The sequence below is a fragment of the Frankia umida genome (assembly GCF_023242945.1).
Lineage (GTDB): Bacteria > Actinomycetota > Actinomycetes > Frankiales > Frankiaceae > Frankia > Frankia umida.
Genome location: NZ_JALKFT010000004.1, coordinates 1 through 57,671, shown reverse-complemented (window position 1 = coordinate 57,671; position 57,671 = coordinate 1). Strand labels below are relative to the sequence as shown.

The window sequence follows — 57,671 nt, the reverse complement described above, 5'->3', positions numbered from 1 at the left end:
CGGGCCTCGCTGACGCCGTCGGTGTAGAAGAGCATCCGGTCGCCGGGGCGCAGCATGATCGTCACCTCGTTGTTCGCGCCGGCCAGCAGCGCCAGCGGTGGCAGGCGGATCGCGACCTGCATCGGACGGACTTGGCCCGCGCGCACCAGCAGCGGGTCGGGATGGCCGGCGTTGACCAGGGTGAGCCGATCGTCGTCGACCTGGCCGACGACGGCGGTGACGAAGTCGTCCAGCCCGCAGACCGTGGCGGCTTCGGCGTCCAGGGCGGTGAGCAGGTCGAACAGGTCGTCCACCTGGCGGGCGGCCAACCGGAAGCAGCCGAGCACGCGGCTGGCGACCCGAACCGCGCCCAGCCCCTTGCCCCGCACGTCCCCGATGATCAGACGGGTGCCCCACGGGGTGTCCAGCACCTCGTAGAGATCACCGCCGACGCGTGCCTCGGCGGCGGCGCTGGCATATCGGACGGCGAGGCGTAACGGCCCCGCCGACGGGGCCAGCGGGGTGAGGATCGACTGCTGGGCCACCTCGGCGACCCGGCTGACGTTCGCCAGCTTCGTCTCCCGGCGGGTGTTGTAACGGCTCGCCAGCACCGCGAGCACCCCGCCCAGAGCCACCCCGCCGAGCCGGACGGCCTGCGCCGCCGGTCCGCCGCCGTTCTGCTCGAACAGGCCGTCATGCAGGCCGAGCAGGAGCCCGTCGAGCACCGCCAGCACGCCGTAGAGCGCGGTCAGCGCCGGTCCGGCGAAGGTGGCGGCGAGCATCGGGGCGAGAACCGCCAGCTCCAGCACGGTCCACTCCCGGTTGGCCAGCTGCAGCCCCGAGACCAGCCCGAGCATCAGCAGCGGCAGCGCCCGGATGAACCACCGAACCCGGCCGCCGCCGATTCCGGCCTGGTCAGGGGCGCTGCTCGGGCGCCTCATGGCAGGGCGCATACCCGCCCCCGAGGACGGCGAAGCCCCGGGGCCGCCGCCGGCTGGGAGCCCGGTCGGCCCCGGCGCCCGCCACCCGGCCAGGACCGGCCGAGCGGATCGTCAGCGGGCACTCAGCGGGCACTCAGCGGGCACTCAGCGGCCGGTCGGCGGATGCTCGGCGGCTGGTCAGCCGTGCGCGTGGGGGTTCGGCGTGAGCTGGCCGCGGGCGAGCTGACCGAGGAAGTCGGTGTTGTCGTAGTAGTGGTGTGTTTCGGTGATCCGCAGGTCGTCGGTCACCTTCGCGACGGTGATGCCGAACATCTCGATGCGCTCACCGGTCGGCTCCACCCCCTTGTACGGCCCGCTGAACGTCCCCCAGTGCCGCCACTTGAACGTGATCGTGGGCGGCGGCGAGTAGACCTCCAGCACCTCCCAGAAGAAACCGCCCGGAAACGCCTCGTGGAACACGTCATGGGACGACTCGAACGTCTCCTGCTCGGCCGAGTAGTACGGGTTCTCCCCGATCAGGACGTTGTAGCTGCCCCGCTCGGCCAGTTCCGCGCTACCGACGGGCTGCCCGCCGTTGACGCTGATCACGACCTTGTCCGCCACCATGCTGACCCAGTCGGCGGGATTCTTCTTGTGCGACAGCTCCATCTCGAACACCTGGACGACTCGCTCGACGATGTCCGCGAGGGAACCGGGCGCGTGCTGCGAGGTGCGTTCCGCCGGCATGTCCTGATGGGACAGGTGGTAGTCCGGCGGTGCGCCGTCCCGCCAGACCGCGTCGGCCGAGGCGGCGATGACCGCCTCCCGACCCTGCACGTGCAGGGGCTGGTCGGGTGTCGCAGTGTCGCTCACGCGTACATCCTTTCGTGGTTGTTCGAGCATGATGCCACCACGAAGGCCATGACCTGGTCATGGCCAGGTGATGGTGGGCCGCCCCGGCAGTGTGTCTCACCTGGGGATGGTTCATCCCGGTGAAAATCCTGGAATGTGGGCGAGAACACCTGGTGGCGGCGGCCGGTCAACGACCCACGAAATTGTCCCTGACCGGAGGGGTTTCGGGAAGGGCCGGAAGTCCGTCGACTACGGCCACCTGGTCCCCGAACTTTCCGCGCCGCACGTGGCACAATGCAGCCCCCGCGCTGGTCGAGTGGGCCGGATGGTGTGGCCACCGGGCCCGTCGGTGGTGGTGTTCCGGTGCTTTTGTTTGCTGTGAGGATGACATCCGCGCTGGCCTGGCGGACGCTTTCTGGATGGGGGCGATGTGGATGGCGAGTTGGCCTGGCGAGTTCCTGGCCTGGGCGGGCGGCGGATGCGAGCCTGGAGCGGGTGACACCGCCGGGTGGCCCGGGTGCCGTGGCGCCGATGCGCAGGCAGTCGCGGTCGCGGGGGTCGGCACAGCGGCGAGGCGATCGTCCGGCGCGCGTCGCCGTGGCATCGACGGTTGCCGGCGGCGGCCGGGGTGAGCCGTTGGGTAACCGAACGGGGGTAGAGGCATCACCGTAAAGGGCTAGCTGCAATCCTCTTACCAGCCAATTCTGACTATAAAAGGCGTGGCTGGAGCAAGCTGGCCCGCAGATGTTGACCGGCCGTTCACGCCGCGCTGCCACCCTCGGCTCGGCGCACCGGATGGCCGTGTCCGGCAGAACGTCAGTGAAGGGATCGAGATGGGCGGACCAGGACCAGCCGCGAGCGCGAGTGCGGGCGCGGGGACTGCCACGGGTGCGACGCCCGGCCCGGCCCGGGGCCCGCTGATCGTCGGCGTGGACGCCGGCTGTGTCACCCTGCATGACGCCGACCTGCTCGTGCACCGGCTGGTCGAGGCTCTGGACCTGCCCGCCGACACCGTCGCCTGCACCCACACGGTCGGGGCGGGCACCGGTCACGTCGCACTGTCGTTCGCCCTGCCCCGGGACTGGCAGGACCGGGCGTCCTGGCGCCGGGTGGCCTACCTCGCCGGTGACCTGGCCGCCGCCGAGCTGACGGCGGCCAGAAGGGCCGCGGCGGGGCTGGGCCGTGGCATCGGTGCCGCGGCGGCCGATCTGGCCCTGACCGGCTTCGTCGAGGTGGAGGCCCTCATCGCCGGCCCGGTGGGGGTGGCCACGGCGGCCGAGCGCATCGGCCCACCGATCCTCGCGGACGGCGCCGCCCAGGCCGTCGCCGACCACACCGAGCGTCAGGGCGGCCGGGCGGTGGTGTACCCGGGAGTCAGCCGGCTGCGCGGCACGGTGTCCGTCGAGACGGTGCTCGGTCAGACCGCCGTCGGCCGGGTGGTCGCCCCGGTCGGCCAGGCCGCGCCCCGACGTTCGGACCTGTTGCGCACCCGCAACCACGTCCGCCCGGTGTGGCGCGACGGCGTCCTCACCCTGCACACCGCCGCCGAACGCGGCCGGGTCTTCGCCCCCTCCGAGGTTCCCCCCGCGGCCGCCGGCCTGGGCTGAGACGTCGAGCGCCGACCGGGTGACCAGCCGGTCGGACGGCCGGCCCCGGGCGCCGCGATCAGGGCGCGATCAGTAGGTGCAGGACGGAGCGTCCGGCGGGTCGGCGGGAGCGCCGGCGCCATCCGGTGCCGCGCTGGCGCCGGTGGTCGCACCAGCACCAGCACCAGCGCCGGCGGAACCGCCAGCGGTCCCGGGCGCGGGGGCGGGGGCGGGTGTGAGGGTCGGGGTCACGACGGCGGTGAAGTCGGAGCCCAGGACGAGCTGGACACCGGTGATGGACGAGTCGGCGATCAGCCCCGCGCCCGGCACGGCGGCGGCCACGGTGCGTGCCTCTGCCTCCTGGCCGGGGCCGTAGCTGACCCGGGACGTCTCGTGGGTCAGCACCGAGGCGTTGCCGGCGTTGCGGGCGCGGAAGCCCTTGGCGGTCAGCTGGGTCGTGACCTTCGCGGCGAGCCCGGCGCGCGAGGAGCCGTTGTAGACCGAGACGCGGACCTGGGACGGTGACGCGGTGGCGCCGGGGCTGAGCGCCGGGCCGGCGGCACCGGAATCGTCGCTGACCGTGGCGCCTTCGACATGACCACCCAGCGGGCTGACGAGGCGGGCGAGGTCGTCCGGGCGGTAGAACTGCACCGAGGCGCGGTTGCCGTGCAGCAGGATGTCGCCGAGATCGTCGACGGCGCCCTCGGCCCGGGTCGGCGCGTGGGTGGGCACGGTCTGCATCTTGATGCCGCCGTTGGTCAGCCCGCGGATGCGGGTCGCCAGGGCCGGCAGATCGGTCAGGTCGGTGTGTTCGTCGAGGGTGAGCGCACCCGCGGCGGCGGACACCAGACGCTGGCTCTTGATCGGGTTCGTCAGCGTGTCACCGCTCATGATCTTGTGGAACATGGCGCCGATGAACTGCTGCTGACGGGCGATGCGGTCGGTGTCGCCGGCCGGCAGGCCGTGGCGCTGGCGGACGAAGGCCAGTGCCTGGTCGCCGTTGACCTGGACGGTTCCCGGGCCGCCCCGGAAGCCGCTCATGGGGTCGTTGGTGTTCGTGCTCGTGCGCCAGCGGCCGTTGTCGTCCTGGAAGCGCTGCGCCGGACCGGTGAACGGCTTGATGCACACCTCGACGCCACCGATCGCATCGGTGATCTTCTTGAATCCCTGGAGGTCCATCGAGATGTAGTGGTCGACATCCATGCCGGTCAGGCTCTGCACGGTCTTGACCAGCAGCGCCGGGCCACCCGAGGAGATCGCCGAGTTGAACTTGTCCTTACGGGTGGAATAGTGCTTGCCGTTCGAGTCGGTGTATTCGGGAATCGTGACGTACATGTCCCGCGGGAACGAGATCATGGTCGTGGTGCCGTTCTCGTCGAGGTGCGCGAGGATCGTCGTGTCGGAGCGCTGCCCCTCGACGTCGCCGTACGCGCCGCCGGTGCCCTCCCGGCTGTCGGTGCCCACGATCAGGTAGTTCGCCTTGTTGACGCCACCCGATCCGTTCGAGGATCCCAGGCCGAGGTCGATCCGGCTTACCTTCCCGTTGATCCACGAGTAGGTCGCCCATCCGCCGACGGTGACCAGCAGTACGCAGCAGGACAGGAACGCGAGAGCCGCCACCAGGCCGCGTCGACGCCCGGGTGGACGCCCTCCGCCCGGGGCGGGTCGACCGGCCCGGCCGGGCCCGGAACCCCGTGGATCCAACCGGGGTGGAAGTACTCGCGTGTCGCGCTGCAGCTGCGGTGTGGTCACATCCCGCCTTTCCTCGAGGGACCCTGCGGGCAGGGTCCGACGTAGTGCGGAAAGTAACACGTATGGGCGGAAGACTCCCATTGGGGGTGCGCCATTCTTTCCGCGTAACGGACACGATGCACCGGCCCCGACGGGGTCTTGACAACCACCCCGGCCGGACGCCTCAGGGCCGGCCATTCGGACCGTCTCCGGGGGACCCACCCGGGGGTGACGGTACGGTCAGGTGGTGCGGTCAGCCGGTGGGCACGGACCAGTGCACCCGGGTGCCGCCACCGGGCGGGCAGTCCAGGCGAAACGTGCCACCGAGGCCCTCGGCCCGGCTGCGCAGGTTCGCCAGGCCACTGCGCCGGGTGGTCTCCCCGAGGCCGACGCCGTCGTCCACGACATCGACGGTGACCTGCCCGTCCGCCGCCCGCACGGTCACCTCGACGGTATGGGCGGTGGCGTGCCGGGCGGCGTTGGACAGGGTCTCGCGCACCACGGCGGTCAGATGGTCACCGACGGTCGCGTCGATCGCGCTGTCGACCGGGCCGTCCAGATGCAGCCGGGGGGTGAAGCCGAACGCGTCCGCCATGTCGTCGATGATGCCGAGGATCTTCGCGCGCAGGCCGCTGCCGGTGGCCGGGGTGGAACGTCCCCGCAGTTCGAAGATGGTCTGGCGGATCTCCCGGACGGTCTCGTCGAGATCCTCGACGTAGGTGTTCATCCGCTCGGCGCGTTCGGAGCGTTCCTCGCTCGCGGCCAGACCCTGCAGGCCCATCGCCACCGCGAACAGCCGTTGCATCACATGGTCGTGCAGGTCCCGGGCGATCCGGTCGCGGTCCTCCAGCAACGACAGTCGTCCGCGGGCGGCGCGGGAGCGGGCCAGCTCCAGCGCGAGCGCGACATGGGCGGCGAAGGCGGCGGCGAGCTCCAGATCCTCGTCGGTGAACAGGCCGCTGCCACGTCGGCGACCCAGCACCAGTGCCCCGGACGTGACCTGGCTGGCGATCAGCGGCACGATCATGATCGGGCCGATGTCGAGGGCGTCGAGTTCCGACCCGCCGAGCGTGCGTACGTCCGCGGCGACCAGCGGCGCCCGGTTGCGCACCGCCTGGCCGGCCAGTGACGCGTCCATCAGGACCTGCCGGGTGCGCAGCAGGTCCGCGTCATGCCCGCCGGCGACGTCGTAGGTGAGCGCTCCGGCCGCCGGATCGCACAGCGCGAGCGCGGTGGTGTCCGCGCGGGCGACGGCGCCCGCCCGCGCGACGATCAGCTCCAGCGGGTCCTCGCCGTCGGCGAGCAGATGCCGGGTGATGTCCGCGGACGCCTGCGACCACAGCTGGCGGTGCTGTGTCTCGCCGAACAGCCGGGCGTTGTCGATGGCCACCCCGGCATTGGCGGCCAGGGCCTGCACGAGCTCCTCGTCCTCGGTGGTGAACACCCGCCCGCCGCGCTTCTCGGTCAGGTACAGATTGCCGAAGATCTCGTTGCGCACGCGGATCGGGACGCCGAGGAACCCCTCCATCGGCGGATGACCCGCCGGGAAGCCCACCGCACCAGGATGATCGGCGATGTCGTCGAGACGGACCGTCGCCGGCTCGGCGATGAGCATCCCCAGCACACCGTCGCCCCGGGGGGTGCGCCCGATCGCCTCGACGACACCCGGGTCCATGCCCACGTGGATGAACTGCTCCAGATGGCCGTCGCGGGCGATCACCCCGAGGGCCCCGTAACGGGCGTCGACGAGCTCGCAGGCGGACTCCACGATGCGCCGCAGCACCACGTCGAGGCTGAGGTCCGCGGTGATCATGCGGTTCGCCCGCAGCAGCCCGCGCAGCCGACCCTGGGTGGCCAGCACGTCCTGCGCCCGGTCGACCAGCTGGGCCAGCAGTTCGTCAAGTTCGAGCCGGGCGACCGCCGGAAAGATCAGCTCACCCGGAGCCGCCTTCGCCCCGCCCCCGCCCGCCCTGCCGGGCCCGCCGGGATGCTCCGCGGGTGGGGAGACCGCCTCCGTGGTGTGCGGGCCGACCTCGTGGTCGGTGCGGTGGTCGGGATGCGCGGGGCGCGACGGCCAGTCGTCGGTCGTCGGCATCGCCTGGCCTCCTGTCCGCCATCCACCATGGTCACCGCAGCCCTGTAATCCTCCTCTGCGATCCTCGGCCTGGTCGGCCGCCCTGCCCAGGGACCTACGGCCCGCCCGCCCAGGTCCTTGCGACTGCCCCCCGCCCGGGCTGGCCCGCGCGGGGGGTGGCGATCCGGTACCCGCGCCCGTGGCCCGAGGCGTCCGGCGTGCGACGTCCGGGGAGCCCGGTGTCGGCGTCAGGCGTCAGGGAGGCTGGCGTGCGGGGAGTCGGTGTCGGTACGCAGGATGATGTCGGCGCGGGAGCGGGTGTCGTCCTGGACGAGCAGTGCGGCTTCCTGGGCGGCCCAGGTGTCCCAGTGCCCGACGTAGACGTCCCCGTCGCGGGCGAGGGCGCGGGTGCGACGCAGCGCGGTCGACGCCTCCAACCAGACCAGCAGGCTCAGGTACGGTGCCGCCGCCCGCGCACCGGCCCCGACTCCCTCGACGACGAGCAGCCCCCCGTCCACCGACAGTGGACGCGGTTCCCGCCAGGCCCGCGCCGTCCAGTCGTAGTGGGGGACGCGGGGCGTGCCGCCGGCGGCGAGCGGGACGAGGACGTCAGCGACCAGCCGTTCGATGCCGGCGGCGAGGCCGTCCCAGCCGCCGTAGAGATCCTCGAGGCTCACGCACGGTGCGGCCAGCAGCCGGCCCAACCGGGCAGCGAGGGTGGTCTTGCCGGCGCCGGAGCGTCCGTCGAGAGCGAGAACCCGCACGTGACCGGCTCGTGGCGGCGCCGCGCGCAGGGCCGCCACGAGCGCCGTCAGGTCGGCTTCGGGGACGTCCACCCGTGGCTCAGCCGCCAAGCTGCGGCGCGGCGGCCGGCGGCTGCGCGCCTGGCTGTGCCTGGATCGCTGGCTGTGCCTGGACGGCCGGCTGGGCCGGTCCGTCGGGTCGGGGCCCCGCGGTGGGAGCCGGGCCGGTGGGCTGGCCGGACGGCGGTGCCTGGTTGATGAAGTCCTTGCGACGGATGAGGGCCAGGGCGAGAACCCCGCCGACGAGCGCGATGCCGCCGGCGACGATCAGCAGGTCGTTGATCGCATCGGCGAAACCGGAATGGATCGCGTTGCCCAGCGCCGCACGGCTGTTCGGGGCCGTGGTCGCGAACAGGCTGTCGGCCTCGCCCTGGCGCAGGCTGTCGGCGATGCGCTCACCCTGACCGCGCAGCGCCGGGACGGTGTCCAACGTGTCGTTGATGCCGCTGGTGAGCCGCGCGGAGAAAATCGACCCGAGAGCGGCGATACTGACCGCCATGCCGATCTGGCGGAAGGTCGTGTTCGCACCGGACGCCATTCCCGTGCGAGCCGGCGGAACGACTCCCACGGCGGTGGACGCCAGCGGCGGATTCACCATCCCACTGCCGAATCCGGCGACCAGGAAACCGGGAACGAGATGCGTCCAGTCGCTGCCGGCGTCCAGCCCGGTCATCAGCAGCAGACCGGCGCCGGTGAGCAGCAGACCCGGGCCGACGAGGAACCTGGTGGGCACCACGCCGCTCAACCGGCCCGCGGCGGTCGAGGCGACCAGCGCCACCACACTGACCACGAGCATCCGAAGACCGGTGCCCAGCGCCGAATAGCCCAGGTCGTTCTGCAGGAAAAGCACCAGGTAGACGAACATCGCGTACAGCGAGCCGTTGATCGCCATCGCCGCGACCGATCCGCCGAGGAACGTGGGCGTGCGCAGCAGTGAAAGATCGAACATCGGGTGGGCAACCCGCTTCTCCACCAGCGCGAACACCACGATCATCACCGCGCCGCCGATGATGCAGGCCAGTACCGCCGTCTCCGTCCACCCGGCCTCGCCGGCGCGGATGAGCCCGTAGACCAGCCCCACCAGGCCCGCGGTGAGTGTGGCGAATCCGGCCCAGTCCGGCCGATGGGCCACCGGCGGACGGGACTCCTCCACCTTCCGCAGCGTCAACGCGATCGCGGCGACGCCGATCGGCACGTTCACCAGGAAGATGCCCCGCCAGCTGATACCCGTGATGATCAGCCCACCGAGGATCGGCCCCAGCGAGGTCGCGATACCGGTGACCGCTCCCCAGATGCCGAACGCCACCCCCCGGTCGCGGCCTCGGAAACTATGTGCCAGCAGGGCCAGCGACGTGGCGAACAGAATCGCGCCACCGACACCCTGCACTCCCCGGGAGACAATCAGCATCAGCGCCGACTGGGACACCCCGCACAGCAGCGACCCAAGAGTGAAGATCCCGAATCCGATGATGAACAGCAGCCGCCGTCCATACAGGTCGGCGAGTGAACCGGCGGTCAACAACAGCGACGCCAGCGTCAGCGCGTACGCATCGATCACCCACTGCACATCCGCGAAGCCGGCATGCAGCCCGGTCTGTATCTCCGGTAGGGCGACGATCACAATTGTCACGTCCAGCAGCAACATGAACGTGGCGCCGCAGACGACGAGCAGCGTCCACCATTTCCGTTCCATGAATCTCCCCGGTTTCGCTGTTGTCCGTCGCCGTGCCTGGCCGTCGCCCGCTCTCGCGGATGCGGTGGTCCGGCTTATGCTGTGGTCTCGCCGGTGCCGTGGTATCGGCTGTGTCGGTGGTTCTGCCGGTGCCGTGGTGGGCGGTGTCGGAACCAGAGTAGGGATCGACTGACCGTCGGTCAATGCACTGACTGACGGTCAGTCGGTGACGTTAGGATGTGGACGACTCGAGGGCGGCCGGCGCGGTCGTGAGGCCTGGGGTGGCGTCCACGAGTCGTGTCCCATCCGGGTTCGTCGCAGTTTTCCGGGTAGTGGGTTCAATGTTCTGGGAGGTGGCGTGTCCAGGTACCGGTCGGCAGACGAACGCAGGTCGCAGCTGATGGCCGCGGGCTCGGAGCTGTTCGCGACCAAGGGTTACAGCTCCACCACGCTCGATGACATCACCCGCCGTGCCGGCGTGTCGAAGGGGCTGTTCTACCAGTACTTCCCTTCCAAGGAAGGGCTCGTGTTCGCCCTACAGGAGAAGGCCTCCCGCGAGTTTGCCGCCCGCGTCAGCGCCGCGGCCGCCGCCCGCGCCGACTGGCCCGGCAAGCTCGACGCGGTGGTCCTGGTCTGTTTCGAGCACTTCACCGGCGGGGCGACCCACGGCGGATCGTTGTTCCAGCACCTCCCCGGCGAGATCGCCGACCCACGCGGCCCTGATTCGTCCGGCCACAAGGCTGCCCACCAGCACCTGGTCGAGGTGATCGGCGGCCTGCTGCACGCCGGCGTCGCCGCCGGTGCCTACCGCATCGACGACGTCGAGGCCACCGCGCTGCTCTTCTTCACCGCCCTGCACGCCTTCGTCCGCCCCCTGCGCCACGACGACGACTCCGTCAGCGACGCCCGCCTTGTCCGCGCCGCCCAGCATCTCGTCCGCGGCGCCGCCGGCGTCTCGTCCGCCGGCGTCTCGTCCGCTGGCGTGCCGGAGGTCGGCGTCCCCACCGTGGGCGTCGACAGGTGATCTCGCCCCGCCGAGGGTGAGTGCGGGATCAGCGAGGTGGTGCGCCGGTGCCGGTGCCGGTGCCGGTGCCATGTAGACGTTCCCATGCGCGGCGGTCCCGTTTGGTGGGACGGCCGGCGCCCCGGTCGCGCAGGGCGACCGGGGCCGCCGAGTCCCGCACGACGGGCGGGCTGTGGTCGGTGTAGCACTCGGCGGCGACGGGCGGGCCGACCCGCTGGCGCAGCACCCGGGTGATGACGACGACGCGTTCCCGGCCGGCCAGCCGCACGCGGATCTCGTCCCCGGGGTGCACCAGGTGGGCGGGCTTCGCCCGCTCACCGTTGAGTTTCACGTGCCCGGCCCGGCAGGCGATGGTGGCCTGCGAGCGGGTCTTCGTCAGCCGCACGCACCAGATCCACGTGTCGAGACGGGCGGAGTCCTGCGGTGACGCCATGGGGTAACTCTACGAACCGGGCTCGGCCGCCGCGATCGGTTTTCCCTCCTGCCCGGCAACGGCGGCGGTGCCGCCGGCGACCTCCCGCGCCGCGAGGGGCGTCCCCGAGAGCCGGGCCCGCAGACGACGCATCGGAGGACGGGTCACGGCGTAGACCGCGGTCGGCACCTTCAGCCGCAGCCGTTCGAACGGCCGGTAGTCGTCCGCCGGGACCAGCCGGGCGGCGAGGTCGGGACGCTGCCGGTGCAGGTAGCGACGTCCACGGGCGGCGTGCAGCGGGTCCGAGACGATCGCGATGGTGCGCGCCGACTCCAGCCACGGCACCGAGAAGCCGACGTTCTCCCAGGTGCTGGTCGCCGCCGTCTCCACCAGGATCTGAGCCGCGGGCACCCCGAGGACGTCACGCGCGTACGCCGCCATCGTCTCGGCCTCGGTGGGTATGCCCGGCGGTCCACCGCCGCTGAAGATCAGTCGACTGTCCGCGCCCGCGCGCAGCGATCGGACCCCCATCTCGGTACGCCATCGCTGCAACGGATGCAGCTCACCGTGCCGCGTCGCCGGAAAGCCCAGCACCAGCACGACCTGCGCCCCACGCTCCCCGCGCCGGACGTGGGCGTGCTCCCCGTACAGCCGCCGGGACGCCCGCCAGTGCAGCATCTCGGCCAGTCCGATCGGGATCGCCGCGACGGCGACCGCCGCGGCCACCGCCCGCGGGCCCGATGCTTTTCGGCGACCCCACGTCCCGCGCGGACCACGCGCTTCTCGGCACTCGCCCGCCGCCCGGGCGAGCTGGGCTACCTCCAGCGTTCGTGCAGGTCGGACGGCCCGCGCAGACGGCCCCGCCCATGTCGGCGGGAGGGTATGGCTGTGTGCGGGCACACTGCCATCCAACACCGTGGCTGGACGCCGCGGCTGTCCGGAAGTGTCACAGCCGATCGGTAGGATCAAGATCAGATAACCCGAGGAGGACAACCCGAGGAGGGTGGATGAGCGAGCGGCCGTTCCGGTTCGGGTTGAACGTCATGGAGCTCACGGGGCCGCTCGAGGTGGCGGCACTGGCCCGTCGGGTCGCCGAGCTCGACTACGACGTCCTGCTCGTACCCGACCATCTGGGCTTTCCGGCGCCGTTTCCCACGCTGGTCGCCGCGGGTGCCACCGCGGATCTGCGGCTGGGCACCTTCGTTCTGAACGCGGCGTTTCACAACCCCGCGCTGCTGGCCCGAGAGGTCGCGTCCACGGATGTGCTGACCGGTGGGCGGTTCGAGCTCGGCATCGGCGCGGGCTATGTGGCCGAGGAGTTCGAAACCGCGGGGCTCGCGTACGGCACCGCCCGCGACCGGCTGGACCGTCTCGTGGCCGTTGTCGACACTGTCTACGCCCGGCTGGCCGACCCCGGGGTCGCGCCGCGCCCGACGCAGCCGCGGGTGCCGCTGCTGATCGGTGGCAATGGCAACCGGTTGCTCACACTCGCCGGCGAGCGCGCCGACATCGTGGCCTTCACCGGCGCGGCGCCGGCCCCGGACGATCCGAGCGCCTTCCGGATTCTGACCGCGGACGGGTTCGCCGAACGGGTCGCCTTCTTCGAGCGGGCCGCCGGGGCGCGGGCCGGTGTGATCGAACGCAACCTGCTGGTGCAGGACGTGCAGATCACCGACGACCGGGAGGCGGCCCTGGCCGCGCGGGCCGGGCGCATGCCGCACCTGAGCGCCGCCGAGCGCGCCACCGTCCCGACCCTGCTGGTCGGCAGCGTCGAGCAGATCGCCGCGCAGGTACGGCAGCTGCGTGACCGGTTCGGCATCACCTACATCACCATCCTGCAGCCAGCCCTGGAGTCCTTCGCCCCGGTGATCGCCGCCCTACGCGGCACCTGAGCGACCGCGTCCGTCCCACCCGGTGGGAAACCGCCGCGGTGCGCACGTCCCGCGGCGTGGGTGCGCCGCGGTGTGGATGTGCCGCGGCGTGGGGATGCGGGCAAGCGGAAACTCGGTGGCCGGGGGAGGGCGGCGCTGGGACGATGAAGCGGTGGCGATCGATGGGCGCGCGGGAGCCGCACCGCGGGAGGCCGGGTTCGACGACCTGGTGACGCAGGCGGCGGCCGCCCCGGTGCAGGGCTGGGACTTCTCCTGGCTGGAGGGTCGGGCGAGCGAGCAACGACCGTCCTGGGGCTACGCCCGGTTGCTGGGGCAGCGGATGGCTCAGGCCGACACGGCGCTCGACGTGCAGACCGGCGGGGGAGAAGTCCTCGCGTCCGTGCCGCGACTCGCCCGGCGCACGGCGGCGGTGGAGTCCTGGCCGCCGAACATCGCCCGCGCCGCCGCGCTGCTCCGTCCGCGTGGGGTCGCCGTGGTGGCGGCGGATGGGGACCGCGGCCTGCCGTTCGCCGATGCCACCTTCGACCTCGTGGTGAGTCGGCATCCCGTGGCCACCTGCTGGCCGGACATCGCCCGGGTGCTGCGACCAGGCGGAAGCTACCTGTCCCAGCAGGTCGGGCCGGCCAGCGTGGCCGAGCTGACCGAGTTCTTCCTCGGCCCGCAGCCGGCGCGGGTGCGTCACCGGCGCGATCCCGCCGCGGCGCGCGCCGCCGCGCGGGCCAGCGGGCTCGACGTCGTCGACCTGCGCGCCGAGACCCTGCACACCGAGTTCCGCGACGTCGGCGCCGTCATCTACTTCCTGCGCATGGTGATCTGGATCGTGCCCGGCTTCACCGTCGACCGTTACCGCGAGCGCCTCGTCGACCTGCACCGCCAGATCCGTGACATCGGCCCGTTCACCGCCCGCGCCACCCGCTTTCTCATCGAGGCCCGCCGCACCCGCTGACGCCACCGTCCCGGCGGATCACCGCCGGTTGGCGGCCGGTACCGCGTTGTTCACCAGCGATATGGTCCTGTCATGTGCGCTGCGACAACCGCGGCCATGCACAAGGGGGAAAATGTTGTCCTCAGTGCGTTGGCCGACGATCTTGGTTCCATCTCGGTCATCCTCGAGTGGGCGGCCGGCCCGGAACAACCACTTGACGCCGATGTCAGTGTGCTGCTTCTCGGCGATGACGGTAGGGTGCGTTCCAACGATGATCTGATCTTCTACAACCAGCCGTCGGGTGCCGGCGGCGCGGTTCGCCTACGGGGTAAGACGCGTACGCCCGACGATGAGTCCGTCGTGTACACGGACATCATTGATCTCGATATGGACGATGTTCCGGACAGTGTCGAACGAGTCCTGCTGGCGGCGAGCCTGGATGGCGATCTGGGTTCGTTGGCGGACCTGAAGTACCTGGGTCTTCGCCTGCTCCGGGGATCGGACGCGGTCGAACTGCTGCGGTTTGACGTCGCCGCGACACAACAGGAGACGGCCTTCGTACTCGGGGAGGTCTATCGCCGCGCCGGTCAGTGGAAGTTCCGGGCTGTGGGCCAGGGCTACGACAGCGGGCTCGGGACCCTCGTCACCGAATACGGCGTCGAGGTCGACGCGGACGACACGGATCCCGCCGCGGGTCTCGACGATGACGCCACCATCGGCGAGACCACGGACACCGGGGCGAGTCGCCCGGGTCCGGTCGATGCGAACGCGAACAGTGCCGGTGGGACAACACCCGCCGGGTCCGCCGTGGCGGGCGACCTGACGGGTGGCACCGATCCGCGGGATCCGCGGGGTACGACCGCGGAGACGTCCGGGCCGACGGTGGCATCGCCCGCCGCCAGGAGCGGAACCGGCGCGGCGGACGGTGTGGGCGCGGCACCCGGGACGGCCGGGTCGGGCCGTCAGGCCACTGGCGTCCGACGCGCACACACGGTCACCACCAGAAAGCGGGTGGCGGCGCGGCGCCTGTCCGCGTCGAGGGGGCGGCGTGCCCTGGCGGTGGAGACGGAATCGCAGTGGCAGGCCGCCCGGCTCTTCCCGGTCGCGGGTATCGGCGGGGCCGCCGAACAGGAACGTCGGGCGACCTCCGCGCTGCTGGCCACCCTTGGCGCGGTACGCGAGTTCGGTCGTTCCCTGACGACCCGGTTCGGCGCGCCGGCCGGCCAGATCGAAACGTTCCTCGAGGTCCCGTTCAATCTCGAGGAACGTCCCTACATTCCGGACGGCCTGATCCGGGTCACGCGGGGGCAGCGGATCTGGACCGCGCTGGTCGAGGTGAAGACGGGTTCGGGTGAGCTTACGGCCGAGCAGGTCGGCGCCTACCTCGACATCGCACGCGACCAGCAGTTCGATGCCGTGATCACGATATCCAACCTGATCACCACCGCGGACGAGCGGCACCCGGTCGGTATCGACGGCCGCCGGACCAAAAAGGTGGCGGTGCACCATCTCTCCTGGGCTGACATCCGGTTTCGCTGCCAGCTCCTGCTGGAGAACGACATGGTGGCCGATCGAACCCAGGGGTACATCCTCGCCGAGTTCCTGCGCTATCTCGAGCACGGACGTTCCGGCGCCCAGACCTTCGAGGACATGGGCCCCACCTGGGTGACGGTGCGGGACAGCGTCGCGGCGGGCACTCTTCGTCCCTCCGACCGCGGGCTGTCCGCGGTGGCCGGCCGGTTCGATCAGCTGGCGCACTTCCTGTGTCTGCACCTCGGTGGTCTGCTCGGGGTGGAGGCGATGCCCCAGTCCGGCCGCCGCTCGGACGCGCTGAGCCGCCGTCAGGCCCTGGCCGACGAGCTGTGTCGAACCGGGACCCTGTCGGCGACCCTGCGGATTCCCGGTGCGGTGGCGCCCTTGGTGGTCAGCGCTGATCTACGGGCTGGACGGGTGGTGTGTTCGGTCACCGTCGAGGCTCCCCGGCAGGGCCGTCCGATGACAAGGGTCCGTTGGATCCTGAGGCAACTGGGCGAGGCCAACGGCAACCTTCGGCTCGAGTCCTTCGAAACTGGCTCGCGGGATGCGGTACGCGCGGAACTGCTGGCGCTCGTGCGACAGAAACCCGAAATCATGATCTCCGACTCGGCGCGTGACATCCGGGCTTTCCGGGTCTCGCTGAGCGCGCCGCTGGGAACCAAACGAGGCGTGGGCAAGGGAACATTCGTGACCTCTGTCATCGAAACGCTCGAGCGGTTCTACGAAGAGGTCGTGCAGAACCTGCGTGAATGGCAGGGCTCGGCCGACGGGGCAGCCGTGGACGACGGAACCGGTGCGGCATAGGGCCGCGCACCGCGAACGCGGCCGCGTCGTTGGAGCACGATCTTCTTTGACCTCGTGTGCGCTCGAAGTCATAGCGTGCGGCGAGCGGACAGGGCGGACGAGTGGGCCCGTCGCCGTCCGATCTCTCGTTACAGCGAAAGGGCGCACCATGACAGAGGCACATCCGGCTCGCGCCAACACGGTGGGGGCCAGCGCGGTGGGGGCCAGCGCGACGGGAACCGGCTCGGCGGGGACGCTGAGCGGGACCGTGGCGTTGGTGACCGGCGCGAGCAGCGGTATCGGAGCCGCGACCGGGCGGGAACTGGCACGGCAGGGGGCGGCCGTCGCGCTGGTCGCCCGGCGTAAGGACCGGCTTGAGCGGCTTGTCGGCGAGATCGAGGCGGACGGCGGGCGGGCGATCGCGCTCGCCGCCGACCTCACCGAGCAGGAGCAGGCGATCGGCGCGGTCGAACGGGCCGTGGCCGAACTCGGCCGGCTTGACACCGTCGTCAACAACGCGGGGGTGATGCTGCTCGGGCCGATCCTCGACGCGCCCACCAGCGAGTGGGACCGGATGATCTCCCTGAACCTGCAGGGGTTGCTGTACGTCTCGCACGCGGCGCTGCCGCATCTGGTCGCCGCGGCCGAGACGGGCCCCCGGCAGGTCGCGGACCTGGTCAACATCAGCTCGGTCGCGGGCCGGCGGGCGTTGTCGATGAGCGGCATCTACAACCTGACCAAGTTCGGCGTGAACGCGTTCACCGAGGCGTTGCGCCAGGAGATCACCACCCGGCATGTGCGGGTCAGTGTCGTCGAACCGGGCGCGGTCACCACCGAACTCACCGACCACCTGCGTCCCGAGATCCGTGAGAACGCCCGCTCGGCGTTCGCCGGGGTGGAGATCCTGGTGGCCGAGGACATCGCGGACGGCGTCGCCTACATCGTGACCCGGCCACGCCGGGTGGCCATCAACGAACTGCTGATCCGGCCCACCGAACAGATCCGCTGACGCGCGCGGCTCCGTCCGGGTGACTGAGCCCCCTGTCCAGCCCTGTCCAGGTCCCGGGCAGGAGGCTCACCCGATCGGGTCGGGTGCGGTGGCGGGTCCGCCTGGTGCCGTGGGCCGGTCGGTGAGCGCGTCGGTGGACGGGCCGGTGGATGAGGTGTGGGGTGACCGCCCGGTCAGGGAACCGGCCAGGACGGCGCCGAGGATGCAGGCGGCGCCGGCGCCGGCCAGCGCGCCCCACAGTGACCAGCCACCTGGCGGCGTCCACTGGGCGGAGTCGAAGTACCACCGTGGGCCGTTGACACCGACGGCATAGCGACGTCCATTGGCCCACAGCGCCACCAGGTGCACCGCGGTGACCAGCGAGGGCACCGCGATCCGCAGGGTCTGGCGGGCCCAGGGCGCCAGCCGGTCGGCGCGGCGGGTGACGATCTCCCCGGCGACCAGCGGCACCAGCAGCGCCAGCGGCAGCAGATAGCGCCCGTACACCGGGAAGCGGGTCTGGCGCAGGACGAGCACGTCCAGGCCGACGGCCACCGCCGCCGCGCCCACCAGGACCAGCGCCAGCCCCACCCGGGTCCGCCGCGACCCGAGCGCGACGGCCAGCCCGACGAGGACGAGCGCGCCGACCCACCACAACCAGTAGGCGAAGTCGGGCATCGGCAGGCTCGCCCAGCCGAACACCCCCACCCACTGGCGCACCCAGGCCTGGGCGTCGAAACCGAGCCGATGCAGTCCTTCGACGACCACCGGACGGTGGATGCCCGGATGCGGCTGCACGGCGCGCTCCCACAGCAGCGTCGCCACGATGCCCATGGCCGCCGGCGCGAGCGCGAGCGAGCGCCAGAGCACCGGCCAGGCCGCTGCCCAGCCCACCGCGGGTCGGGTGTGCCGGCCCGCCCGGTGCTGGGGGCGGCCGGCGGCGAGCACACCGCCGACCACGGCGGCGAGCAGCACCCAGGCGGGGCCGGTGGGCCGCGACAGCGCCACCAGCGCCCCGACGAGACCCGCCGCCGGCCACGTCCACAGGGGCGCGGCGCCCGCCCGACCCATCCGCAGCGCAAGGGAACACAGAGCGAGCGTGCCGGCGATCTCGAGGCCGTTCGTGCCGAGCACCGAGCCGAGGAACAGCACCATCGGGGACGCGGCCAGCAGCACGCCGGACAGCGACACCGGCCCGGCCCGGCGGTCCCAGGCGGCGACGAGCGCGACCGCGAGCAGCAGGGCGACGAGGGCGGCCGTCACCGCCCGTCCGGTGTAGAGCGCGGCACGCGCGGTGTGGGTGCGCGCCATCGCCGCCCCGGGGACGGCATACACGTACGGCTCGTAGGTGCCGACGTAGCTCAACGCCCGGGTGGCCGGCGCCCGGGTGGCCGGCCGGTCCAGGCAGCGGACGGAACGGTCGTTGTGGAACAGGTCGCAGGAGAAGTGGGCGACGCCCGGGTCGACGCCGGCCGGTAGCTCGAACACCCGACTGTTGCGGTTGATCCAGGCGATGCGCTCCGGCGCACCGGGCTGGTCGCCGAACGCCGGATGCGCCAGTCGGCCCGCGACGCCCGTCCACTGGCCGGTGCCGGCGCCGACCTCCTTGATGAAGTTGGCCGGTTCATCCGGTCCGAACCCCGGCGCGTTGCTGCCCACCCAGGCGGACAACAGCAGGGAGAAACCGGCCATCAGCAGTGCCAGGACCACGCGGCCCCCGGGCGCGCGGCGCGACGCCGGTCGGGCGCGCCGATGCATGCGGAACAGTGCGTCTCCCCCGAGGCAGAGGGACTCCGCGCCGGCTGACCACGCGAACGTGGCCGGGTGATCGTGGCCGCGGAGTCGTGGCTGCGGGATCGTGGCTGGGCGATCGTGATGCTACGCAAAGTAGGACGGGCATCAGGATATGCGGAACATCGGGCCATCCCGCACCTTCGTGGACGGTACGACCCGGCTCCGACGGAACCGTCAGGGCGGCCGCGCGCACACGGGTCCATCGGCCCACGCCAGGGAGACGATGGTTTCTGCGTTTATAGTCGTTTTTGTCCGGTACTTTCGGCCGGATGGGTCCTGGGACGAAGCTGGCCGATGCGGTCGAATGATTACGCGGCGACCATTAGTCCTCACGCATCGAAACTTGTTGGCCGATCGGTTCGTTCAACAGGGTGCGACATCCGTCACCGCAGGTGGCGGAAAGGTGGAGACGAGGCGGGCGACCAGAGGTCGATCAGCGGTGCCACCGTGTGATCAGACCATGACCGCCTGATCGGCGCCGTTCCAGGCCATCCCACCGATTCGCTTCCTTGAGCCCCGATCGCGAGGAGATGACGTGAGTTCACCCATCCCACCGGCGACGCCGCCCGGGAAACCCCTGCCCGCGTCGAACCCGTCGCGGCAGAACCACTCGCCGCCGGGCGTACGCGCGTCCTGGCGCCCTGACCTTCAGGCTTCGCTGGTCGTGTTCGTCGTCGCGCTGCCACTTTCCCTCGGCATCGCGGTGGCCTCGGGCGCACCCGTGGCCGCCGGCCTGCTGGCCGCGGTGGTCGGCGGCATCGTCGCCGGTGCGCTCGGCGGTGCCCCGTTGCAGGTCAGCGGCCCGGCCGCGGGCCTGACCGTCATCGTCGCCAACCTGATCAACAGCTACGGCTGGCGGACCACCTGCCTGATCACGGCCGCCGCGGGCCTGCTGCAGATTCTGCTCGGCCTCGGCCGGGTCGCGCGAGCATCCCTGGCCGTGTCGCCCGCGATCGTGCACGGGATGCTCGGCGGTATCGGTCTGACGATCGTGCTCGGCCAGATCCACGTGGTGCTCGGCGGGACGGCCGAGAGCCATGCCTGGGAGAACATCAAGGACATCCCGCGGGCGATCCTCGATCCGCACAGTGGCGCGACCGTGGTCGGCCTGGTGACCATCGCCGTGATCCTGCTCTGGCCACGGCTGCCGGAGGCGGTGCCCGGCGCCCTGCGGCGGATGCCCGCCTACCTGGTCGCGGTCGTCGTGGGTACCGCCTTCGCCGGGATCGCCGGCTTCGACGTGCCCCGCGTCGATCTTCCCGCCTCGCTGTTCGACGCGGTCGCCCTGCCCGAGCTGCCCGATCACGACTGGTCCGGGGTGATCCTGGGGATCGTCACCGTCGCGATCGTGGCCAGCGTCGAGTCGTTGCTGTCCGCGGTGGCCGTGGATCAGCTGGCCACCTCCCGCGGCTGGCGCGGCCCCCGGGTCAACCTTGATCGCGAACTCATCGGCCAGGGTTCGGCCAACCTGCTCTCCGGTGTCATCGGTGGTCTGCCGGTCACCGGCGTCATCGTGCGCAGCTCGACGAACGTCGCCGCCGGTGCCCGCACCCGCTCCTCGGCGATCCTGCACGGCGTCTGGATGCTCGGCTTCGCGCTGTTCCTTGGTTTCGCCGTCGAGTGGATTCCGCTGGCGGCTCTCGCCGGGCTGCTGGTGGTCGTCGGCATGCGGCTGGTCAACATCTCCCACCTGCGCCACGTCCGCCGCCACGGGGAACTGCCGGTCTACGCGGTGACCCTGGCCGGTGTCGTCGGCCTGGACCTGCTCAAGGGGGTGGGTCTCGGTCTGCTCACCGCGCTCGTGCTGGTGCTGCGCCGGGTGCTGTGGTCCAGCGTGCACCTGCGCCGTGACGGTGAGCTGTGGCAGGTGGAGGTCGAGGGGACGCTCAGCTTCCTCGCGCTGCCACGCCTTGCCCGGGTCCTCGCCCGGATTCCCGCCGGTGCCCCGGTGTCGATCGAGCTCATCGTCGACTACCTTGACCACGCCGTCTACGACCACCTTCGCGGCTGGTGCGCCAACCACGAGGCATCCGGTGGCTCCGTCCAGATCGACGAGATCGGTCGGGTCTGGCTGGGTCGCGCCGACCTGAGTCAGCGCCGTCGTTCGGTCGTCCCCCACCTGCCCCGCTGGTTCGCCCCCTGGTCACAGTGGCAGGACAGCCCCTCCACCCAGGACGCCCCGTCCGCCCAGAACAGCCCGTCCGCCCCGAACAGCTCCTCCACCGCGGACGCCCCGGCGGTGAGCGGTACGTCGGCCGGGTCGGTGACCACCGCCTCGTCCACCAGCCCGACCGGTACCCGGACCACGTCGGAGGCCGACGCGGCGGGAGCCGCCGCGGGCACGACCGGCGCGCCGCCCGCCGAGAACCAGGTGCCCTCCGGTGCCCAGGCACAGGCCGAACTCGACCACGTCGGGACGATCATGGTCGGGGTTCGGGAGTTCCACCGCCGGGCGGCCCCCCTGCTGCGGGACACCTTCGACGGTCTCGCCGCCGCGCAACAGCCCGGTGCGCTGTTCCTGACCTGCGCCGACTCGCGGATCGTGCCGAACATTCTCACCAGCAGCGGCCCAGGTGACCTGTTCACGGTGCGCAACGTCGGCAACATCGTGCCGCGCAGCGCGGCCGCGTCGTCCGGCGCAGCCTCGCAACTCGTCATCGGACGGCCTGCCGGGCACGGGACGGGCATGGCCCGTGGGCGCGGCATGGCCGCCGGGGTGGGCATCGGCGCCGGGACCGGGCCACTGCCCAGCGTGCCGTTCTCCACCGAACTGTCCGTCACCGCGGCGGTGGACTATGCCGTGGAGGTACTGCAGGTACCGGCGATCGTCGTGTGCGGGCACTCGTCCTGCGGCGCGATGAAGGCGCTGCTGGCCGGGTCCGGTCCGCTCGACTCCGCGCTCGCCGGATGGCTGGCGCACGCCGCGGCGTCGCTGACACGCACCCCGCCGCCCGGCACCGAACACCTGGCGCCCGTCGAACGGCTCGGCCGGGCCAACGTCGCCCAGCAGCTGGAGAACCTGCGCGAGCAGCCGACCGTGCGCCGCGCCCTGGAAGCCGGCTCGCTACGCCTGGTCGGCATGTACTTCGACATCGCCGATGCCCGCATCTCCGTGCTCGACCAGGTCAGCGGCCGGTTCGTCGACCCGGCGGACGCGCACACCCCGCTGGCCCCGCCCCGGCTGCAGGCCCTGGGCTAGGCCACCCGGTATCCCGCGGCCCGGCGCGGTTCCAGGCCTACCGCGGGCAACGGGTCCATCCCGCCCTCGCCCGTCCCGTCACCCCGCTCTGGGGACGAGTCGGGCGAGCATCGGCGGGATGTCGCCGGTGTGCAGCACACCGAGGTGGTGGGTCGCCCGGGTGAGCGCGACATACAGGTCATGGGCACCGCGTGGCGACTCGGCGAGCACCGCGTCCGGGTCGACCACCAGGACCGTGTCGAACTCCAGCCCCTTGGCCTCCCGCACCCCGAGCACCACGACCGCGGCGGTCAGCCTCGCCCGCGGCCCGGCATCCACCTCGGGCACGACCGTGCGGACCGCGGCGGTCACCTCCGCCAGCCTCGACGTCGGCACCAGCACCGCCATCCGCCCCGCCCCGCCAGCCCCACCCGCCCCACCCGTCCCGCCGGATGCCGACGCGCCAGCCCCACCGGCCTTCGACGCGGACGCGGACGCGGCGTCGGGGGCTGTCGGGGCGACGTCCCGGGTGCGGATGGTCAGGCGTTCCAGCTCGCGGACGACGGACCGGGCCACCTGTGGGCCGAGATCCTCGTCGGCGACGCGCAGCCGCCACGGGTGATGCCCGACCGTACGCACCGAGCGCGGTGGTTCCTGCGGGGGAGACAGGGTCGCCAGCACGTCCACGGCCACCGCCATGATCTCCGCCGGCGTCCGGTAGTTCACCGTCAGGGTCTCCCACCGGGCGGGCGTGCCCGCCGCCGGGTAGGGCGCCAGAACCCGGTCCCAGGACGTGGTGCCAGCCGGATCGCTGGTCTGCGCGACGTCACCGACGATCGTCATCGAGCGGGTCGGACAGCGGCGCATCACCATCCGCCACGCCATCTCGGACAGCTCCTGCGCCTCGTCGACGACCACATGCCCGAACACCCAGGTCCGATCGGCGAGTGCCCGCTGCGCGATCGTGCGTGGATCGGCGTCCTCGTGCCGCTCGGCGAGTCGGCCGGCGTCGATCAGGTCGACGGCCATCATGATCTCCGGGTCGTCCTCGATGTCCCGGGAGAGGATGTCGAGCACACCCTGGGCGTAGGCGACCCGGGCCACGCGTTCGCGCAACGCGGCCGCCTTCGCCGCCTGGTCGTCGTCGCCGATCAGCTCGGCGGCCTCGTCCAGCAGCGGGATGTCCGCCGCGCTCCACCCACCGACCGGCCTCGGCCGCGCGGGCACGCCCGAGTCCTCGCCGCCGGCCTGGCCGTCCGCGTCCCGGTCGTTGTCGGGCTCGAGGTCGGCCCCGCCGCCGCTGCCAGCGTCGCCGTCGGTCACGGCGCGCAGCTCGCGTAGCCAGTCGTTGCCGTCGGTGTCGTCCTCGGCCAGGGGCCGGTGCAACAGCTGACGCTGCTGGGCGGACAGCTGCGGTGCGACCGCGGCGAGCGTGCCCGGGTCTGCGAACAGTTCGGCGACGAGCTGCTCGGGGGTCAGCGCCGGCCACAGTTCGTCGAGGACGGTCCGCACGGCCGGATCGCCGCGCAGCTCACGGCGCAACTGGGCGAGGTCCTCGTCGTCGAGCAGGCTCGAACCACCCGACCCGGCGGGGGCGAGCAGGTCGAGCGCCTCCGGGTCGGCCTCCAGCACCGCCGCGGTGATCGTCTCGGCGGCGTAGCCGTCCGCGACCTGACGGGCCAGCGCCTCGATCACCGCTCGCACGAACAGTGGTCGGGCGTCGTTGTGCAGCTCACCGGACTCCCGGGCGAGCGCCCGGGCGCGTTCGCAGGTGGACCGTTCGAGCAGGAGCAGCCGCTCCTCGGTGTGGATCTCCAGGGTGTGACCCTGCGGCAGCCGCTGGCGGTGGCGCACGGTCGCGGCGAGGATCTCGGCGAGCGCGGCCCGTCCCTTGAGCTCGGCGGTGGCCGCATCCTCCAGGCGGCGCGCCGTCACCCCCGGATAGAGCGCGTCGACCGTCGCGCTGACCACGCTGGTCTCCCCGAGGGAGGGCAGCACGTTCTCGATGTAACGCAGGAACGCCGGATGCGGCCCGAGTACGAGCACCCCACTGCGGGCCAGCTTCTCCCGGTGGGTGTAGAGCAGATAGGCGGCCCGGTGCAGGGCCACGGCGGTCTTCCCCGTCCCCGGCCCGCCCTGCACGACCAGGACACCCCGCTGATCCGACCGGATGATGCGATCCTGCTCGGCCTGGATGGTCGCGACGATGTCACTCATGCGGCCGGTGCGGGCGGCGTTGAGGGTGGCGAACAGCCCCGGCTCGCCGGTCAGCGGGGTGGCCCGATCGGGGGAGTCGCCGTCGGCGCCGACGTGGGAACCGGGTGCGTCCGGACCAGGGGAGTCGGCCATCTCGAAGATGTCGTCCTCCACACCGGTCACCGCGCGCTGCCGGGTGGCGATGTGCCGGCGTCGGCGCACGCCAAGGCGCTCGGCCCCGGTCGCCGCGTAGAACGGCCGGGCCGCCGGAGTCCGCCAGTCGATCAGGAGCGGCTCGTAGTCGGCATCGTCGTCGAAGATGCCCATCCGGCCGACATAGCGGCGTTCGCCGCCGTCGAAATCCAGCCGGCCAAAGCACAGGCCGATCTCGGCGGCCCGCAGCCGCGCCAGGGTGGCGGCGCAGTCGGCACTGGCGACCTCACGCTCGAACCGGGCCCGCGGCAGGCTCTCGGACCGCAGCAGAACCCCACGCAGCCGCGTCGAGGCACGCCGACGCAGAGCGTCAAGCCGATCGTAGAGAGCCGAGACGTAGGCCTGCTCGGAATCCAGATCCTCTATTGACAACTCGGCCACACCTCTGCTATTTTCTCGCCGCTTTCAAAGTCTTTTATAGTGGCTTTCGGGAAGTCTAGCCCGCGGTCGTCGGGGCAGCTGGCGGTGCCTGCTGCCGTTGTCCGCAGATGTTGCCCTGATGGATATCATGGCATTATCGCGCCGGCTTCGTTCCGGTCCCGTGTCCGCCTCCGACGCGGGTATACCCCGGCCAGCCGAGTGTGACGACAGTTCCCGGAATCACGCGCTTTCTGGTCGAGCGGCCGGCGTCTTCCCCGGCTGCCGCCAGCGGGGGAGGGGGTGGGCTGCCGTGCCGTCCTCGCACCGTGCCGTCCTCGCACCGTGCCGCCGTGTCGCCGTGCTTCGCCGGGTCGCGCTGGCCCGCTGCTCACGGATGCTCAGGGACGGCGTACCGGGTCGAGCCGCGGGGGTGGACGGCAGGAGTGATCGAGGCGCCGCCGTCGATGCTACGCTGACTAAACGTTGACAGAGTATCTACCCTCCGTAACTATTTGGATGATCATGACGGATGTGTGGACGACCCCCGAGTACATGCGGCGGACGCTGTTCGGGCCCGGTCAGGAGCTCCTCGAAGCTCAGCGGGAGGGGCGGCTGCTTCCGGTGACCACCCCCTTCGGGCTGAACGCGCGGATCGTGACCCGCTACGACGAGGTCCGCGCCATCCTCGGAGACGCCGACCGGTTCGGCAGCTTCGCCGGTGGTTTCCTCGCGTCCCCGGTCAGTGCCACCGATGCCACCGCCGCCGCCCGTGCCGCGAGGGCCACTGGCGTCGCGAGTGCCGCTGGTACCGCCGAGGGCGTGGAGGGAACGGCTGCCGCCGGTGGCCCGCACGCGGCCACCCTGGCTGACCTTCGGGCCGGCAACCTGCTCGTCCTCGATCCACCCGATCACACCCGGTTGCGCCGCATGCTCACCCCGGAGTTCACCGGTGCCCGGATGCGGCGGCTCCAGGCGCGGGTCACCGAGATCATCAAGGATGCCCTCGACGACGTCGAGCGGGCCGGGCGTCCCGTGGATCTGGTGCCCACCTTCGCGCTCGCGGTGCCGTCCCTGGTGATCTGCGAGCTGCTCGGCGTGCCCTACGCCGACCGGGACGCCTTCCACCAGCGCACCGCCCGTCAGATCGACGTGACCCTGCCCGTCGACGAGCGGTTCGCGGTGGCGGCCGAGAGTCGGGCCTACATGGCCACCCTGGTCGACCGGGCTCGCCGTGAGCCGGGGGAGGACACCCTGGGCATGCTGGTCCGTGAACATGGCGACGAGCTGAGCACCGCCGAACTGGTCGGCCTCGCGAACCTGCTGCTGATCGCCGGGCACGAGACGACCGCGAACATGTTCGCCCTCGGCACGCTGGCGCTGCTGCGCCACCCCGAGCAGCTCGCCGCCGTGCGTGACGATCCCGCGATGACCCTGCCCGCGGTGGAGGAACTGCTGCGCTGGCTGTCGATCGTGCACGCCGCCGTCCCGCGTACCGCTCGCGACGCGGGTGCGACGTTCGGCGGACGGGAGGTGGCGCCCGAAGACCACCTCGTGGTTTCGCTGCCCGCGGCCAACCGGGACCCGGCCTTCATCGACGATCCCGACCGCCTCGACATCACCCGGGGAGCCATCGGTCATGTCGCCTTTGGTTTCGGTCGCCACCACTGCCTCGGTGCGCCGCTGGCCCGGATGGAGCTGCGCATCGGCCTGCCGGCGTTGTTGCGCCGTTTCCCCGACCTCGCGCTCGCCATACCCTTCGAGGAGGTGGTTTTCCGGACCGACACCGTCGTATACGGTCTGCAAAGCCTTCCGGTGACATTCTGACGGAACCCGGCTGTTCCTCGGGCGCCCGACTGTTCTTCGGACGTATCGCAGACGCACCCGATTTCGCGTACGGCGGAAGGTGGACGGCGGGGTGCGACAGTGGGTGCCGTGCGTCACATGGGCATCTGGTGGTGGGTGGTGCGCCGGGGCGTGCGGGGTGGTGGGAGCGGTGCGGCATCGGCCGCGGCCATGGGAATGTGACGGCCGCTACGTGGAACGGCAATAGCGGGGGAACATCGTGTGACCGTGGTTACCGTCCAGGCCGGATTGTGAGCGCCATTACTGTGGGCCAGCTCATATAGGTCGACGAATGCGCCGGACTGCAGTCCACATCACGTTGTCCGGTCACCCCGTAGTGGTCCTTCCGGGTGCAGAATGATGGCGGGAGATGACAGTGGCCCGTCCTCCCCGGTTGTGACTGAAGGAGTTTCTTATGAGCGCCCACCAGAATTCCGCTTTCTCGCTGCGGGATGCGTTCGCCGCGTTCCGTGCCCAGCGTGCCCTGCGTGCCCAGCGCCGTGAGATCGCACTGCTGTTCGCCGACCCCGACCTTTCGCCGTCCGCCCGCCAGGAGATGGCCACGATCGTCCTGCGCGCCAACAGCGAGCAGGCCGCCCAGATCGCGGTTCCGGCGCAGCGGAGCGGGGCGCAGCGGAGCAGCAAGCCCGGCCTGCGCGTCCTCGAGGGAGCTACTGGCTCCCGCTGACACCAGTGCGGTGGCCTGAGATCGGGGCCACTTCCGGGGTCCCGCCGTGAAGGCGGCCAGCCCCGACTGGCAACGGGTGGAATCAGCCGGCGCGGCCGCGATGGGCCGTGCCGGCCGGATGTCCCGGCGCGTTGGCGCCCGGGCACCCCGCGATGCGAGGATGCCCGGCATGACGACGGTTGAACGGTTCGAGGTACAGCGCACGGTCGCGGCGACGCCCGACGTGATTTTCGCGGTGCTGACCGATCCGGCGGGACATGTCGCGATCGACAGTTCAGGAATGTTGCAGTCCACCGAGGGGCAGCGCGTGGCCCAGGTGGGTGACACGTTTGTCGTCCACATGGACCGGGAGTCGCTCAACGACTATCCCCTCGGCAAGTACGACGTCACGGTGAAGATCACCAAGTTCGAGTCGGACGCCCTCCTCGAGTGGACGATCGGCGGCGGGATCGTCAACCCACCGCTGCGGCACCTGTACGGCTACCAACTGCAGCCCGTTGAGTCCGGCACTCTGGTCACGTCGTACTACGACTGGAGCGAGATCGACGAGGCGTATCGGGGGAAGGGGATCTTCCCGGTGATCCCCGAGGCGGGCCTGCGGGCGACGCTGGGCATCCTGGCCCGCACCGTCGAGCAGCCCGCGCACATCAGGGCGCCCCGGTAGCGCCCGCCGCGATAGCACTGTGGCTGTGCAGCCCCTTCCGGTCGTCCTCGTGTACCGAAACCAGCCCGAGCGGCTGGTGGACACGATCGACGCCTTTCGCGCCCAGGACGTCCCCGTCGTCATCACCGTCGTCGACAACGGCTCGGCGACGGTGCCACCGGTCGAGGCCGACGATGTCATGGTGGTGCCCGCCGGCGGCAACGTGGGATTCGGCCCGGCCGCGAACATCGGCTACCGCCGGTTCCTCGAGGACCCGACCGCCGGTGAGTGGGTGGTCCTGGCGCCCCACGACGCGCTGCCCGCGCCGAACTGCCTCAGTGGCATCCTGGCGGCCCTCGCCCAACGGCCGCGGGCGGGCCTGGCCTGCGCCGATGTGGGCGACGGCGCCACACCGGTCACCGACCCGTACTTCGGTGGCATCCTCATCCCGGCGCGCGTCCACGAGGGCTGGGAGCCCGCCGGCCACCCGCACGGCACGCTGATGTTCGCCCGCCGCGCCTGCCTCGACGAGATCGGTGTCTTCGACGAGCGCTACTTCGCCTACTGCGAGGAGGCCGACCTGGCGCTGCGTGCCCGCGACGCCGGCTGGGAATGCGGCCTTGTCCGGGGCGCGATGGTGAAGAACCCACACATCAGCTCGACCTCCGCGGCCATCGACTACCTGCAGCTGCGCAACACCCTGCTGCTGGTCCGGGATCACTCGGGTCGCTACCACACGTTCATCCGCTTCTGTATCGCTCTGTGGCAGCTCGCCGCCGGTGCGGTGGCCCCATCCCGCCGCGGCCCCTACTGGCATCCCAGAGGACGCCTGCGGGGGCTCGTCGACTTCGTCCGCGGACGCTTCGGCCCGCCCCCCGCCGACCTGCTCCCCGACCACTGAGTCGCCGAGCCGCGCGACCGCCGTTTCGAACCTCGTCGGATGTTGGCGTGTTAAGGCCGACATGACGGGCACGCTGTGAACCATGCCGGCGCAACGGCCGCCGGTTGGACGACAGACAGCTCGAGGAGGTCACGATGAAGATGCTGCGCAGGCTCCGCGGTGAGGCCCGGCATGACGTGAACGCGGCCGACCGGTCGGCCGCCCGAGGTCTCCGACGTCTGCGTCGGCGCTCGCGTAACCGCTCGGCGGCCGGCGCCCGCTACTGATTTTCGCTGACGATATGCCACGGCCGCTGCCCGCTGAGCCTTTCGGCCCGGCGGGCAGCGGCCTGTCGGCATGACGGGCTTTCAGACCTCGCGGTCCAGCCGGTAAACGTAATGCAGCGGATCGTCAATTGGGTTGTCCGGGGTGAGGTGCCCCTGGGCGGCCCGGCGGAAGCGGGCCTTTTCCAGCGCTCGCCAGGACGCCCGGTTCGCCGCGACCACCGGAACAATCACACAGTCGGATTCGGGATGGTCGGACCACGTCCTGGCGACCATTGACGTGAGCATGGCAGGTCCGAGGCCGCGCCCGGTCTGGCCGCGGTCGCCGATGAGATAGTCGAGGCTCATCGCGCCCACAGGCACCTCGATGACTGGTCTCAACTCGTCGAGGTACTCCGAGTAGTCGATCAGACGACATCGTTGCACCAGGCCGAACGGCTGATCGTCCAGCAGCGCGAGGAAGTCCTGTGCGGGCTCCTCGCCACGGGCCGTCGGGCCGAAGTCACGCCGGACGGCCTCGGGCGTGGTCTCGTGGTTCCACCAACGGGCGACGTGCGGTTGCTCCAGCCATGCCCCCAACAACGGAAAGTCGTCTTCCGTAACCCGGCGCCACCCGATCATCTGACTCCCGTCCATCCCCGCCCGGGCCCCTGTCGCTCACTTCCCGAAGCCAGAACCATTCGTGCTTCCACGGAAAAATGTTCGTCATGCACATCCGAGGCTATCGAATCGGCCCTGCCGTCGGGCGCCTCGCTGGCAGAGCGGACGCTCCGCCGCGCGAGGGCATGAGGTGGGAGGGCTGCTCGGACGATCTCGATGACGGCGACTCCACATGGCAATGTGAAGACTATTTGTCCACCCCGGGTGAGGCTCGTTTTGCGTCTTCATGATTCGGTAGCCGTAGTGAAATGGTTGTATCCGCCGGACGGAAATTCAGATGGGCCGCGTAGTGGTGGCTCCAAGGGGAGGTTCGCTGGGGGTGTCGCGGTCGGCGCTGATGGTGGAGATGCCTGATGGTCGGCGGGGGAGGGCTGTCAGAACTGGTACCCAGATCCATAGCCCTCGCGTTGCTAGTTCCCGTTTTCGCGCATGGCGGAGGCCAGGTTCCCGGCACCGTTCGACCGGCCGGGCCCCGTCCGCCGGACCCACTCCCTACCCTCCGCTGCGATCCCTTCGAGGACGTGGATAGTGTGCTGAATACCGGCGGCATCCTGCGTGATTCTGGCCACGGACTCGCGTGTCTCATCGGCTGGGAGTTCGTCCAGTACGGAGTCGGCCATCTGCATCTTAATCGACTGGCCGTTCATCAGTAGGAGCTCGAACTTCTGCACGTTGCCGGTGCCGCGGTCAACTCTGAGAGAGGCAACCGCGTCGAAACGGTAATTCAGGCGCCCCTGATCATCGAAGCGGCCCGTCACGAAGTCCAGGTCCGACGCGAAGTTCCGAACCCCGTCAGCGGTGAGCAGGAAGACCGAGATTTGGTACTTTTCGTACCTCCACGGACCGAGGCGAACTCGGGCCCGCTTGCTCGAAGCCGCCGGCGTCTCGATGAAAGCGTGGGCGATGACGTCGCTCGCTGCCAGCCGGTAGTGGCGCAGCGCTCGTTCGAGAAGGAGCTTGCGGTCGCAGTCCAGCCACCGTGCCATCTCTGGGTCGCGCGGCCGGTCGGCCAGCTTCGTCCGCCACCGGTCGAAAGCCTTGCTCCGAGCCGCCAGAACCTCGTCGTGCTGATCCTGCTCGGCCTCGAATCGGCGGCGTTCACGTTCCATGGCAAGCCGGGCACGAACATGGACGACGCCGCCGCGGTATACGAAGAATGCGGTAACCAGGGCAAGGAGAATGTCGATTTTGGCCACGGCAAAAAGCATCCACGCGCCGCCGCCCAGAAGCGCCGCCAGCCCCCCCTGCCCGCGGGCACCGAGACGCGGCACCGCACGCAACTCCCTGGTGTAAGGGACTCGGGTTTCGCCGGTCCAGATGCGCTTGATGTGATCTGCCTCGTGTCGTAGCAGCCAGGCGACCCGCCGGATGCTGATCCGCGAAGGTCGGTAGAGTTCAACGATTTCGTTGCGGATACTCTGTCGCGTATCGACTGTTCGCTGTAGCCAGTCCCCAGCGGAGAGTCCCCCCGGTAGGTATGTGGCAACATAATGGTCGAAATCATGGTCGACCTTGCGTGCGAATTCGCCGGGTGGAAGTTCCGCGTCGGCTCCGACGTACTCCAGATTCCATTCCGTCTCGTCTCGAAGACCGAGCAGTCCGATAGCGCTGATCGCCATGCACCCGAGAATCACCAGAATATGTCCAGCGAAAGCCAGTCGAACGGCGAGACCCAACGCGCAGGCGACGAGGAGAACCGCCGAAGCGACAGCACGTACGTGGGATCCGGGCGGGTCGACGAGCGGGCGCGGAGGGCGAGCCCGAGGTTCGATGGGTACCGGTTCGAAGAACTTCCAGACCCGGTCAGGGCGCGCCGCGGCCAGCTGTCCGCCCCGGGCCTGGGCGAGCGCGAGCTCCCACATCTTGTCCTCGAGCGGGCCTTCCAGGAACTGCTCCATGTGACGGAGGATCAAACCTTGCTGCAGGTCGGGCAGACAGTCGAGTTCCTTGAGCGCCACCGTGATGTCGGCGTCCGTCCGCCGGGCCGAATCCAGCAGCAGGAGGACGACACGCACCCCATCCACCCAGACGTCCCGGCCATTGGCCGGTTCCGGCGGATTCGCCTGCAGGTCCCGCAGATGCCTGGCCTCGTCGGCCGACAGCTCGTCCCGCGAGCGTCCGCTCACCAACGCGAGCAGCCAGTAGAAGAGCATCTGATCGGTTCGCGCCGGACCAATGGCCGCGTCCCCCATGAGCACCCGTGCCTCGCCAGCCATCCCGCCGTCGAGGTAACGGACACCGACGTCGAACTTCTCCTTCGGCCCCGCACCGGGCGGGAGCGTGTAGTGGTTGACGTCACCGTGGACTGTGCCTGCCTGGACATCGACGTGGGAAAATCCGCTGGCGACATTGGACGAGGAGCTACCAGTGGGCGGGGACCCCCACTCGTCGGTCACGACAGTCCTCGTGCGAGGGCTAGGACAATGGCGACCTTCGCGGCGAGGTCGGCCACGTCGCCGACCAGTCCTCGTACCTTCTTCAGCGCCACGAGCAGAGTGCGTCTGCTGTCCGGAGAGCCCTCCTGAAGTGCCTCGTCGGCCGTAGTGAGCTCGGCCTCCGCGGCGGTGAAGGTGTCATCGTCCACGGTTCCAGCCGTGTGCGCGCTCCGCAGCTGAGCACGGAATCCGACGAGTGCCCTCGACAGGTCCACAGGAGCCTGCTCACCGGTGGCGCCGACGTTGACGTCACCTTGGACGACGCCGTACTGCGCACCGACATGTGCGTGTTCCGAGGCGATGATCCTGATGTTCTGGTTCGGCGCCTTCATGGTGGGTCCCTTCCCGATCATCGTCTCCGCGGCATCGGCCAGTCCGATGTCCACGGACAGCTCCTCCGCCAGAGCCGTGGGGGGGGGGGGGGGGGGGGGGGGGGGGGGGGGGGGGGGGGGGGGGGGCCGGGCCCCCCCGGGGCGCCCCCCGCCCCCCCCAGGCCTCGCTCCTGCCATAGCTGGCGGTCGGTCAGCTCCTTGGTTCCGTCCGCGTGGTCGCTGATGCCACGAACCACGACCACCGGCAGAGAGCTGTTCATCTGCCCGGCCTGGGCGGCGCCCGCGCCTTCCATCTCGATTGCGAGTGTGTCGTTGTAGTGATCGTGAAGCCATCGGGCCAACGCCGACTCGGAGGAGTTCAGGACCACCTCTCCGGCCGCGATCGGCCCGAAGTACACCGGCGGCAACGCGCCAGCCTTGACCGGCTGCCGCGCCCAGGACTCCGTCCTGTAGAGGTGACGGGCGATCTGATCGGCGCGGTGCGAAGTCGGCCAGGTACGGGGTCGTCCCCAGAGCCCCTCGTCTTCGCTGGTGGCGCCGTGAAATGCATAGACGTGAGTGGCCACCACGATGGAACCGAGCGCGATGTGTCGATGGAGTGCGCCAGCCACGCCGACGAAGATGAGTGCCGCCGGCGAGAACTCGGCGATGGCGCGTTCAGCGAGCACCGCGGCCGACTGGTTTCCCACGCCGACGTGCACCAGCGCCACCCGGCACCGGCCGTCAGCGAGCCGGCCAACCTCGAACCGCGTCCCCTTGGAGTGACGGTGCAGCTGCGGATTCACAAGGTGTTGGCGGACTGCCTGGTACTCCAGATCAAGAGCGGTCAGAATAACGATTGGCCGGGTTTTCGCCATGCTCTCCCCCGTTTCCGTGCGGACATCGACGGCGCCCGTCTAAGGGTCGACGGGTCGGACAATTGGCGGCGACAAGTGGGCGTTCGGACCGGCTCTGAACAAGCGAGCGGGCCGCCCGACAGTCGTCCTCTGTTCTGTGCCGGCGGGAACAATGAATCCGTCGGCTTTCTGAACCTTACGGTAGAAGTTCCTGGGGTCGAGTGATATTCCCCACACCGCCTCGTACACTTCCTGAAGGTCGCCAATAGTGAAAGTCTGGCTGCAGAAAGCTGTGGCGAGTGCTGAATGCTCGAGTTTGGCTCTTGCGCGCGTGACGGCGTCCGCGACAATCTGGCGATGATCGAAAGCGAGGTTCAACTCGCCGGCGAGCACGTGGTCCGCGGGCTGCCAGCTTGCGTCCGCGGCGTCCGTTCCCGCGACCGGCTCCGGTAGTCGTGGTGCGATCGCGAGGTAGGCCACGGATATGACGCGGCCACGCGGGTCACGTCCAGGAGTTCCGTACACGCCGAGCTGTTCCAGGTGCAGCGTGTTGGCGTCCAGACTCGTCTCCTCGCGGAGTTCCCTCCGCGCCGCCGTGTCGATGCCCTCCCCTGCATGCGAGAGGAACCCACCGGGGAGCGCGAGGGCACCCTCATAGGGGTCGATACCACGCTTCACCAGAAGCACCCGCAGGTGCGCATCGCGCAGCGTCAAGATCACTAGATCGACGGCGAGCAGGACGGGCGGCGGCTCCCAGGCGTCATCGATCATGCTGTAAGACTAGCTTTTTGTTCGTCTGACAGTAAATACTGTCGCCTGGCTGACAGCACCGATATCGACGGCGCTGGCCGCACGCTTGACCATCCAGGCAGTTTCTTGTGGATCTTGACTGCCGAGTGGACTTCATGATCCACGGTTGGTCGGCATGAGATCACCGACGTGGCGTGGGCACGGATCGCGCCGTTGTTGCCCAGGATCCGCCGAGGGGCGGCCGCTGGTCGGATCATCGGATGGTCCTGAACGGGATCCTGTTCCGGGAACGGACCGGGGTGCCCTGGATGGATCTGCCGGAACGGTGCGGGCCGTGGCAGACGGTCTACAACCGGTTCCGCCGCTGCTCGTTGGATGGCACCTGGGATCGCGTCCTCGACCACGTCGTGGTCAAGGACGACGCGGTTGGCGCCGTCGGCTGGGAGGCGTCGATCGATTCGTCGATCGTGCGTGCCCACCAGCATGCCGCCGGCGCTCCGGTGCTGCGCTTCGAGCGGCATACGACCGCCGACATCGACCACGCGACCGAGCGGATCCGTACGGTCGACGGGCTCCTGCTCCCGCACGGCTTTCTGCCCAACCTCCCGCACACCGTGCTGTACACCGACGACTGGGTCTGCCTGGTCGCCACCTCGAACCCGCACGTGGGCGAGACGCTCACGATGGAGCTGCTGTCCGAGCTGCCCTGGGTGTTCACCTACCACGCGCCGGCGGCGTTCACCCCGGCCGGCCGGCAGCTGCAGGTCCTCGGCGTCGAGCCACGGGTACAGATCGTCGTCGACTCGTTCCTCGCCCTGCCGTTCGCGATAGCGGGCACCGACCGGATCGGGCTGGTCCAGCGCCGGCTCGCCCCCAAGCTCACCGCCGCGGGGGACGTCCGCGCGCTCGAGTGTCCCTTCGACGCCGTCGCCATCACCGAGGTCCTCTGGTGGCACCCGATGTACGAACGTGACCCGGCCCATATCTGGTTGCGTGCCCTTCTCGCCGACGCTTCCTCCCGGCTGGCGGTCGCCACTCCCGCTACCCCAGCGCGCCCACCATCCCTGGATGGATAAACGGGGCTGACGGAGCCCACTCCCACCGGGCGATCAGCGTCCAGGCGTCCGGGATCATCATCATCGGTCAGGGCCGCGAAAGCGTCCAGGGCGCTCCGAAGGAGGCCAGAACCGCCGGAATCCCCACGATCGCAGCCGGCGGCAACGACTGTGGCGGCAGCGGAGGACCCGGCTCAGTGGGTGACCCCGCCGAGGAGGTAGCGCACCGCGGTCTCTCCCATATCTCGCCCGAAGTCCTCGTCGTCGACGGCGTCGGGCATCGCAAAGCCGGGGCCGTACGCGACGCTGATCATCGCGGCCGCAAAAACAGTACCGAAGGAAGGCCAGACCGCGGCCCGCGGGTCGTCGTGGGTCATGGCCGCGGCGACCGGGCGCAGGACGTCCGCGAAGGACTCTCCCAACTCCTGACCGTACTGGGACCCACATCGCCGCACCTCGGGGTGCGTCGAGGAGATGAGAACCACCGCGTGAAGAAACCGCTGGTGCCGGAGAAAAATGTGCGGTATCTCGGCGACGGCGGCCCGGACAAGGTCCGGCGGTGAGAGACCAGCCCAGCGCGCCGCATCGGCGAACACCTCGCGTTCGTGCCGCAGGCGGCCGATGCCGTGCTCGTACACGGCCAGGAAAAGCGCGTCCTTGCTGGCCGTGCGGGTGTAGAGAAAGGGGGGTGCGACCCCCGCGCGCTCGTACACGGCGGCGATGGTGAAGGCAGCGTGGCCGCCGTCCTCCAGGATTCCCACGCCTGTGTCAAGGACGCGGCTCCACCCCTCCCGGCTGCGCGCCTGTTTCGGAGGGCGCACCTTCAGGTCGGCGGCTGGACTTGTCCTGCCTGGATCCATCGACCGATTTTCCTCCAAAAACTTGACGCTGCGGCGGAAGCGCGGCACTCTTCTAAAACAAGAGTGCACGCTACTGTTTCATGTCACGACGAGGTGCAACCATGAGTAGCGATACCCTCCCCTCTTTCATCCCTCCAGCGGGCCGCGTCGCGGTCCTGGGGGCCGGCCCAGCCGGAATGGCAGCCGCGCTGAGCGCGCTCAGGGCCGGGCACGACGTGGTGGTCTACGAGAGGTACCGGGAAGCCCGGCCCGCCGGCAACATCCTCAACCTGTGGCCCCCGCCCCTGAAGGCTCTTGGGTTACTCGGTGTGGACACTGACGACCTGGGTGCGCCCACGGACACGCAGTTCCGCAACAGGCGGGGGCGAGTTCGCGTGAACGTGAAGCAGGACGCCGAGGTCCGGGCTGCCTACGGCGGCGGATTCATCGGCCTGCTGCGGCCCGAGCTGTACGAGCGAATGCTGGACGCACTGCCCTCGGGAGTGATCCAGTTCAACCAGCTGGTGGACCGCATCGAGCAGGACGAGTCTGCCGTCACGCTTCACTTCTCCGACGGCCGCACCGTCGAGCACGATGTTCTGGTCGGAGCCGACGGCATTGACTCACTGGTCCGTCGCACGCTCTGGGGCGACGCTCCGAAGCGCGAGCATCGGCTGCACATCTTCGGTGGTTTCACCTTTGCCGATGTCGCGGGCGTGGGACCGAACATGTGCATCGTCAGTCACAGCAGTACCGTCCAGGGCAGCTGGACGTCAATCCGGCACAAGGGGCGCGACGGCAACCAGTGGTGGGTCCTCACCGCGACCGACCCCGCAGCCCCGCCGCCGCCGGACCTCAAGGCGGCGGCGGCGGAACTGGCCGCGGAGTTCCCGCCACCGCTGCCCGGGCTAGTCGAGGTGACCAACCCGAAGAATGTGCAGCGCTGGGTGCTCCGCGACCGCGAACCGCTTGGGCAATGGTCGAAGGGACGTGTCACGTTAGCCGGTGACGCCGCGCACCCGACCTCGCCGTACGCCGCCTACGGCGCCGGCATGTCCATCGAAGACGGCTATTTCATCGGGCGCGCGTTGCGCGGGATCGATCTCACCGACTTCGCCGCCGTGCGCGCGGCGTTGCAGTCGTACGAGGACCCGCGTAAGCCACACACCAGCCGTCAGGTCCAGCTGGCATGGCGGCTCGGCAAGGTGTTCCATCACGTCCCCGCGCCGGTGCGCCCACTGCGCGATCTCGTCTTCGACTACACGCCCTTCCTCCAGAGAATTGCGGGTGACACCAACCCAAAGCAGATCAACCAGCAGCTCGCACTCATCGAGGACTGGTGACGAACACCTGAACCGGGGAAGGTTGCTCCACTGCGAATCGGCGGTGTCGCCGGCGCAGCTGAATTCACCAACCCGTCTTCCTCGATGTCGTCCTTCGGATCTGTGCGGCCGGGCGCATCTTCTCACGGCCCAGGTCCTGGCAGCTTACGGCCCAGGTCATGGCCAGCCTCCGCAACCTCGCGATCACCATCCTGCGCCTCGCCGGCACGACCAGCATCGCCCAGGCGTCACGCCACCACGCCCGCCGACCAGAACGACCACTCCAAACAATCCAGAGAGTCGGTTGCTAACCAGCAACTTTGCCGCCGCCCTGGGATCTCAGGGTTCAACGGAGAGTCGCAGAGCACTCTCGCGAAGAGGTGGCGTCGCAAGTCGGACCATTCAGTGAAATTGAACTGTAGTCGTACGAATACTCTACGTGTACCCCGGGTGGGATTCGAACCCACACTGTCGGTGGTTTGAGCACCGTCTCTCTGCCGTTGGAGTACCGGGGCCTGCGGATGGATCGTGGTGCGGGTGGTGCGGGTGGTGCGGGTGGTGCGGGTGGTGCGGGTGGTGCGGGCGAGGCGGCTGGCTGGGCTGTCGTCCAGGGCTGGCGCGGTGGGGCCATCCTGGTCGATCCGGACCGGAACGTCTCGCTGAAGACTCTATCCGGGTAGGGTGCGTTTCGACCTCCCGCCCTCCCATGTCCGGGCGGATGTCGACCACCGCCCTGCCACACTGGTTGTCTTACCTGAACGAGACCGGGAGTACGCCTCGATGAGCCAGCCCTCCTCGAACCCGCGCCGGGTCCTGATCGCCGAGGACGAAGCGTTGATCCGGCTCGACCTGCGGGAAATGCTGCAGGAGGAGGGGTACGAGGTCGTCGGGGAGGCCGGTGACGGCGAGGTGGCGGTCAGCCTCGCCGGCAAGCTGCGGCCCGACCTGTGCATCCTCGACGTCAAGATGCCCCGGATGGACGGCATCGAGGCCGGTGCGCTGATCGCCAAGGACCGCATCGCCCCGGTGGTCATCCTCACCGCGTTCAGCCAGCGTGAGCTGGTCGAACGGGCCCGCGAGGCCGGCGCGATGGCGTATGTCGTCAAGCCGTTCCAGAAGAAGGACCTGCTGCCCACGATCGAGATGGCGATGAGCCGTTTCACCGAGATCGTGAGCCTCGAGGCCGAGGTCGAGGACCTCCAGGGCCGCCTGGAGGCCCGGAAGATCATCGAACGGGCGAAGGGTGTGCTGCAGACCGAGCACGGCATGACCGAGCCGGACGCGTTCCGCTGGATCCAGCGGACGTCGATGAACCAGCGGCGCACCATGCGGGCTGTCGCCGAGGCCGTGCTGTCGGGTGAGGCGTTGCCGACCTCGTGACGTCGCCCGTCCAGCCGCGGGCGGTGGTCCGGGCGGTGTCCCGGGCGGCGGTCGCGGTGCGGGCGGCGTTCGGGGCGCTGGCAGGCGGGCTTGGGCGGTGGGTACGGGCGCGGGCAGGCAGCGGTCGGGGCCGGGTGTTCCTCGCGCTGCTCGCGGTCGTCGTGTTGGCGGTGCCGTCGTTGCTCGGGCTCACCCTGGCGTCGGCGCTGGACGGCTCCGACGGTCATGGTGGGGCCGGCACGCGGGTGGCCACGATCGGTGTGATGGCGCCGCTGTCGGGTGACCTGTCGGCCGACGGTGCGGCCGTGCGCAACGCGGTGGCCCTGGCCGTCGAGGAGGCCAACGAGTCCGGTGCGATCGCGGGCTGGCGCCTGGAGCTGTCCAGCCGTGACGACCTGGCCCGGGTGGACGGTGGGGCGCAGGCCGCTGACGTGTTCACCGCGAACGAGCGGCTCATCGGCGTGGTCGGACCGGTCAGTTCCCTGGTCGCTCGGGTCGCGGTGCCGACGCTCGCCGCGGCCGGGGTGCCGGTCGTCTCGCCGTCCAACGCCGACCCGGTCCTCACCGGCGTCGGCGGCGGGCCGCGGACCCGGCCCTACCCGAGTTACTTCCGCCTGACCGGCACGGACGACCTGCAGGCGCAGGTGGCGGCCGAGTACGCCGTGCGCACACTCGGTCGTCGCCACATCGCGGTCGTCGACGGCGAACCCCGCTACGGCACGACACTCGCCGATCGGTTCACGGCTCGGGCCACCGCGCTGGGCGCCTCGGTGACGTCGACGTACCCGGTGCGTTCCGGTGACGGCGACGACCCGCCGGTCGACGAGGTGGCGGCGTCCCTCGAGCGGGAGGCGCCCGATCTGATCTACCTGGACGCCGACGCGTCGTTCGCCGGCAAGCTGCGCGCCCGCCTCGCCGAGGGAGGGCTGTCCGTCCAGGTGCTGGGTTCGGACGCGTTGCTGCGCCCGCGCTACCTGGACGAGGCGAAGAGCGCGGCCGACGGGGACCTGATCACCAGCCTGCTGACCGCGCCGACCCGGCTGCCGGCGGCCGGGGCGTTCGTCGCCGCCTACGCGCAGCGCTTCGGTGGGGTGCCCGGTCCGGGGCAGGCCGACGAGACCCGCGCGTCGCGTACGAGCGGCACCGCCTCGGCGGCCGCGTCCGCGACACCGGCGGCGGACCCGGCCGAGGCCGACACCGCGACACCGGCCGCGGCGCCCAGTCGCAGCGCCGATGAGCAGGCCGACCACGATGCGGCGGTGAAACTCGCCCAGCGTCGGGCCGAGGCGCTCCCGGCCGTCGCCGCCTACGCCTACGACGCCGCCCGGGCGATCATCCGGGCCGCCGCGACCGTGCTGCCTGGGCGTCCCGGCGTGGACGCCGCCGTCCGGCACGATCTCGTCGCCGCGATCGGACGTGCCTCCTTCGTCGGTGTCAGCGGGACGGTCGGCTTCGACCGTTACGGCGACACCCGCTCCCCGTCGGTCGCGCTCTACACCGTTCTCGCCGGACGGTTCGTCGCCCTGAGCACCCAGACCCGCTGACACCACCCGGCCGCTGGGCGGCACCGAGCCTCCGCCATCCCGGTAAAGCTACGAATGGTGACGACACGCTTACCTAAAGTGTCCATGGGATGTGCTCGCTCGGCTAGGTTTCGTCACAACAGGTTATCTGTCGGATACCTGTAGTCATCGATGATGGCGGCGAAGCTACGGAGGGCGTGGCATGAGGGTGGCAGGACGGCGTGTGGGAGCACTCGCGATCGCGGCCACGATGGTGGCCGGAGCCATCCTCGCCGGCTGTGGTGGATCGGACGGCGAGCAGGGCAAGAAGGAGTACCTGCTCGGTTTCCAGGGGCCGCTGTCCGGCGACAACCAGCAGCTCGGGCTGAACGCCTACGGGGGGATGCTCACCGCCGTCGACCTCGCCAACCAGCGTCCCGACCTGCCGTTCCGGCTGCGGATCGTCGCCTCCGACGACCAGGGCCTCGCGGACCAGGGGGCGACCGCGGCGCAGAAGCTCGTCGACAACCCGAACATCCTCGCGGTCGTGGGACCGGTGTTCTCCGGGCCGACGAAGGCGAGCGAGCCGCTGTACAGCGCGGCCGGGCTGCTCTCGGTCAGCCCGTCGGCCACGGCACCAGGCCTGACCGATCTCGGTTTCACCACCTTCTTCCGGGTGATCGCCCCCGACACCGTGCAGGGCGCCGCCGCCGCGGAGTACCTGTCCAAGGTCCTGAAGGCCCGTACGGTCTTCTCCCTGGACGATCGCAGCGAATACGGCATCGGCCTGTCCGGCGCGCTGGAACGGTCACTGAGCGCGCACGGCCTCAACGTCACCCACGACGGGATCAACCCGACGAAGGACTACGGCTCGGAGGCCTCGAAAATCATCGCCGCGGACCCGGACGTCCTCTACTACTCGGGGTACTACTCCGAGCTGGCGCTGCTGGTGCGGGCCCTGCGGGGCAAGGGCTTCACCGGAAGGATCGTCTCCGGGGACGGGTCGAACGACGACCAGCTGATCCGCCAGGCCGGCACCGGTAACGCCGAGGGCGTCCTGCTGACCTGCGCCTGCGGGGATCCGAACAGCGACCCGGCCGCCGCCGGGTTCGTCGGGAAGTTCCGCTCGGTCAACAGCGGCATCCGCCCGGGGACCTACTCCGGCGAGGCCTACGACGCCACCAACGCCATCATCGACACGGTGCGCCGCCTCGGGGACGCGGCGAACCGCTCGGCGCTGGTGGCCGCCTTCGGCTCGGTGAACATCCCCGGTGTCACCAAGCAGATCACCTTCCGCAAGGACGGCAACGTGGACGGCTCGACCGTGTACGTCTACCGGATCCGTGACGGCCGACGGACGGTGCTCGGCCCCGTCGACACCCTGGCGAAGCCATGACCCACGGCGCTGTGGACGCCCCCGTGGGTCGCCGCGCGGGGGGCTCTGGATGCGGCACCCGGGACCGGCTTTGGTGCCGTCCGGACCTTCCCCGCGTCCGCACGTTGTCTACTCGCAGGACCCGGGTGCCACGGGCGATGAGGCTAGGCCCCTCGCCGCATCCGGTCAATGTACCGGTCTCCGCCTGGTGTGTCCGTTCGGATTACCACCGGCTACCGCGAGCCGGGACGGATCATGCAGGTGAGTCGGCAGGTGCACACCGCGCGTCCGGTCTCGTCGGTGATCCGGATGTCGTAGGTGGCCAGTGTGCGCCCGCCGTGCAGGCGGGTGGCGACGGCGGTGATCGTCCCCGCGGTGGCGGACCGGTGATGGGTCGCGTTGATCTCGATACCCACGGCGAGCGAGCCCGCGGGGGCGCCAAGGGTCGCGCCGATCGACCCCACCGTCTCGGCCAGTGCCACCGACGCACCGCCGTGCAGCAGCCCGTACGGCTGCCGGTTGCCCTCGACCGGCATCGTCGCGACCACACGCTCGGCCGCCGCCTCCGTCAACACGATGCCCATGTGCCGTTCGAGTTCGCCGCGGACCCCGTTGAGATAGGCGACCAGCTCCGCCTCGGGGGTTTCAGGCGTTCCGGGGGTTGCGGGCGTCTCGGGGGCGCCGGGATCACCGCCAGGTGTGGGTCCCTTCCCGGGGGTACCAGCCGAGCTCGGAGGATCCGCGTCCGTCGTCGTCATCTCGCCGAGCCTAATCATGACCGCTGCCCGCCACTGTCGGGTTCGTGTCCACACGGTGCCCGTCGGACGCCCGCTCCGCCGGTGTCCCGAACTGTCGGACCCACCGCCTAGACTCGCCGCGTGCCCGTGACCTCGTCGACATCGTCCTCCGGCCGGGCGAGCGCCGCTCGGTCCGCCAGCCGCGCCCGCACCGCCGCGTCCGCCGGTGCCACCGCCACTGACGCCGCCGCCCCGCGTCTGCTGTTGCTGGATGGGCACTCGCTGGCCTACCGGGCCTTCTACGCGCTCCCGGTGGAGAACTTCTCCACCACGACGGGCCAGCCGACGAACGCCGTCTACGGGTTCACCTCGATGCTGATCAACGTCCTGCGTGACGAGCGGCCCACGCACGTCGCCGTCGCGTGGGATCTGCCGACGCCCACGTTCCGGCACACCCAGTACGCCGAGTACAAGGCCGGCCGGGCCGAGACGCCGTCCGATTTCGTCGGGCAGGTCAGTCTCATCCACCAGGTGTGCGAGGCGCTCGCGGTGGTGGGGGTCAGCGCCGCCGGTTTCGAGGCCGACGACGTGATCGCCACCCTCGCCACGGCCGGGAGCGCGGCCGGCATGCAGGTGCTCGTCGTCACCGGCGACCGGGATGCGCTTCAGCTCGTCAACGACCAGGTCACGGTCCTGATGACCCGTAAGGGCATTTCGGACATGACCCGCTTCACCCCGGCCGAGGTGGAAGCGAAGTACGGCCTGTCCCCGACGCAGTACCCGGATTTCGCGGCGCTGCGCGGCGACCCGTCCGACAACCTGCCCTCGGTGCCCGGTGTGGGGGAGAAGACCGCCACCAAGTGGATCCAGCAGTTCGGTTCCCTGGCGGAACTGGTCGACCGCGCCGACGAGATCGGCGGGAAGACCGGGGCATCCCTGCGGGCGCACCTGGCGTCGGTGATACGTAACCGTTCCCTGACCGAGCTCGCGCGCGACGTGCCCCTGCCGGTGGGGCCGGACGACCTGCGCCAGCGCCCGTGGGACCGGGAGGCCGTCCACCAGCTGTTCGACACCCTTCAGTTCCGGGTGCTGCGCGAACGCCTCTACGCGGCGCTGGCCACCACGCCGCCGCCGGTGGAGGAGGGGTTCGACATCGAGGTCACCACCCTCGGTCCGGATGAGGTCACCGACTGGCTCGCGGCGCACGCCCGTGGCACCGGGCGCACCGGTCTGCAGGTCCGGGGTACCTGGGGGCGGGGCACGGGCCTGCTGTCGGGGCTGGCCCTGGCCACCGCCGACGGCGCCGCCGCCTGGATCGACCCGACCACCCTCACCCCGGCCGATCTCGACGCGCTCGGTACCTGGCTGGCCGACCCGGCCCGGCCCAAGGCCGGCCACGACGTCAAGGGCCCGATGCTCGCGCTCGCCGAGCTCGGCCTCACCCTCGCCGGTGTCACCAGCGACACGGCGCTGGCCGCCTACCTGGCCCTGCCCGGCCAGCGCACGTTCGACCTCGGCGATCTGGTCGCCCGTTACCTGCACCGGGACCTGTCCGCCGAACCCGCGGGCGACGGCCAGCTCACCCTGGACGGGTCCGGCGAGGCCGAACAGTCCCAGGCCGACGCGGTGCGGGCCCGGGCCTGTCTGGAGCTCGCCGACGAGCTCGACGCCGACCTCGAGCGCCGCAGCGCCGCCACCCTGTTGCGGGACATGGAGCTGCCGCTGGTCACGGTGCTCGCCGGGATGGAACGCGCCGGCATCGCCGCGGATCAGGACCATCTGCTCGAGCTCGCCAAGCACTACGGCGCCGAGGTCACCGCCGTCGCGGACCAGGCCCATGAGCTCGTCGGGCGCTCGTTCAACCTCGGCTCACCCAAACAGCTCCAGCAGATCCTGTTCGACGAGCTCGGTCTGCCCAAGACCAAGAAGATCAAGACCGGTTACACCACCGACGCCGACGCGCTGGCCTGGCTGGCCGTGCAGTCCGACCACCCGTTGCTGCCGGTCCTGCTGCGCCACCGGGACGTGGCCCGACTCAGGACGGTCATCGACTCGCTGCTGCCGATGATCGACGATGCCGGGCGCATCCACACCACGTTCAACCAGACCATCGCCGCGACCGGCCGGCTGTCCTCCACCGACCCGAACCTGCAGAACATTCCGATCCGCACCGCCGAGGGCCGCCAGATCAGGCAGGGCTTCGTCGTCGGCGCCGGCTACGAGGAACTCCTCACCGCCGACTACTCGCAGATCGAGATGCGGATCATGGCGCATCTGTCCGGCGACGAAGGTCTCATCGAGGCTTTCGGTTCCGGCGAGGATCTGCACACCTTCGTCGCCGCCGAGGCGTTCGGCCTGCCCGTGGCCGAGGTCGACCCGGAGCTGCGCCGACGGATCAAGGCGATGTCCTACGGTCTGGCCTACGGCCTGTCCGCGTTCGGGCTGGCCTCCCAGCTCGGCATCGCCCCCGACGAGGCACGTGAGCACATGGACGCCTACTTCGCCCGTTTCGGCGGCGTCCGGGACTTCCTGCGAGGCGTCGTGGAACGCGCCCGCCGCGACGGCTACACCGAGACCATCCTCGGTCGCCGCCGCTACCTGCCCGACCTCACCAGTGACAACTCCCAGCGCCGGCAGATGGCCGAACGGATGGCCCTGAACGCCCCGATCCAGGGTTCCGCCGCCGACATCATCAAGATCGCCATGCTGGGTGTGGACCGGGCGCTGCGAGAAGGCGCCTTCACCTCCCGCCTGCTGCTCCAGGTGCACGACGAACTCGTCCTCGAGATCGCCCCCGGCGAGCGTGCGCAGGTCGAGGAGCTCGTCCGCACGGAAATGTCCGCTGCCTACACCATGTCGGTACCCCTCGACGTCAGCGTCGGTTCCGGTCGCACCTGGGACGAAGCCGCGCACTAGCCGCACCGCGAGGTCGCCAGGGGAAGTCGACTCCCACTTCTGCCTACATGCGCACATGGGTGCATCTGCGGTGTTGTGGTGTTATGTCCGTAATGCGGATTTCTGGCATCCGTGTGCCGCCGGTGTGCTTGCCGAGGCAGGGCTGACAACGGTCTCCGAACCGGGGGTCAACACCCCGCCGGCTTTGACCGTTGATTTTCTTTGTCCTGCGTCAATCGTCTGGCTCGTGGCCGTCTGTCGTGCGCGGATCCGCTTGTACCGTATACGTTCTGATTAGGCACCCAGGTTTAGGTGATATGGGGTTCCTGGGTGGCTTCTACGTAGGGTGAAGGTGCTGTCTGCGAGGTTAGACGGCGGGCCACGCCGGACATGGTAAAGAAAGCCTGACCCTCGCCTCGGCGGCGGCGCGGCATCTCGGGACCATCCTGCGCGTCCGCCCGTACAGCCCGTCGAGTGCGGGCGCATCCAACGTGCAGACAGGCCCCGCCAGGTCGCACGGACGCCCTCGTCTGGCCGGGCCGCCGGGTGGTCTGCGTCGCTCCAGTTCGTGACCGGACGCGTCGAAGACTCGTGGGTGTGACGGCCCGGGGTGTACCGACCCTGACGGACCTGGGTCGGCGGGGGAGGGAATCATTTCGTGGGCACCGAGTGGAGACGTTCCGAGCAGAGGCGGGTCCTGGTTCTCCTCGGCATAGCTGCGGTATTCCTGCTCGCGGTGGTTCTTCCGGGGTCGGCCCTGCAGCCCTGGTGGATCGGCTGGTTCGTCTGTGCGGCCGCGGCGGCCAGCCTTGTCGTCCGTTGGACGAGCCGGTCATGGTCGGTGTGGGTGCCCTCGGTGGTCGCGGCGGCGTCCGCTGTGGTGCTCGGGATCGGGCTGGCTCGGGCGTCGTCGTCGGACGAGGCGTCGGCCTACCTGCTGTGGTTCGTGGCGCTTGCGATCTATGTGGCCTGGGCGCGTCTCCCCGCTGCGCTGGCGATCCTCGGCCTCGCCGTGGCCATGCTCGCCCTCGGTGCCTGCGTGGGCGATGATCTGCCGACCGTCGGCGGGCCGGCGATGGCCGCCGTGCTGTGCGTCGTCGCCGCCGGCACGTTGCGCCTGCGTTCGGGACCGCGCCAGGACGAGATCGACGCCCTGACCCGGCTCCCCAACCGCAGCGGAACCCTCCACCACGGCGAACGCGTGGTCGCCTCGATCGCGGCGCAGGGCGACGAGGCGGTCCTCGTCCTGGTCGACATCACCAGGTTCCATGAGATCAACGACGCGTTCGGTTACGCCGGCGGCGACCAGCTCCTCCAGGACGTCGCCCGCCGCCTGCGGACGATGACCCCCTCGCCCGCTATCGTCGGACGCGCCGGCGGCGACGAGTTCGTCCTGGTCTTTCGCCACCCCACCGCACCGTCCACCGTCTCCGCAGCGGCCACCGTCGCGCCATCAGCGCCATCAGCGCCAGCGGTGGGCGCGGCGCCGTCGACGACGGACAGCGATCCGCGGGCGGAGTTCGCCCGCCAGGTCCTGCGCCGGGTACAGGGGCCCTTCCGGGTCTGCGCCGTCGATGTCGCCATGGACGCCTCGGTCGGGATCGCCGTCGCACCCCGCGATGACCTGACGATGGCGGGCCTGCTGACCTGCGCGGACGTGGCGCTTGCCCGGGCCCGGCACGAGGGGGAGAGCATCGGTGTCTGGGCTCCGGGCCTGATCGGGGTGCAGCCCGCGCAGATCGCGCTGTACGCGCAGTTGCGCGCCGCGATCGACCGTCAGGAACTGGTGCTCTTCTACCAGCCGTTGCAGTCCGCGCACTCCGGCGCGATCGTGGCCGCCGAGGCCCTGCTGCGGTGGAACCATCCCACCCGCGGCCTGCTGGCCCCCGGTGACTTTCTGTCCCTGGTCGAACGATCGCCCATGATCGCGGACGTGACCCACTGGGTGCTCGGCGAGGCCGCCCGCCAGTGCGCCGCCTGGAACGCCGCGGGTCTGCACTTGGCGGTGTCGGTGAACCTCTCCCCGCGGATGTTCGTGCTGGACGACCTGCCGCGGGCGGTGGTCGGCGCGCTGAACGCCCATGGTCTGCCCAGCGACGCGCTGACCCTGGAGATCACCGAAAGCGCCGTGCTGACCCAGCCGGAGCGGGCCGCCGAGATGCTGAGCCAGCTGTGCGCCCAGGGCGTCGAGGTCTCCCTGGACGACTTCGGCACCGGCTACAACTCGATGGAGATCCTCAAGGCCCTGCCCTTCGACGAGGTCAAGATCGATCGTGGCTTCGTGACGGACGCGAGTGGCAGCGCGCCGGACGCGGCGATCGTGCGTTCCGTCATCGAACTCGGCCATCGCCTCGGCCTGCGCGTGGTCGGCGAGGGCATCGAGGACGAACGCACCCAGAAGATGATGATCGATCTTGGCTGTGACCTGTTGCAGGGAACAGTGATCTCCCCGCCTCTGCCAGCCATGCGGATGACCGCGTTGCTGCAGGCCCAGGCGACCGGCAGCCACCCGATGGGTGCCAGCGGTCGTCCGGCGGCCCCACGCCGCGCCGCCACCGCCTCACCCATCGCCACCTTCACCCCGAACGGTTCCATCACCCCGAACGGCTCTGCCAGCCCGAACGGCTCTGCCAGCCCGAACGGCTCTGCCAGCCCGAACGGCTCTGCTACTCCGAACGGCTCTGCTACTCCGAACGGCTCTGGCACCTCCAACGGGAACGGCGCCGCGTCGAACGGCGCGCGTCCGAGCGAGGAGGAGAGCCCCCGACTGGCGGACCGGGCGATCCTCGACGATCTGCACATCCTGCGGAGGTGCCCGGAGCCTCCCTTCGAGGCCCTTGCGGCGATCGCCGTGGAGGTGACCGGCTGCGCCGCGGCCGCGATCATCTTCTGGGAGGGTGACCGTGAATGGTCCAAGACGCATGTCGGGACCGGCTCCTCGATCCTGGCCCAGGAGTGCGGGATCGCGACGCGGGTGATCGCCGAACGGGCCTTCGTGGAGTTGCAGGACCTGACCGTCGACGTCGACGCGTCCCGCCGGCGGTATGCCGCCGGGGAACAGATCAGGTTTGCCGCCGGAGCGCCGATCCTTGCCGCGTCGGGAGCGGTGCTCGGCGCGCTGGTCGTGGTGGACCGGTCCCCGCGGCGCCTCAGCGTGGGCCATCGACGCGCGCTGACAGCCCTGGCCGGGCAGGTCATGGCCCTGCTCGAGGCACGCCGCGAAGCCAACGCCCTGTCGCTGGTCAACGGTGCCCTGGCCGACCTGGACCGGCTCTGGTTCGCCCAGGACCTCGACCATGCCGTGCGGGTGATCACCGATGTGGCGCAGGCCCTTGTCGGCGCCGACGACCTGGTCCTGCTGCTGTCCGAGGTGCCCGGTTCGACGATCTACCGGGTGTTCGGTTCGCGGACCCGCTCCGGCGGGCCGCCGGTGATTCCGCTCGGGGAGGCCCGCCAGCCCGAGGCCGGTCGGATGTTGCAGGCCGCGCTGCGCTCCCAGGGACCGCTGTTCCTTGCGGATGCCCGCGAATCGCCACTGATCAACAGTGAGATGGCGACCCGGTTCATGCTGGGCTCGGTGTTCCTGGTGCCGCTGTCGGGCGAGGGTGGTCTGCTCGGCGCGATCGCCGCCCGGTGGTCGAAGAACCGCAGCGCGGTCGATCCGGTGGTGGTCAGTGCGCTCACTCTGCTGGCCCGCCAGTCGGCACACACCCTCGTCCGGCTACGCGCGGGGGAGGACAGGCTGGGCGGGACGGCCCTGCTCGACCCGTCACCTGAACCCGCCGCCGCCCGCGGCGGGTTCAGCGGATGACCTCCACCTCCCGCCAGGCCTCGCTGACCACACGCCGTTCCTCGGCGCCGAAGAGCTCCTCCGCCTGGCGAGCGGTGATGGCGGCGAACGTCCGAAACGACACGTTCTCCTGGATGCGGGTGGCACGCAGGCTGGCGTACCAGATCGGCCCGGCCTTCTCCCAGGCGTGACCGCCCAGGGCGAGCGCCGCCAGATAGAACGCCCGGTTCGGGATGCCCGAGTTGATGTGCACGCCGCCGTTGTCGGTGGCCGTGTGGACGTAGTCGGACATCCGCGCCGGCTGCGGGTCCGCCCCGAGCACCGGGTCGTCGTAGGCGGTGCCAGGCGCCTTCATCGAACGCAGCGCGACGCCCTGCACCGAATCAGCGAGCAGCTCCTGGCCGATGAGCCAGTCAGCCTGCTGCGCGCTCTGGCGCCGGCCGTACTGCCGAACGAGCGAACCGAACACATCACTGATGGATTCGTTGAGTGCGCCGGACTGCTGGACATACGCCAGCGACGCCTCGTGCTCGGTCACGCCGTGGGTCAGCTCGTGGCCGATGACATCCAGCGACAGCGTGAAACGGTTGAACAGCTCGCCGTCGCCGTCGCCGAAGACCATCTGCTCGCCGTCCCAGAAGGCATTGTCGTAATGGTCGCCGTAATGAACGCTGGCGACCAGGGACATACCCGCGTCATCGATCGAGTCGCGGCCGAGAACCGTCGCGTAGAAGTCGTAGGTGGCGCCGAGCCCCTCGTAGGCCTCGTTGACGGCGGGATCCTCGACGGGCCCGTTGCCCTCGCTGCGCACCGTGACACCGGGCAGTTTCTCCAGACCGACGGCGTCGGCGACGGTCCGGCGCGGCCGGGGGGCTTCGGCCGGCGCGGTCGGCTCGTCCCCGTCACCGAGAGCACGCAGCAGCGAGTCATGGGCGCGGATCGCACGGTGTGAACTGTCGCGCATCAACGTGGCCAACGCCCAGGTGCGCTGCGGCTCGCTGCCATGGCGCGCGATGCGTTCCAGGATGTGCGGCGGGACGGCGCAGGCCACCGGGAAACTGCCGGACGGGAAACCGCCGGACGGGAAACTGCCGAATGGGGAGGGGCGCGCGGGGGACATGGCGGGCTCCGGAGACGGGAACGGGACCGGGCCGGATTCGGCACCGGACGAACGGACCATGACAAAGTGCGGTCCGTCACCGTTTCGAGGTTCCTACTCTCGTCCCGATCTGTCCACGGATTGACTGTTTGTTCGCGGCCGGTGGATGTCGGAGGTCGGCGTGTCGCGACCGTTTCCGCGAGCGTCTCGCGCCGCGCGCCGTACCGATCGCAGTGCGATGCGGACGAGCGCCAGCGCGAGCCCTCCGACGACGAACCAGGTCATGTGCGCGTCCAGCCAGTCCACCGCCTGCCGCATACCGGGGGAGGCCGCGCGCGCCGCCGCCAGGTACACGGCGGTCTGCAGCAACGAGCCGACCGCCAGGAACCGCAGGAAGCGACGCATCGGCACATCACCGGCGCCCAGAGCCGCGTCCACCGCGACGTTCGTGTTCACCAGACAGAACCACAGCAGCGGCGTGCGGGTGTTCGGGCGCGTCAGTGCCGCGACGAGTCGGCTGCCGCCCAGCGAACGCAGCAGCACCGAGCGGATGTTGTTACGGGCCAGGGCGAAGTAGCCGACATCGAGCAGACCCCGCAGCAGCGCCGCGAGCAGCAGCGTCGGGACGAACGGCACCGTGCCCCCGACCAGCACCAGCACCCCCCAGGTCGGGCGCAACGCGACCAGCAGCAGCGGTGCCCGCCGGCTGAGCACCGGCAGCAGCACGAGGCCAAGGACACCGAGACCGATCAGTGTCGCGGTCAGCAGCACGGGCCACAGATGATGGGACAGGCGAAGCCGGCCCCGCGGCCGATCGGGAGCAGGCATCCCGGTCATGTCCGTCGCGTCGGCCTCCACCTGGCACAGTGTGCCAACCATCCGGACGGCGTCGCCGGGCCGGTGCGGGCCGGCGGGTCGAGACGCCGGGTCGAGACGCCGGGTCGGGCCGCCGCGCCGCGGCACCGGAACGCCGCGGCACCGGAAGGCCGCGGCACCGAGGCACTGCGGCACCGAGGCACCGAGGCGGTGTGGCTGGCAGACTCGGCAGGGTGCTCAGGGTGGGACTTACCGGAGGCATCGGCTCGGGCAAGAGCGCGGTGTCAGCGCGACTGGTGGCACGGGGCGCGGTGCTCATCGACGCCGACCAGATCGCCCGCGATGTGGTGGCACCGGGCACCGCCGGTCTGGCCGCGGTGCTGGCCGCGTTCGGCCCCGAGGTCGCCGCCGCCGACGGCAGCCTGGACCGGCCGGCGCTGGGGCGGATCGTCTTCGCCGACGAGACTGCCCGCCGCCGCCTGGAGGCCATCGTGCATCCGCTGATTCAGGCGGAGACCGCGCGTCGGATCGCGGGTGCGACGGCCGGGGACATCGTCGTGCACGACATTCCGCTGCTCGTCGAGGTGGGCGCCGCGGGTGCCTACGACCTGGTGGTCGTCGTCGAGGCGCCCGCGGCACTGCGGCTGGCCCGGCTCGAGGCCCGCGGCCTGCCCCGGGAGCAGGCGCAGGCCCGGATGGCCGCGCAGGCCGACGACGCGCGGCGCCGCGCGGCCGCGGACCTGATCGTCGACAACGGCGGCACCCTGGCCGATCTCGATGCCCAGGTCCACGAGGTCTGGCAGGCGCTGCTCGCCCGCCGCGACGCCACCGCGACGTGACCGTGAGCGGACGGCGCCGGGGGCGGCGACGTGGCCGCGCCCACCTCCACGGCCGCACCGGGAGCACCGGGTGCACCGGGCGCCGCGGATCACGAGACGCCGGCGGCGCCCATGCCGCGCAGCTCCTTCTTCAGTTCGGAGATCTCGTCCCGTAGCCGGGCGGCCAGCTCGAACTGCAACTCCCGGGCCGCCTCGTGCATCTGGTCGTCGAGCTGGCGGATGAGCTGGCCCAGCTCATGGGAGGGCATCCCGGCGAGTTCGGCGGCGTGGCGGCCGACGGCGTCGCTGCGCCCGGAGCGCGACTTCATGCCGGGCACGGGAGCCTTGCCGCGGGACTGGGCCCGCCCGCCGCCGCCGATCAGCTCACCGTCAGTGGATTCGCGGACCATGTCGTCGAGAATGTCCATGACCTTCTTGCGCAGCGGCTGCGGGTCGAGCCCACGCTCGGTGTTGTAGGCCATCTGCCGGGCCCGGCGGCGGTTCGTCTCGTCGATGGCGTAGCGCATCGAGGGTGTGATCTTGTCGGCGTACATGTGCACCTGGCCGGAGACGTTACGTGCGGCCCGACCGATGGTCTGGATGAGTGACCGCTCGGAACGCAGAAAGCCCTCCTTGTCGGCATCGAGGATGCTGACCAGTGACACCTCGGGCAGGTCGAGACCCTCGCGCAGCAGGTTGATGCCGATCAGCACGTCGAACTCGCCGCGGCGCAGCTCGGTGAGCAGCTCCACCCGGCGCAGCGTGTCGACCTCGCTGTGCAGGTAGCGCACCCGGATGCCGAGTTCGAGCAGGTAGTCGGTGAGGTCCTCGGACATCTTCTTGGTCAGGGTGGTGACCAGGACGCGCTCGTCGCGTTCGGCGCGGGCGCGGATCTCGCCGACGAGATCGTCGATCTGGCCCTTGGTCGGCTTGAGCACGACCTCCGGGTCGAGCAGACCGGTCGGGCGGATGATCTGTTCGACCACCCCGTCGGCCCGGCCCATCTCGTAGGAGCCGGGGGTGGCCGAGAGGTAGACCGTCTGGCCGATGCGCTGGAGGAACTCCTCGAACCGCAACGGGCGGTTGTCCATGGCGCTCGGCAGCCGGAAGCCGTGATCGACCAGGTTGCGCTTGCGGGACATGTCACCCTCGTACATGCCGCCGATCTGCGGCACCGTCACGTGCGACTCGTCGATGACCAGGAGGAAGTCGTCGGGGAAGTAGTCGAGCAGGGTGTGCGGGGCGGTACCGGCGCCGCGCCCGTCGATGTGGCGGGAGTAGTTCTCGATACCCGAGCAGAACCCGACCTGACGCATCATCTCGATGTCGTAGGTGGTGCGCATCCGCAGCCGCTGGGCCTCGAGCAGCTTGCCCTGCGCCTCCATCGTCTCGAGGCGCTCCGCCAGCTCCGCCTCGATACCGGCGATAGCCCGTTCCATCCGCTCCGGGCCTGCGACATAGTGGGTGGCGGGGAAGACGAAGATCTCCTGCGACTCGCGGACGATCTCACCGGTGAGCGGATGCAGGTAGGTGAGCCGCTCGATCTCGTCACCGAACATCTCGATGCGCACGGCGAGCTCCTCGTACACGGGGAACACCTCCACCGTGTCACCGCGCACCCGGAACGTGCCTCGGGTGAACGCCAGGTCGTTGCGCGCGTACTGGACATCGACCAGCCGGCGCAGCAACGCGTCGCGCTCGACTTCCTCGCCGACGCGCAGGCGGACCATCCGGTCGATGTACTCCTGCGGAGTGCCAAGGCCGTAGATGCAGCTCACGGACGCCACGACGATGACATCGCGGCGGGTGAGCAGGTTCATCGTGGCCGAGTGGCGCAGCCGCTCGACCTCCTCGTTGATCGAGGAGTCCTTCTCGATGTAGGTGTCGGTCTGCGCGATGTACGCCTCGGGCTGGTAGTAGTCGTAGTACGAGACGAAGTACTCGACGGCGTTGTTCGGCAGCAGCTCGCGGAACTCGTTGGCCAGCTGGGCGGCGAGGGTCTTGTTCGGCGCCATCACCAGCGTCGGGCGTTGCAGCCGCTCGATCAGCCAGGCCGTCGTCGCGGACTTACCGGTACCGGTCGCGCCGAGCAGGACGATGTTGGATTCGCCGGCCTCGATCCGCCGGGTCAGATCCTCGATCGCGGCCGGCTGGTCACCGGCCGGGGAGTAGTCGGACACGACCTCGAACGGGGCGCGCGTCCGCTCGAGATCGGTGGTGGGCCGTTCGAACGCTGTGCTCACGTTCTCCAGAACACCACAGCCCTCCGACAGTTTCCGCCCGGCCGGTCGACGACGGTCCGCCGCGCCGCCACCCGGGCTGCCCGGCCCGCCCGTCCTGCCCCGACAGGCCGGCCCGTCATCCTGCGGGGGCGGACGGATCCCAGCCGATGAGCCGCGCGCCGAGTACCGCCGTCTGCAGCACGTACCGGTCGGTGGGCGAGGTCGGATTGTGCCGGGTGAGGGTGTGGATGCGATCGAGGCGGTAGGTCAGCGCCCGCACCGACAGGTGCAGCCGGCGGGCCGCGGCCAGCGCCACCGCACCGGTGGAGAAGTACGCGTCGAGGGTTTCCAGCAGCGGCTCGGCGCCGCCGCGCGCCGCCCGCAGCGGGGACAGCACCGCCTCCACGAGTTCGGCCAGCGCCTCCCGGTCACGCAGCAGCACCTTGTAGATGAGCAGGTCATCGGTGTGCACGACGGTGCCCGCGAGACCCAGACGGCCCGCGAGGTCGGCTGCCGAACGGGCCTCCTCGAAACCGATGCGCACTCCGGCGACACCGCTGCGGGCGCGGCTCGCCCCCATCCGCCAGATCAGTCCGGGCTCGTTGCGCAGCCGTTCGGCCAGGGCCGCCACGGCGGTACCCGACTCCGGCGGCGAGGCGAACGCCGGCAGCGGGGAGAACCCGAGGCCACGATCGGACGGCCCGATCTCATCGGCGGGACGACGTCCGGTCGGGCGAGGTGGCCGACCCGGGCGTGCCGCGGAACCGGCGTCCGCGGAACCCGTGCTGGCTGATCCGGTGCTGGCTGATCCCGTGTCCGCTGATCCGGTGTCCGCAGGGAGGGTGGGCTGGGTCAGCTGGCTGTGGGCTGGCAGCACGCAGACGAGCAGGCCGTCGCGGGTCGCGACGAGCGGCTCGGTGAGACTGTGCGCGCGCAGCAGTTCCTGTGCCGATCGGGTCAGCGCACGTCCGTCCAGGAAGCGGCGGTTGCCGGTGATGACCAGCACCGTGTGCGGCGCCTCGAGCCGCAGCCCGAACGCGATGGCCCGCTCGAGCAGCTGACCGACGGCGGACGTCCCGGTGAGCAGGTCGTCGACGAGTTCGCGGCGCAGCGCCTCCTCGGAGCGGGCCCGGGCCATCCGGGCCGCCTCGAAGCCCTCACAGACCGCGGCGACGGCGTCGTCGCTGGCCCGCAGCACCGCGGAGGCGGCCGCCCGGGTGCGCGAGACCGCGCCACTCGGTCCGCCCGACCCACCTGGTGTCCCGTCCCGGGGCTCTCGGCCGCCCCGGTCGGCGCGGGCATCCCGGTCGGCGGCGCGCACCGCGGGCAGGGACGGCCACACGCGCCACGTCGCCGAGAGGTAGAGGTCGACCAGCGCGGGCAGTGGCGCGCCGGACTCGGCGGCGACCTGCCCGAGGGCCCGGAACTGGTCGAGTTCGGCCCGGGTGAGCCGTCGGCCGCTGTCCGCCGCGGCGGCGAGCACGGCGAGGTAGTCCCCCAGCAGCCCGGCATGCAGTCGGGAGTCCGCGGCGGCGAGCACCGCGGCCCGCGGCAGGCGGGTGAGGCTCGTCTCCGGGAGGCCGCCCGGCGCGTCGTCGTCGGTCATCGGCAGCGGGGCCGGAGGTGCCGACCGTTCGCCCGGGAGTCGTTCGCCTGAGGTGCGTTCGCCCGCGTTTCTGGACATCCTGCCCCTCCGCTTCTGCCGAGTCTCGGCAACAAAATCATAGGCGAACTCGTCCACTTCGGGCGGTGTCTGCCGGGACCACGCGGGAAGGACAGACGTTGAGTGTGTAAGGAGCCCGCCCGTCGCACCAGTCGTCATGCCATCGACGATCGGCGGCGGGTGGGACCAGCACCGGAAGGAGTCCGAACGGCCATGAGTACCCACGACGCCACCCGACGGGGAGGTCTCCCGCCGATCACGGTGCGTCCGGGATTTGCTGTCAGCGCGGCGCTCGTCACCGTCCTGCTTGGTGCCCTGACGCTGCCCACCACTGTCGCGGACCGTCCTACGTCCGCGTACCTGTGTGGCGGTCTGATCGGCGCGGTCCTGCTCGCCGGCATCCTGCTGGGTGCCGATCTGATGCGGGCGCGCGCCGCCCGTCGGGCCGGGCTGAACGTCCTAGGCATCATCCTGGGCGCCACCGGCAGCCGGCTGGTCGTCGCGCCCGGCGCATCACGTGCCGGTGCCGGTGAAGCGGACGGTGCGGTCGGGAGCGTCCGGCTCGCCGCGACGGGCGCGGGGCGGCGAGCCGGTGGTGACGCCACCGAAGCCGCTGGCCTGAACAGTGGGCGTGGGGTTGGCCTGGTCGATCCGGCCGCCGCCGAGGGCGACGCCGACGCCGAGGCGATTCGGGTGGAGGCGAGGCTCGCCCGGGCGGGACTGAGCACCACCGCACTGGCCGGTGCACTGCTGGTGGTACTCGGGGTGTTCCTGCCGGGTGGGACGATGGCGCTCGCCGCCCAGGTGGCGCTGTGGGTCGGTACCTTCGCGTTGCTGCTGACCTTCGTCGAGGTGCTGCCGAGCCCGCGCAGCGCGGGTGGGCGGCTTGTCGCCGACCGGGTGCTGCGCCGCACCGGCAGCCGGGCGAACGCGGAGCGCGCCGCCGCGCGGGCCGGGGTGCTCAGTGGCTGGGCCCTCATCGCCGCCGGCACGGCCGGTGTCTTCCTGGTCGGGTTCGTCGCGCTGTGGGCGGTGCTGCTGGGCTGGCTGGCCCTCGGCGCGTCCCGTCTCGCCCAGGCGCAGCAGCGCACCGCCGCGGCGCTCATCGGGCTGACCGCGCGCGATGTCATGGCGCCGGCCGCGCCGACCCTGTCCGCCTGGACGTCGGTGGACGACGCGCTGCGGGAGGTCGTGCTGCCCTCACGCCAGGGTGTGTTCGGCGTCGCCGACTTCGCGGGTGGGCTCGCCGGGGTGGCGCTGCTGCGCGATCTCGCCGGCGTGCCCATGGACGACCGTGGCCTCACCCGGGTCAACCGGGTGCTGGTGCCGCTGTCCGCGGTGGCCACGGCAGCCCCGGCTGACGACCTGGCCACGCTGCCCGCCCGGCTGGCCGAACGGCCGGCCGCCGGCTGCGTCATCGTGATCGAGCCGGCCGCGGACGGCAGCGTCCACATGGTCGGCACCGTCGGTCCGCCCGAGTTCGGCCGGGCCCTGGAGACGGCGCCGCTTCGCGGGCAGGGCGGCGGCCTTGGTCGGGCTCGTCCGGGCAGCCTCTGGCGCTGACGCCTCCTGGCCCCGAACCACTGACGCCTTCCTGGCCCCTGGCCCCTGACTCCTGGCCTCTGACTCCTGGCCCTTCCCTCCCTGACCGCAGGCCCCTGTCTCCTGGCCGCGGCGGGCCGCTGATGGTCGTGACGTGACGTCGGTGATGAGCGTGCCCCGGGTGGCTGCCGGCAACGAAGCCCATCCGCCCGGGGCGACATCACCGCCATGTCCTCCTGACTCACATCTTTTCGCCTCGGGCATTCCTGTGCCCCGTTACCTTCTTGGTGGCCCCGCAACGGGGCTCCCGGCCTCCGGACCTGGCATGACTTGAGCCCCTCGTCGGTC

The 57,671-nt window shown here is 70.7% G+C and carries 43 protein-coding genes and 1 tRNA gene (1 of these 44 running past the window's edge); 22 read left to right on the top strand and 22 right to left on the bottom strand.

Going from position 1 to position 57,671, the window contains the following annotated elements; genetic code table 11:
- Positions 1-920, bottom strand: the 5' portion of a protein-coding gene (locus MXD59_RS05495) for a PP2C family protein-serine/threonine phosphatase (protein ID WP_248823704.1). The gene continues 232 nt to the left of window position 1, outside the view; only the first 920 of its 1,152 coding nucleotides appear in the window; the start codon lies at positions 918-920; its stop codon lies beyond the left edge, outside the window.
- Between the two features lie 177 nt (positions 921-1,097).
- On the bottom strand, positions 1,098-1,772 hold the full coding sequence (locus MXD59_RS05490) for an ester cyclase (protein WP_248823703.1): 675 nt from the start codon (positions 1,770-1,772) through the stop codon (positions 1,098-1,100).
- Between the two features lie 812 nt (positions 1,773-2,584).
- Here MXD59_RS05490 and MXD59_RS05485 point away from each other — a divergent pair.
- Positions 2,585-3,358, top strand: coding sequence for a hypothetical protein (locus MXD59_RS05485; RefSeq protein WP_225438200.1), 774 nt, complete (start codon positions 2,585-2,587; stop codon positions 3,356-3,358).
- A 69-nt stretch (positions 3,359-3,427) separates the two neighbouring features.
- Here MXD59_RS05485 and MXD59_RS05480 read toward each other — a convergent pair whose 3' ends face one another.
- The 4 genes from MXD59_RS05480 to MXD59_RS05465 form a co-directional block, all read right to left on the bottom strand.
- Entirely contained in the window at positions 3,428-4,957 is a 1,530-nt protein-coding gene (locus MXD59_RS05480) for an LCP family protein (protein WP_308301650.1), read from the bottom strand.
- 364 nt (positions 4,958-5,321) lie between these two features.
- Positions 5,322-7,163: a sensor histidine kinase gene (locus MXD59_RS05475; RefSeq protein ID WP_248823702.1), complete on the bottom strand. Its 1,842-nt coding sequence runs from the start codon at positions 7,161-7,163 to the stop codon at positions 5,322-5,324.
- Between the two features lie 227 nt (positions 7,164-7,390).
- Positions 7,391-7,978, bottom strand: coding sequence for a nucleoside/nucleotide kinase family protein (locus MXD59_RS05470; protein ID WP_248823701.1), 588 nt, complete (start codon positions 7,976-7,978; stop codon positions 7,391-7,393).
- Positions 7,979-7,985: 7 nt separating this feature from the next.
- Positions 7,986-9,638 carry an MFS transporter gene (locus tag MXD59_RS05465; RefSeq protein WP_248823700.1) on the bottom strand — a complete coding sequence of 551 codons (1,653 nt, stop codon included), beginning with the start codon at positions 9,636-9,638 and terminating at the stop codon, positions 7,986-7,988.
- A gap of 379 nt (positions 9,639-10,017) precedes the next feature.
- Here MXD59_RS05465 and MXD59_RS05460 point away from each other — a divergent pair, with 379 nt between their 5' ends.
- Positions 10,018-10,641: a TetR/AcrR family transcriptional regulator gene (locus MXD59_RS05460; RefSeq protein WP_248823699.1), complete on the top strand. Its 624-nt coding sequence runs from the start codon at positions 10,018-10,020 to the stop codon at positions 10,639-10,641.
- A gap of 28 nt (positions 10,642-10,669) precedes the next feature.
- On the opposite strand, the gene MXD59_RS05455 is transcribed toward MXD59_RS05460, so the two are convergent.
- Entirely contained in the window at positions 10,670-11,074 is a 405-nt protein-coding gene (locus MXD59_RS05455) for an RNA-binding S4 domain-containing protein (RefSeq protein ID WP_248823698.1), read from the bottom strand.
- A gap of 9 nt (positions 11,075-11,083) precedes the next feature.
- The gene (locus MXD59_RS05450; protein ID WP_248823697.1) at positions 11,084-11,779 is read right to left on the bottom strand and encodes a YdcF family protein; all 696 of its coding nucleotides are present in this window, start codon (positions 11,777-11,779) and stop codon (positions 11,084-11,086) included.
- A 281-nt stretch (positions 11,780-12,060) separates the two neighbouring features.
- Between MXD59_RS05450 and MXD59_RS05445 the strand changes: the two genes are divergently transcribed.
- From MXD59_RS05445 to MXD59_RS05430, 4 genes are all read left to right on the top strand, one after another.
- Positions 12,061-12,945 carry a TIGR03621 family F420-dependent LLM class oxidoreductase gene (locus MXD59_RS05445; RefSeq protein ID WP_248823696.1) on the top strand — a complete coding sequence of 295 codons (885 nt, stop codon included), beginning with the start codon at positions 12,061-12,063 and terminating at the stop codon, positions 12,943-12,945.
- A 151-nt stretch (positions 12,946-13,096) separates the two neighbouring features.
- Positions 13,097-13,891 (top strand): class I SAM-dependent methyltransferase, encoded by a 795-nt coding sequence (locus tag MXD59_RS05440; RefSeq protein ID WP_248823695.1) that lies wholly within the window; start codon positions 13,097-13,099, stop codon positions 13,889-13,891.
- Positions 13,892-13,963: 72 nt separating this feature from the next.
- Positions 13,964-16,210, top strand: coding sequence for a TerD family protein (locus MXD59_RS05435; protein WP_248823694.1), 2,247 nt, complete (start codon positions 13,964-13,966; stop codon positions 16,208-16,210).
- A gap of 148 nt (positions 16,211-16,358) precedes the next feature.
- On the top strand, positions 16,359-17,198 hold the full coding sequence (locus tag MXD59_RS05430; protein ID WP_248823693.1) for an SDR family NAD(P)-dependent oxidoreductase: 840 nt from the start codon (positions 16,359-16,361) through the stop codon (positions 17,196-17,198).
- A 66-nt stretch (positions 17,199-17,264) separates the two neighbouring features.
- On the opposite strand, the gene MXD59_RS05425 is transcribed toward MXD59_RS05430, so the two are convergent.
- Positions 17,265-18,887, bottom strand: a complete 1,623-nt coding sequence (locus MXD59_RS05425; protein WP_248823692.1) for a DUF2142 domain-containing protein — start codon at positions 18,885-18,887, stop codon at positions 17,265-17,267.
- A gap of 619 nt (positions 18,888-19,506) precedes the next feature.
- Between MXD59_RS05425 and MXD59_RS05420 the strand changes: the two genes are divergently transcribed.
- The gene (locus tag MXD59_RS05420) at positions 19,507-22,170 is read left to right on the top strand and encodes a SulP family inorganic anion transporter (protein WP_248823691.1); all 2,664 of its coding nucleotides are present in this window, start codon (positions 19,507-19,509) and stop codon (positions 22,168-22,170) included.
- A 78-nt stretch (positions 22,171-22,248) separates the two neighbouring features.
- Here MXD59_RS05420 and MXD59_RS05415 read toward each other — a convergent pair whose 3' ends face one another.
- A complete protein-coding gene (locus MXD59_RS05415) occupies positions 22,249-24,930 on the bottom strand; it encodes a HelD family protein (protein ID WP_248823852.1) in 2,682 nt (893 codons plus the stop codon).
- A 510-nt stretch (positions 24,931-25,440) separates the two neighbouring features.
- Here MXD59_RS05415 and MXD59_RS05410 point away from each other — a divergent pair.
- The 5 genes from MXD59_RS05410 to MXD59_RS05390 all read left to right on the top strand — a co-directional run bounded on the left by MXD59_RS05410 (position 25,441) and on the right by MXD59_RS05390 (position 29,258).
- Positions 25,441-26,742 carry a cytochrome P450 gene (locus tag MXD59_RS05410; RefSeq protein ID WP_248823690.1) on the top strand — a complete coding sequence of 434 codons (1,302 nt, stop codon included), beginning with the start codon at positions 25,441-25,443 and terminating at the stop codon, positions 26,740-26,742.
- 433 nt (positions 26,743-27,175) lie between these two features.
- On the top strand, positions 27,176-27,448 hold the full coding sequence (locus MXD59_RS05405; protein ID WP_248823689.1) for a hypothetical protein: 273 nt from the start codon (positions 27,176-27,178) through the stop codon (positions 27,446-27,448).
- A gap of 169 nt (positions 27,449-27,617) precedes the next feature.
- Positions 27,618-28,112: an SRPBCC family protein gene (locus tag MXD59_RS05400; RefSeq protein ID WP_248823688.1), complete on the top strand. Its 495-nt coding sequence runs from the start codon at positions 27,618-27,620 to the stop codon at positions 28,110-28,112.
- Positions 28,113-28,137: 25 nt separating this feature from the next.
- The gene (locus MXD59_RS05395; protein WP_248823851.1) at positions 28,138-28,992 is read left to right on the top strand and encodes a glycosyltransferase; all 855 of its coding nucleotides are present in this window, start codon (positions 28,138-28,140) and stop codon (positions 28,990-28,992) included.
- 104 nt (positions 28,993-29,096) lie between these two features.
- Positions 29,097-29,258, top strand: a complete 162-nt coding sequence (locus MXD59_RS05390) for a hypothetical protein (protein WP_248823687.1) — start codon at positions 29,097-29,099, stop codon at positions 29,256-29,258.
- A gap of 81 nt (positions 29,259-29,339) precedes the next feature.
- On the opposite strand, the gene MXD59_RS05385 is transcribed toward MXD59_RS05390, so the two are convergent.
- From MXD59_RS05385 to MXD59_RS05365, 5 genes are all read right to left on the bottom strand, one after another.
- Complete coding sequence (locus MXD59_RS05385; protein WP_248823686.1) at positions 29,340-29,876, bottom strand: GNAT family N-acetyltransferase; 537 nt, start codon at positions 29,874-29,876, stop codon at positions 29,340-29,342.
- Positions 29,877-30,325: 449 nt separating this feature from the next.
- Complete coding sequence (locus MXD59_RS05380) at positions 30,326-32,311, bottom strand: hypothetical protein (protein WP_248823685.1); 1,986 nt, start codon at positions 32,309-32,311, stop codon at positions 30,326-30,328.
- On the bottom strand, positions 32,308-32,736 hold the full coding sequence (locus MXD59_RS27730; protein WP_248823684.1) for a hypothetical protein: 429 nt from the start codon (positions 32,734-32,736) through the stop codon (positions 32,308-32,310). The genes MXD59_RS05380 and MXD59_RS27730 overlap by 4 nt, the downstream gene beginning before the upstream one ends.
- Positions 32,700-33,539, bottom strand: coding sequence for a 5'-methylthioadenosine/S-adenosylhomocysteine nucleosidase (locus MXD59_RS05370; RefSeq protein WP_248823683.1), 840 nt, complete (start codon positions 33,537-33,539; stop codon positions 32,700-32,702). Before MXD59_RS05370 ends, MXD59_RS27730 begins: the two co-directional genes overlap by 37 nt.
- Before the next feature lie 39 nt (positions 33,540-33,578).
- A complete protein-coding gene (locus MXD59_RS05365) occupies positions 33,579-34,289 on the bottom strand; it encodes an NUDIX hydrolase (protein WP_248823682.1) in 711 nt (236 codons plus the stop codon).
- Between the two features lie 173 nt (positions 34,290-34,462).
- Here MXD59_RS05365 and MXD59_RS26855 point away from each other — a divergent pair, with 173 nt between their 5' ends.
- On the top strand, positions 34,463-35,344 hold the full coding sequence (locus MXD59_RS26855; RefSeq protein WP_372511926.1) for a transposase: 882 nt from the start codon (positions 34,463-34,465) through the stop codon (positions 35,342-35,344).
- A gap of 173 nt (positions 35,345-35,517) precedes the next feature.
- Here MXD59_RS26855 and MXD59_RS05350 read toward each other — a convergent pair whose 3' ends face one another.
- Positions 35,518-36,084 carry a TetR/AcrR family transcriptional regulator gene (locus tag MXD59_RS05350; protein ID WP_248823681.1) on the bottom strand — a complete coding sequence of 189 codons (567 nt, stop codon included), beginning with the start codon at positions 36,082-36,084 and terminating at the stop codon, positions 35,518-35,520.
- Between the two features lie 200 nt (positions 36,085-36,284).
- Between MXD59_RS05350 and MXD59_RS05345 the strand changes: the two genes are divergently transcribed.
- Positions 36,285-37,505 (top strand): FAD-dependent oxidoreductase, encoded by a 1,221-nt coding sequence (locus tag MXD59_RS05345; protein ID WP_248823680.1) that lies wholly within the window; start codon positions 36,285-36,287, stop codon positions 37,503-37,505.
- Positions 37,506-37,926: 421 nt separating this feature from the next.
- Here MXD59_RS05345 and MXD59_RS05340 read toward each other — a convergent pair.
- Positions 37,927-37,999, bottom strand: a tRNA-Leu gene (locus MXD59_RS05340).
- Between MXD59_RS05340 and MXD59_RS05335 the strand changes: the two genes are divergently transcribed.
- From MXD59_RS05335 to MXD59_RS05320, 4 genes are all read left to right on the top strand, one after another.
- On the top strand, positions 37,964-38,164 hold the full coding sequence (locus MXD59_RS05335; RefSeq protein ID WP_248823679.1) for a hypothetical protein: 201 nt from the start codon (positions 37,964-37,966) through the stop codon (positions 38,162-38,164). The two genes, MXD59_RS05340 and MXD59_RS05335, sit on opposite strands and share 36 nt — an antisense overlap.
- A gap of 100 nt (positions 38,165-38,264) precedes the next feature.
- Positions 38,265-38,864, top strand: a complete 600-nt coding sequence (locus tag MXD59_RS05330; protein ID WP_248811748.1) for an ANTAR domain-containing response regulator — start codon at positions 38,265-38,267, stop codon at positions 38,862-38,864.
- A complete protein-coding gene (locus MXD59_RS05325) occupies positions 38,861-40,408 on the top strand; it encodes a branched-chain amino acid ABC transporter substrate-binding protein (protein WP_248823678.1) in 1,548 nt (515 codons plus the stop codon). The genes MXD59_RS05330 and MXD59_RS05325 overlap by 4 nt, the downstream gene beginning before the upstream one ends.
- A 181-nt stretch (positions 40,409-40,589) precedes the next feature.
- The gene (locus MXD59_RS05320) at positions 40,590-41,762 is read left to right on the top strand and encodes a branched-chain amino acid ABC transporter substrate-binding protein (RefSeq protein WP_372511925.1); all 1,173 of its coding nucleotides are present in this window, start codon (positions 40,590-40,592) and stop codon (positions 41,760-41,762) included.
- A 212-nt stretch (positions 41,763-41,974) separates the two neighbouring features.
- On the opposite strand, the gene MXD59_RS05315 is transcribed toward MXD59_RS05320, so the two are convergent.
- On the bottom strand, positions 41,975-42,499 hold the full coding sequence (locus MXD59_RS05315; protein WP_248823677.1) for a hotdog fold thioesterase: 525 nt from the start codon (positions 42,497-42,499) through the stop codon (positions 41,975-41,977).
- Positions 42,500-42,739: 240 nt separating this feature from the next.
- On the opposite strand from MXD59_RS05315, the gene polA reads away from it, so the two are divergent.
- Complete coding sequence (polA, locus tag MXD59_RS05310) at positions 42,740-45,394, top strand: DNA polymerase I (protein WP_283096431.1); 2,655 nt, start codon at positions 42,740-42,742, stop codon at positions 45,392-45,394.
- A 637-nt stretch (positions 45,395-46,031) separates the two neighbouring features.
- Positions 46,032-49,184, top strand: a complete 3,153-nt coding sequence (locus MXD59_RS05305) for an EAL domain-containing protein (RefSeq protein ID WP_248823675.1) — start codon at positions 46,032-46,034, stop codon at positions 49,182-49,184.
- Here MXD59_RS05305 and MXD59_RS05300 read toward each other — a convergent pair.
- Together MXD59_RS05300 and MXD59_RS05295 are read right to left on the bottom strand one after the other, a co-directional pair.
- Entirely contained in the window at positions 49,174-50,283 is a 1,110-nt protein-coding gene (locus tag MXD59_RS05300) for a M4 family metallopeptidase (protein WP_248823674.1), read from the bottom strand. The two genes, MXD59_RS05305 and MXD59_RS05300, sit on opposite strands and share 11 nt — an antisense overlap.
- A gap of 93 nt (positions 50,284-50,376) precedes the next feature.
- On the bottom strand, positions 50,377-51,141 hold the full coding sequence (locus MXD59_RS05295; RefSeq protein ID WP_248823673.1) for a hypothetical protein: 765 nt from the start codon (positions 51,139-51,141) through the stop codon (positions 50,377-50,379).
- A gap of 179 nt (positions 51,142-51,320) precedes the next feature.
- Between MXD59_RS05295 and coaE the strand changes: the two genes are divergently transcribed.
- The gene (gene coaE / locus MXD59_RS05290) at positions 51,321-51,917 is read left to right on the top strand and encodes a dephospho-CoA kinase (protein ID WP_248823672.1); all 597 of its coding nucleotides are present in this window, start codon (positions 51,321-51,323) and stop codon (positions 51,915-51,917) included.
- Between the two features lie 89 nt (positions 51,918-52,006).
- Here coaE and uvrB read toward each other — a convergent pair whose 3' ends face one another.
- A complete protein-coding gene (gene uvrB, locus MXD59_RS05285; protein WP_248823671.1) occupies positions 52,007-54,139 on the bottom strand; it encodes an excinuclease ABC subunit UvrB in 2,133 nt (710 codons plus the stop codon).
- Positions 54,140-54,254: 115 nt separating this feature from the next.
- Positions 54,255-55,724 (bottom strand): PucR family transcriptional regulator, encoded by a 1,470-nt coding sequence (locus MXD59_RS05280; RefSeq protein ID WP_248823849.1) that lies wholly within the window; start codon positions 55,722-55,724, stop codon positions 54,255-54,257.
- Between the two features lie 270 nt (positions 55,725-55,994).
- On the opposite strand from MXD59_RS05280, the gene MXD59_RS05275 reads away from it, so the two are divergent.
- On the top strand, positions 55,995-57,344 hold the full coding sequence (locus MXD59_RS05275) for a peptidase M50 (RefSeq protein ID WP_248823670.1): 1,350 nt from the start codon (positions 55,995-55,997) through the stop codon (positions 57,342-57,344).
- Positions 57,345-57,671: the final 327 nt, after the last annotated feature.

Coding starts and splice junctions, on each gene's coding strand:
- MXD59_RS05485 (WP_225438200.1), top strand. CDS start 2,585: ATGGGCGGACCAGGACCAGCCGCGAGCGCGAGTGCGGGCGCGGGGACT.
- MXD59_RS05475 (WP_248823702.1), bottom strand. CDS start 7,163: ATGCCGACGACCGACGACTGGCCGTCGCGCCCCGCGCATCCCGACCAC.
- MXD59_RS05465 (WP_248823700.1), bottom strand. CDS start 9,638: ATGGAACGGAAATGGTGGACGCTGCTCGTCGTCTGCGGCGCCACGTTC.
- MXD59_RS05460 (WP_248823699.1), top strand. CDS start 10,018: ATGGCCGCGGGCTCGGAGCTGTTCGCGACCAAGGGTTACAGCTCCACC.
- MXD59_RS05455 (WP_248823698.1), bottom strand. CDS start 11,074: ATGGCGTCACCGCAGGACTCCGCCCGTCTCGACACGTGGATCTGGTGC.
- MXD59_RS05445 (WP_248823696.1), top strand. CDS start 12,061: ATGAGCGAGCGGCCGTTCCGGTTCGGGTTGAACGTCATGGAGCTCACG.
- MXD59_RS05435 (WP_248823694.1), top strand. CDS start 13,964: ATGTGCGCTGCGACAACCGCGGCCATGCACAAGGGGGAAAATGTTGTC.
- MXD59_RS05430 (WP_248823693.1), top strand. CDS start 16,359: ATGACAGAGGCACATCCGGCTCGCGCCAACACGGTGGGGGCCAGCGCG.
- MXD59_RS05410 (WP_248823690.1), top strand. CDS start 25,441: ATGACGGATGTGTGGACGACCCCCGAGTACATGCGGCGGACGCTGTTC.
- MXD59_RS05405 (WP_248823689.1), top strand. CDS start 27,176: ATGAGCGCCCACCAGAATTCCGCTTTCTCGCTGCGGGATGCGTTCGCC.
- MXD59_RS05400 (WP_248823688.1), top strand. CDS start 27,618: ATGACGACGGTTGAACGGTTCGAGGTACAGCGCACGGTCGCGGCGACG.
- MXD59_RS05385 (WP_248823686.1), bottom strand. CDS start 29,876: ATGATCGGGTGGCGCCGGGTTACGGAAGACGACTTTCCGTTGTTGGGG.
- MXD59_RS05370 (WP_248823683.1), bottom strand. CDS start 33,539: ATGGCGAAAACCCGGCCAATCGTTATTCTGACCGCTCTTGATCTGGAG.
- MXD59_RS05365 (WP_248823682.1), bottom strand. CDS start 34,289: ATGATCGATGACGCCTGGGAGCCGCCGCCCGTCCTGCTCGCCGTCGAT.
- MXD59_RS05345 (WP_248823680.1), top strand. CDS start 36,285: ATGAGTAGCGATACCCTCCCCTCTTTCATCCCTCCAGCGGGCCGCGTC.
- MXD59_RS05330 (WP_248811748.1), top strand. CDS start 38,265: ATGAGCCAGCCCTCCTCGAACCCGCGCCGGGTCCTGATCGCCGAGGAC.
- MXD59_RS05320 (WP_372511925.1), top strand. CDS start 40,590: ATGAGGGTGGCAGGACGGCGTGTGGGAGCACTCGCGATCGCGGCCACG.
- MXD59_RS05315 (WP_248823677.1), bottom strand. CDS start 42,499: ATGACGACGACGGACGCGGATCCTCCGAGCTCGGCTGGTACCCCCGGG.
- MXD59_RS05300 (WP_248823674.1), bottom strand. CDS start 50,283: ATGTCCCCCGCGCGCCCCTCCCCATTCGGCAGTTTCCCGTCCGGCGGT.
- MXD59_RS05295 (WP_248823673.1), bottom strand. CDS start 51,141: ATGGTTGGCACACTGTGCCAGGTGGAGGCCGACGCGACGGACATGACC.
- MXD59_RS05280 (WP_248823849.1), bottom strand. CDS start 55,724: ATGACCGACGACGACGCGCCGGGCGGCCTCCCGGAGACGAGCCTCACC.
- MXD59_RS05275 (WP_248823670.1), top strand. CDS start 55,995: ATGAGTACCCACGACGCCACCCGACGGGGAGGTCTCCCGCCGATCACG.